The organism is Agrobacterium tumefaciens, from assembly GCF_013337285.1.
In the GTDB taxonomy this organism is placed as follows: Bacteria; Pseudomonadota; Alphaproteobacteria; order Rhizobiales; family Rhizobiaceae; genus Agrobacterium; species Agrobacterium burrii.
This window is the reverse complement of the sequence record NZ_SUPW01000011.1, coordinates 56,112-111,861: the sequence shown is the minus strand read 5'-3', so window position 1 is coordinate 111,861 and position 55,750 is coordinate 56,112. Positions and strand designations below refer to the sequence as shown.

55 protein-coding genes (2 of these 55 only partly in view) are annotated in these 55,750 nt (G+C 59.3%); 24 read left to right on the top strand and 31 right to left on the bottom strand.

All coding sequences use genetic code 11. The annotated features are described in order from the left end of the window. On the top strand, nt 1-430 hold the final stretch of the coding sequence (locus tag FCH38_RS22075; RefSeq protein WP_174375174.1) for an FGGY-family carbohydrate kinase. It extends 1,145 nt beyond the left edge of the window; the window shows 430 of its 1,575 coding nt (coding positions 1,146-1,575); its start codon lies beyond the left edge, outside the window; it ends in the stop codon at nt 428-430. A 179-nt stretch (nt 431-609) separates the two neighbouring features. On the opposite strand, the gene FCH38_RS22070 is transcribed toward FCH38_RS22075, so the two are convergent. Continuing rightward, complete coding sequence (locus tag FCH38_RS22070; RefSeq protein ID WP_174375169.1) at nt 610-1,443, bottom strand: MurR/RpiR family transcriptional regulator; 834 nt, start codon at nt 1,441-1,443, stop codon at nt 610-612. Between the two features lie 299 nt (nt 1,444-1,742). Here FCH38_RS22070 and FCH38_RS22065 point away from each other — a divergent pair, with 299 nt between their 5' ends. Further along, a complete protein-coding gene (locus FCH38_RS22065) occupies nt 1,743-2,480 on the top strand; it encodes a sulfate transporter family protein (protein ID WP_149901595.1) in 738 nt (245 codons plus the stop codon). Here FCH38_RS22065 and nth read toward each other — a convergent pair. After that, entirely contained in the window at nt 2,442-3,224 is a 783-nt protein-coding gene (gene nth, locus FCH38_RS22060) for an endonuclease III (protein ID WP_174375168.1), read from the bottom strand. The genes FCH38_RS22065 and nth overlap by 39 nt on opposite strands. Nucleotides 3,225-3,261: 37 nt before the next feature. Here nth and FCH38_RS22055 point away from each other — a divergent pair, with 37 nt between their 5' ends. Further along, entirely contained in the window at nt 3,262-3,744 is a 483-nt protein-coding gene (locus tag FCH38_RS22055) for a DUF2244 domain-containing protein (RefSeq protein WP_174375167.1), read from the top strand. A gap of 132 nt (nt 3,745-3,876) precedes the next feature. Here the strand turns inward: FCH38_RS22055 and FCH38_RS22050 are convergent, their stop codons facing one another. Next, nucleotides 3,877-4,563 (bottom strand): HAD family hydrolase, encoded by a 687-nt coding sequence (locus FCH38_RS22050; RefSeq protein WP_149901592.1) that lies wholly within the window; start codon nt 4,561-4,563, stop codon nt 3,877-3,879. A 411-nt stretch (nt 4,564-4,974) separates the two neighbouring features. Here FCH38_RS22050 and minC point away from each other — a divergent pair, with 411 nt between their 5' ends. Genes minC through minE form a run of 3 tightly spaced genes read left to right on the top strand, consistent with a single transcriptional unit; the run spans nt 4,975 to nt 6,813 of the window. Beyond that, complete coding sequence (gene minC / locus FCH38_RS22045; protein ID WP_174375166.1) at nt 4,975-5,703, top strand: septum site-determining protein MinC; 729 nt, start codon at nt 4,975-4,977, stop codon at nt 5,701-5,703. 37 nt (nt 5,704-5,740) lie between these two features. After that, nucleotides 5,741-6,556 carry a septum site-determining protein MinD gene (minD, locus tag FCH38_RS22040; RefSeq protein ID WP_149901590.1) on the top strand — a complete coding sequence of 272 codons (816 nt, stop codon included), beginning with the start codon at nt 5,741-5,743 and terminating at the stop codon, nt 6,554-6,556. Next, nucleotides 6,553-6,813, top strand: coding sequence for a cell division topological specificity factor MinE (minE, locus tag FCH38_RS22035; RefSeq protein ID WP_046802074.1), 261 nt, complete (start codon nt 6,553-6,555; stop codon nt 6,811-6,813). Before minD ends, minE begins: the two co-directional genes overlap by 4 nt. A 41-nt stretch (nt 6,814-6,854) precedes the next feature. Here minE and FCH38_RS22030 read toward each other — a convergent pair whose 3' ends face one another. From FCH38_RS22030 to FCH38_RS22020, 3 genes are all read right to left on the bottom strand, one after another. Then, complete coding sequence (locus tag FCH38_RS22030) at nt 6,855-7,760, bottom strand: amino acid ABC transporter substrate-binding protein (RefSeq protein WP_153516883.1); 906 nt, start codon at nt 7,758-7,760, stop codon at nt 6,855-6,857. A gap of 69 nt (nt 7,761-7,829) precedes the next feature. Then, entirely contained in the window at nt 7,830-8,723 is an 894-nt protein-coding gene (locus FCH38_RS22025) for an amino acid ABC transporter substrate-binding protein (protein WP_174375165.1), read from the bottom strand. Nucleotides 8,724-8,753: 30 nt separating this feature from the next. After that, complete coding sequence (locus FCH38_RS22020) at nt 8,754-11,096, bottom strand: EAL domain-containing protein (protein ID WP_174375164.1); 2,343 nt, start codon at nt 11,094-11,096, stop codon at nt 8,754-8,756. Nucleotides 11,097-11,442: 346 nt separating this feature from the next. On the opposite strand from FCH38_RS22020, the gene FCH38_RS22015 reads away from it, so the two are divergent. Beyond that, nucleotides 11,443-12,801: an amidase gene (locus tag FCH38_RS22015; protein WP_174375163.1), complete on the top strand. Its 1,359-nt coding sequence runs from the start codon at nt 11,443-11,445 to the stop codon at nt 12,799-12,801. Nucleotides 12,802-12,978: 177 nt separating this feature from the next. On the opposite strand, the gene FCH38_RS22010 is transcribed toward FCH38_RS22015, so the two are convergent. From FCH38_RS22010 to FCH38_RS22000, 3 genes are read right to left on the bottom strand one after another with little or no spacing between them, the layout of a single operon-like run. Then, nucleotides 12,979-13,620: a ThuA domain-containing protein gene (locus FCH38_RS22010; RefSeq protein ID WP_003510737.1), complete on the bottom strand. Its 642-nt coding sequence runs from the start codon at nt 13,618-13,620 to the stop codon at nt 12,979-12,981. A gap of 17 nt (nt 13,621-13,637) precedes the next feature. Beyond that, the gene (locus tag FCH38_RS22005; RefSeq protein ID WP_174375162.1) at nt 13,638-14,738 is read right to left on the bottom strand and encodes a Gfo/Idh/MocA family protein; all 1,101 of its coding nucleotides are present in this window, start codon (nt 14,736-14,738) and stop codon (nt 13,638-13,640) included. A 54-nt stretch (nt 14,739-14,792) separates the two neighbouring features. Next, on the bottom strand, nt 14,793-15,992 hold the full coding sequence (locus FCH38_RS22000; protein WP_174375161.1) for an ROK family protein: 1,200 nt from the start codon (nt 15,990-15,992) through the stop codon (nt 14,793-14,795). 195 nt (nt 15,993-16,187) lie between these two features. Between FCH38_RS22000 and FCH38_RS21995 the strand changes: the two genes are divergently transcribed. From FCH38_RS21995 to FCH38_RS21970, 6 genes are all read left to right on the top strand, one after another. Continuing rightward, entirely contained in the window at nt 16,188-17,489 is a 1,302-nt protein-coding gene (locus tag FCH38_RS21995; protein ID WP_174375160.1) for an ABC transporter substrate-binding protein, read from the top strand. Between the two features lie 69 nt (nt 17,490-17,558). Next, a complete protein-coding gene (locus FCH38_RS21990; protein ID WP_174375159.1) occupies nt 17,559-18,497 on the top strand; it encodes a carbohydrate ABC transporter permease in 939 nt (312 codons plus the stop codon). After that, nucleotides 18,490-19,338: a carbohydrate ABC transporter permease gene (locus FCH38_RS21985; protein ID WP_153516876.1), complete on the top strand. Its 849-nt coding sequence runs from the start codon at nt 18,490-18,492 to the stop codon at nt 19,336-19,338. Before FCH38_RS21990 ends, FCH38_RS21985 begins: the two co-directional genes overlap by 8 nt. Before the next feature lie 17 nt (nt 19,339-19,355). Further along, nucleotides 19,356-20,429, top strand: a complete 1,074-nt coding sequence (locus FCH38_RS21980) for an ABC transporter ATP-binding protein (protein WP_174375158.1) — start codon at nt 19,356-19,358, stop codon at nt 20,427-20,429. A gap of 145 nt (nt 20,430-20,574) precedes the next feature. Continuing rightward, the gene (locus tag FCH38_RS21975) at nt 20,575-21,627 is read left to right on the top strand and encodes a sugar phosphate isomerase/epimerase family protein (protein ID WP_149901579.1); all 1,053 of its coding nucleotides are present in this window, start codon (nt 20,575-20,577) and stop codon (nt 21,625-21,627) included. Between the two features lie 71 nt (nt 21,628-21,698). Beyond that, nucleotides 21,699-22,886, top strand: coding sequence for a Gfo/Idh/MocA family protein (locus FCH38_RS21970; RefSeq protein ID WP_153516873.1), 1,188 nt, complete (start codon nt 21,699-21,701; stop codon nt 22,884-22,886). 57 nt (nt 22,887-22,943) lie between these two features. Here FCH38_RS21970 and FCH38_RS21965 read toward each other — a convergent pair whose 3' ends face one another. The 3 genes from FCH38_RS21965 to FCH38_RS21955 form a co-directional block, all read right to left on the bottom strand. Further along, complete coding sequence (locus FCH38_RS21965; protein ID WP_149901577.1) at nt 22,944-23,888, bottom strand: rhodanese-related sulfurtransferase; 945 nt, start codon at nt 23,886-23,888, stop codon at nt 22,944-22,946. 101 nt (nt 23,889-23,989) lie between these two features. Continuing rightward, nucleotides 23,990-24,898 carry a CHAD domain-containing protein gene (locus FCH38_RS21960; protein ID WP_174375157.1) on the bottom strand — a complete coding sequence of 303 codons (909 nt, stop codon included), beginning with the start codon at nt 24,896-24,898 and terminating at the stop codon, nt 23,990-23,992. Then, a complete protein-coding gene (locus FCH38_RS21955; RefSeq protein ID WP_149901575.1) occupies nt 24,882-25,370 on the bottom strand; it encodes a CYTH domain-containing protein in 489 nt (162 codons plus the stop codon). Before FCH38_RS21955 ends, FCH38_RS21960 begins: the two co-directional genes overlap by 17 nt. A 172-nt stretch (nt 25,371-25,542) precedes the next feature. Between FCH38_RS21955 and FCH38_RS21950 the strand changes: the two genes are divergently transcribed. The 4 genes from FCH38_RS21950 to FCH38_RS21935 all read left to right on the top strand — a co-directional run bounded on the left by FCH38_RS21950 (nt 25,543) and on the right by FCH38_RS21935 (nt 28,149). Then, complete coding sequence (locus FCH38_RS21950) at nt 25,543-26,181, top strand: 2-dehydro-3-deoxy-phosphogluconate aldolase (protein ID WP_149901574.1); 639 nt, start codon at nt 25,543-25,545, stop codon at nt 26,179-26,181. Nucleotides 26,182-26,290: 109 nt separating this feature from the next. Further along, nucleotides 26,291-26,986, top strand: coding sequence for a tellurite resistance TerB family protein (locus FCH38_RS21945; RefSeq protein WP_174375156.1), 696 nt, complete (start codon nt 26,291-26,293; stop codon nt 26,984-26,986). Between the two features lie 274 nt (nt 26,987-27,260). After that, nucleotides 27,261-27,947, top strand: coding sequence for a GNAT family N-acetyltransferase (locus FCH38_RS21940; RefSeq protein WP_174375155.1), 687 nt, complete (start codon nt 27,261-27,263; stop codon nt 27,945-27,947). Further along, nucleotides 27,940-28,149: a hypothetical protein gene (locus FCH38_RS21935; RefSeq protein WP_153516869.1), complete on the top strand. Its 210-nt coding sequence runs from the start codon at nt 27,940-27,942 to the stop codon at nt 28,147-28,149. Before FCH38_RS21940 ends, FCH38_RS21935 begins: the two co-directional genes overlap by 8 nt. Nucleotides 28,150-28,228: 79 nt before the next feature. Here the strand turns inward: FCH38_RS21935 and FCH38_RS21930 are convergent, their stop codons facing one another. The 3 genes from FCH38_RS21930 to FCH38_RS21920 form a co-directional block, all read right to left on the bottom strand. After that, on the bottom strand, nt 28,229-29,290 hold the full coding sequence (locus FCH38_RS21930; RefSeq protein ID WP_149901570.1) for a nickel/cobalt transporter: 1,062 nt from the start codon (nt 29,288-29,290) through the stop codon (nt 28,229-28,231). Beyond that, nucleotides 29,284-29,925: a DUF1007 family protein gene (locus FCH38_RS21925; protein ID WP_174375154.1), complete on the bottom strand. Its 642-nt coding sequence runs from the start codon at nt 29,923-29,925 to the stop codon at nt 29,284-29,286. The genes FCH38_RS21930 and FCH38_RS21925 overlap by 7 nt, the downstream gene beginning before the upstream one ends. A gap of 91 nt (nt 29,926-30,016) precedes the next feature. Then, nucleotides 30,017-31,195 (bottom strand): hypothetical protein, encoded by a 1,179-nt coding sequence (locus FCH38_RS21920; RefSeq protein ID WP_174375153.1) that lies wholly within the window; start codon nt 31,193-31,195, stop codon nt 30,017-30,019. Between the two features lie 270 nt (nt 31,196-31,465). Here FCH38_RS21920 and FCH38_RS21915 point away from each other — a divergent pair, with 270 nt between their 5' ends. The 3 genes from FCH38_RS21915 to FCH38_RS21905 all read left to right on the top strand — a co-directional run bounded on the left by FCH38_RS21915 (nt 31,466) and on the right by FCH38_RS21905 (nt 34,355). Then, the gene (locus FCH38_RS21915) at nt 31,466-31,753 is read left to right on the top strand and encodes a hypothetical protein (protein ID WP_149901568.1); all 288 of its coding nucleotides are present in this window, start codon (nt 31,466-31,468) and stop codon (nt 31,751-31,753) included. A 489-nt stretch (nt 31,754-32,242) separates the two neighbouring features. Next, nucleotides 32,243-32,890, top strand: a complete 648-nt coding sequence (locus FCH38_RS21910; RefSeq protein WP_149901567.1) for an outer membrane protein — start codon at nt 32,243-32,245, stop codon at nt 32,888-32,890. 283 nt (nt 32,891-33,173) lie between these two features. Then, complete coding sequence (locus FCH38_RS21905; protein WP_174375152.1) at nt 33,174-34,355, top strand: MFS transporter; 1,182 nt, start codon at nt 33,174-33,176, stop codon at nt 34,353-34,355. A 163-nt stretch (nt 34,356-34,518) separates the two neighbouring features. Here FCH38_RS21905 and FCH38_RS21900 read toward each other — a convergent pair whose 3' ends face one another. The 3 genes from FCH38_RS21900 to FCH38_RS21890 form a co-directional block, all read right to left on the bottom strand. Beyond that, nucleotides 34,519-35,511, bottom strand: a complete 993-nt coding sequence (locus FCH38_RS21900) for a WD40 repeat domain-containing protein (protein WP_149901565.1) — start codon at nt 35,509-35,511, stop codon at nt 34,519-34,521. Nucleotides 35,512-35,740: 229 nt separating this feature from the next. After that, on the bottom strand, nt 35,741-36,859 hold the full coding sequence (locus tag FCH38_RS21895; RefSeq protein WP_153516865.1) for a CobW family GTP-binding protein: 1,119 nt from the start codon (nt 36,857-36,859) through the stop codon (nt 35,741-35,743). A gap of 117 nt (nt 36,860-36,976) precedes the next feature. After that, nucleotides 36,977-37,777: a creatininase family protein gene (locus FCH38_RS21890; protein ID WP_174375151.1), complete on the bottom strand. Its 801-nt coding sequence runs from the start codon at nt 37,775-37,777 to the stop codon at nt 36,977-36,979. 79 nt (nt 37,778-37,856) lie between these two features. Here FCH38_RS21890 and FCH38_RS21885 point away from each other — a divergent pair, with 79 nt between their 5' ends. The 3 genes from FCH38_RS21885 to FCH38_RS21875 all read left to right on the top strand — a co-directional run bounded on the left by FCH38_RS21885 (nt 37,857) and on the right by FCH38_RS21875 (nt 40,979). Continuing rightward, nucleotides 37,857-38,366, top strand: a complete 510-nt coding sequence (locus FCH38_RS21885) for a MarR family winged helix-turn-helix transcriptional regulator (RefSeq protein ID WP_149901562.1) — start codon at nt 37,857-37,859, stop codon at nt 38,364-38,366. Nucleotides 38,367-38,498: 132 nt separating this feature from the next. Then, nucleotides 38,499-39,521 (top strand): LacI family DNA-binding transcriptional regulator, encoded by a 1,023-nt coding sequence (locus FCH38_RS21880; RefSeq protein WP_080793893.1) that lies wholly within the window; start codon nt 38,499-38,501, stop codon nt 39,519-39,521. A gap of 495 nt (nt 39,522-40,016) precedes the next feature. Continuing rightward, the gene (locus FCH38_RS21875) at nt 40,017-40,979 is read left to right on the top strand and encodes a 2-hydroxyacid dehydrogenase (protein ID WP_174375150.1); all 963 of its coding nucleotides are present in this window, start codon (nt 40,017-40,019) and stop codon (nt 40,977-40,979) included. A gap of 135 nt (nt 40,980-41,114) precedes the next feature. On the opposite strand, the gene FCH38_RS21870 is transcribed toward FCH38_RS21875, so the two are convergent. From FCH38_RS21870 to FCH38_RS21820, 11 genes are all read right to left on the bottom strand, one after another. Further along, nucleotides 41,115-42,242: a Gfo/Idh/MocA family protein gene (locus FCH38_RS21870; RefSeq protein WP_174375149.1), complete on the bottom strand. Its 1,128-nt coding sequence runs from the start codon at nt 42,240-42,242 to the stop codon at nt 41,115-41,117. Nucleotides 42,243-42,280: 38 nt separating this feature from the next. Continuing rightward, nucleotides 42,281-43,093 (bottom strand): 5-deoxy-glucuronate isomerase, encoded by an 813-nt coding sequence (iolB, locus tag FCH38_RS21865; protein WP_153516861.1) that lies wholly within the window; start codon nt 43,091-43,093, stop codon nt 42,281-42,283. A 189-nt stretch (nt 43,094-43,282) separates the two neighbouring features. Continuing rightward, nucleotides 43,283-44,191, bottom strand: coding sequence for a myo-inosose-2 dehydratase (gene iolE / locus FCH38_RS21860; protein WP_149901558.1), 909 nt, complete (start codon nt 44,189-44,191; stop codon nt 43,283-43,285). 1 nt (nt 44,192) lies between these two features. After that, nucleotides 44,193-46,019 (bottom strand): 3D-(3,5/4)-trihydroxycyclohexane-1,2-dione acylhydrolase (decyclizing), encoded by a 1,827-nt coding sequence (gene iolD, locus FCH38_RS21855; protein ID WP_174375148.1) that lies wholly within the window; start codon nt 46,017-46,019, stop codon nt 44,193-44,195. Beyond that, nucleotides 46,016-47,932 carry a bifunctional 5-dehydro-2-deoxygluconokinase/5-dehydro-2-deoxyphosphogluconate aldolase gene (locus FCH38_RS21850; RefSeq protein ID WP_174375147.1) on the bottom strand — a complete coding sequence of 639 codons (1,917 nt, stop codon included), beginning with the start codon at nt 47,930-47,932 and terminating at the stop codon, nt 46,016-46,018. The genes iolD and FCH38_RS21850 overlap by 4 nt, the downstream gene beginning before the upstream one ends. 206 nt (nt 47,933-48,138) lie before the next feature. Continuing rightward, nucleotides 48,139-48,954 (bottom strand): MurR/RpiR family transcriptional regulator, encoded by an 816-nt coding sequence (locus FCH38_RS21845; protein WP_174375146.1) that lies wholly within the window; start codon nt 48,952-48,954, stop codon nt 48,139-48,141. 144 nt (nt 48,955-49,098) lie between these two features. Next, nucleotides 49,099-49,815: an ABC transporter ATP-binding protein gene (locus FCH38_RS21840; RefSeq protein WP_174375145.1), complete on the bottom strand. Its 717-nt coding sequence runs from the start codon at nt 49,813-49,815 to the stop codon at nt 49,099-49,101. Next, entirely contained in the window at nt 49,796-50,560 is a 765-nt protein-coding gene (locus FCH38_RS21835; RefSeq protein WP_174375144.1) for an ABC transporter ATP-binding protein, read from the bottom strand. Before FCH38_RS21835 ends, FCH38_RS21840 begins: the two co-directional genes overlap by 20 nt. Further along, nucleotides 50,557-51,564, bottom strand: coding sequence for a branched-chain amino acid ABC transporter permease (locus FCH38_RS21830; protein ID WP_149901552.1), 1,008 nt, complete (start codon nt 51,562-51,564; stop codon nt 50,557-50,559). Before FCH38_RS21830 ends, FCH38_RS21835 begins: the two co-directional genes overlap by 4 nt. A gap of 1 nt (nt 51,565) precedes the next feature. After that, complete coding sequence (locus tag FCH38_RS21825) at nt 51,566-52,429, bottom strand: branched-chain amino acid ABC transporter permease (protein ID WP_149901551.1); 864 nt, start codon at nt 52,427-52,429, stop codon at nt 51,566-51,568. 117 nt (nt 52,430-52,546) lie between these two features. Continuing rightward, nucleotides 52,547-53,719: an ABC transporter substrate-binding protein gene (locus FCH38_RS21820; protein ID WP_153516857.1), complete on the bottom strand. Its 1,173-nt coding sequence runs from the start codon at nt 53,717-53,719 to the stop codon at nt 52,547-52,549. Nucleotides 53,720-54,097: 378 nt separating this feature from the next. Here FCH38_RS21820 and FCH38_RS21815 point away from each other — a divergent pair, with 378 nt between their 5' ends. Next, nucleotides 54,098-54,475: a hypothetical protein gene (locus FCH38_RS21815; protein WP_149901608.1), complete on the top strand. Its 378-nt coding sequence runs from the start codon at nt 54,098-54,100 to the stop codon at nt 54,473-54,475. 80 nt (nt 54,476-54,555) lie between these two features. Here FCH38_RS21815 and FCH38_RS21810 read toward each other — a convergent pair whose 3' ends face one another. Together FCH38_RS21810 and FCH38_RS21805 are read right to left on the bottom strand one after the other, a co-directional pair. Further along, nucleotides 54,556-55,380 (bottom strand): AraC family transcriptional regulator, encoded by an 825-nt coding sequence (locus FCH38_RS21810; protein ID WP_174375143.1) that lies wholly within the window; start codon nt 55,378-55,380, stop codon nt 54,556-54,558. Nucleotides 55,381-55,583: 203 nt separating this feature from the next. Further along, on the bottom strand, nt 55,584-55,750 hold the end of the coding sequence (locus FCH38_RS21805) for a M14 family metallopeptidase (protein ID WP_174375142.1). It continues 1,567 nt past the right edge of the window; 167 of the gene's 1,734 nt are visible here — the last part of the coding sequence; the start codon falls outside the window, past its right edge; the stop codon is at nt 55,584-55,586.

Sequence of the window (55,750 nt, the reverse complement as noted above, 5' to 3'; positions counted from 1 at the left end):
TGGCGTCATCAGCGGGCTGACGCTGGATACGTCCTTCGACAGTCTCTGCCGCCTTTACTGGCGCACCGCCGTGGCGATTGCGCTCGGTGCGCGCCATGTGCTCGATGCCATGGAGCGCTTCGGTTATTCGGTCGAAAGCCTGCACGTCACCGGCGGGCATGTGAAGAACCCGCTCTTGATGGAGCTTTACGCTGATGTGACGGGTAAGCGCATCGTGGTTCCCGCCACCGCCGATGCCGTACTGCTTGGCACGGCGATGACGGCGGCAGCGGCCGGCGGTGTGCATGCGAGTATTGCGGCGGCAGGTGCAGCCATGTATCCGGGCAATGCGGAAATTTCCGGAAATCCGGAGCTCACACCGCGTTATGAACGGGATTACCGCCGTTTTCTCGCCATGTACCGCCATCGCCAGGAGCTTGAGAGCCTCTGATTTTGGCCGGCAGATGATGGGGTGAAATCTGGAGTGGACGGATGAGGGGGGCAAGCTCTCGGTTTGATCTCGACCCTCGCCCCCTCATCCCGCTGCGGCGACCTTCTCCCCGGCGGGGAGAAGAAACAAGGTGCTATCGCTCGATCCATATTCTTGCGCGGCTGAAAGCTTGTCGCAGATCATATGCCTAGCGAGCGCTTCAGGCCGGTGAGGTTTTTCATCCGTGTTTTGCGCGTTTCATCCGCTTCCGCCATCAGGCTGCAGAGGGTAAATTCCATCAATGAAACGAGTTGCAGCAGACCCTGACCGCCATTCTGGGCTTGAGGCAGCGCTAGACAGATGTCTGCGCTCTCAGGACCCCATTCGTAAAACCGGGTGGTGATCAGAAGTGTTCTGTAGCCGCCTTTGCGTGCGGTTGCCGACAGGTGTTGCAGGGGCGAGAGCCTGCCACCGCAATCCATGATGACGAGAAGCGTCTGTGCCGGCTCGAAATCCCACAGGGCGACATAGCCAGCACTGTCACCGCCGAGATAATGGACGTGGCTGCGACATTCCAGAAGCCGTCCGTGAAAGTGACGTGTGGCCCCGAGACCTTCCGGTGATGTCGCCAGAAAAACATCGGTTGTCGAGGCGATTTCGGTCATGGCCAGACGCCAGATTGGCTGGGAGGTCATATCGAATGCGGTCTGGATGGCCTGGATCTGCTGCGAGAGGAGTTGGGAAAACGGGTTGGACTGCCGCTCTCCGCTTTCGGTAATCGTTGGCTGATCCTGACCTGCCGCCTGCTCGGCATGGCGCAGATCGGCGCGAATGTCGCTGAACTGCCGGTATCCCAGCGAACGTAAAAAACGGCCGACCGTCATCGGGCTGAGGCTGAGCTTGGCAGCCAGCGTCTGCGCCGTTTCGAAAGGTAGCTCGTCCAGATGCTCGATCAGATATTTGGCGATCTTGCGCTCGGAAGGTGTGCCGGCCTTCATGGCACGGGTAAGATTCAACAGCAGCTTTTCCACCAACGCCTCATTTTTTATCTTTATTGAACGATGATGCATCCGCGCGCGCAAAACGCGCGTGCGAACTGCGATTTGACGGTGGGGGTAAGCTTTCCCGGCCTTGCCCTCCACCGGACAGGAATGCGAAATATTATAGATGGATTATTATATTTTAGAGATACCTTTTATTCAAGGGAAATTCCATCTCCGGTTTAATTTCAGACGTTTGGCGGTTTTTACCCAATCTTGCAGAGCGCAGGCCCAGTTCTTATCTGTCGTCTGGTCAGAGAATTTCAACGCGAGAGGCCCCAGGGGAGTTCCGAATGATTCTTGATGCAGCGAGGCTGGCATTCCAAAATCTCTTTGCGACCGAGACCCGGTCGGTATTCTGGAAGGTTTTGGGGCTCACGCTTCTCGTGCTGGCGGCTCTTTGGTTCGCCATCCGCTCCATCTTTATCTATTTCGCCCTGCCATGGGTGGATACGCTTATCCCCGGGGTACCTGACTGGGCGGGGTGGCTGACCTTCGTTTTCGCCATTTTTGCCGGCATAGGACTGGCGCTGGCGCTGGCATTGCTGATTTCGCCGGTCACCGCTGTCATTGCCGGCCTGTTTCTCGACGACGTCGCCGAAGTGGTGGAGAAAAAGACCTATCCCGATGATCCGCCGGGCAAGGCAATGCCAATTGGCGAGGCCGTGCTGTCGTCGATCAAGTTCTTCGGTGTCGTTATTGCCGGCAACCTCATTGCGCTTTTGCTGCTCCTGGTGCCGGGCGTCAACCTCATCGCGTTTTTCCTGGTGAACGGTTATCTGCTCGGCCGGGAATTCTTCGAATTTGCGGCAATGCGTTTCCGCTCGCCCGCCGAAGCAAGGTTGTTCCGCTCAAAACACCGTACCACGGTGTTCATGGCCGGTCTGGTGATCGCGGCATTTCTGGCGATCCCGTTCCTCAACCTTCTGACGCCGCTATTCGCCGCCTCGATGATGGTGCATCTACATAAGGCCGTCAGCCGGCGTGACCCTTCATTCGCCGCCGGCCGCACCGAACAGCTGCGCGGGTAGCTCCACCAGCGGGGCTGGAATATCAAAGGTCTTTTCCGGAGATTTGCAGATATCGGCGATCACGCAGCGCTCGCATTCCGGTTTGCGCGCCTTGCAGCAATAACGCCCGTGCAGGATCAACCAGTGATGGGCATGGAACAGATATTGCTCGGGAATGATGCGGACGAGCCGGTCTTCCACCTCGTCCGGGGTTTTCCCCGGCGCAAGACAGATCCGGTTGGCGATGCGGAACACATGGGTGTCCACCGCAAGCGTGGGCACGCCGAAGGCCATCGACATCACCACATTGGCCGTCTTGCGGCCGACGCCTGGCAGCATCACGAGCTCCTCGCGGGTCTTCGGCACTTCGCCGCCGAAGTTGTCGATCAGCATCTGCGACAAAGCGATGACGTTTTTCGCCTTGTTGCGATAAAGGCCGATGGTCTTGATATGGCCAATCAGCTGCTCTTCGCCGAGCGCCAGCATCTTTTCCGGCGTGTCGGCCACCTTGAACAGCGCCCTTGTCGCCCGGTTCACGCCGACATCGGTTGCCTGCGCCGAAAGCGCCACCGCTACCAGCAGGGTAAAGGGATTGGTGTGTTCCAGCTCGCCTTTCGGTTCCGGCCGCTGAATGAAAAAACGCCGAAAGATCTCGGTCAACTCATCCTTCGAATAGGCCGTCTTCACCCGCGCTGGCTTGCGCGCGAATGCCGGATTTGACTTTTTCAATGTTTGGGTGCTGGATCGTTTTTTGGCGACTGTCATGGTCTATCTATAGCCAGCCCGCCCGAAGGAAAGCAACGTGGATACGCTCAACGACCAGCCGATTTTCGCGGCGGAACTTGTTCCGCACCGTTCGCTTGGAAGAAGGGGTTTCCGGCTGCTTCTTGCCTTGTCGGGGTGCGCCTGCCTGATCTATGGCGGCTTTTTCCTCGCCACCGGCGCATGGCCTGTCGGCCTGTTCTTCGGGCTGGATTTTCTGCTGCTCTATGTTGCCTTCCGCGCCAATTATCGCGCCGCAAAGGCGCGGGAAGAGGTCCGCATCTCCCGCACCAACCTGTCGATCCGCAAATTTTCTCCTGCCGGGCGCATGGTCGAGTATTGCTTCAATCCGTTCTGGGCGCGCTTCAACGTGCGGCGGCACGATGAGATCGGCATCGTTTCCATGCAGGTGACGGGTGAGGGGCGGGCGACCGATATCGGTTCGTTTCTCAACCCTGATGACCGGGAAAGTTTCGCCAAGGCCTTCGGCGGCGCGCTCGCCACCGTCCGACGACGGATGTGACAGCTCGGTACTTCTTATCTCAGTTATGCCCGGGACAAGTGCCAGGATGACGTTGCAAATGATAGAGTGTTGGCGGACCGGGAGATCTACCTGCACACGAAATCGTTGTTTCTCGCGCTGCTTTGTCTGCCGTCAGCCCTTGCTGCCTGTTAGTTTCAAGCTGCCGTCCTCGCTGATGCTGACATCCAGTTCACCATAACCGCCAATGGAAAGATGCGGCGTTTCGATGGGATGCGAATGGGTGGCGTTGATGACCACGACGGTCGCGCCCATGCTTTCCCCGGCCTGAATACCAGCCGGCGCGTCTTCGAAGACAACGCAGCGTTCCGGCGAGACGCCGAGCTTTTCCGCCGCCTTTTTGTATCCTTCCGGGTCCGGCTTGCCGTTCACCACGTCTTCGGCGCAGATCATAACCGGGGGCGGCGTGAGGCCCGCTGCGGCCAGTCTGCGTTCGGCAAGCGCGCGGGCAGCCGAGGTGACGATGGCCCATTTGCCGGCCGGCAATTTCGCGAGAAACGCTGCAGCTTCAGGAATCTGAAGAATGCCGTCTACATCGTCCATTTCCTTTTGCAGCAGCATATCGGCCTCTACCTGGACATCAAGACCGGGCACCGCCTCGCGGCGCACCACTTCCGAAGCGCGCATGCCGTGGATGCGTTGCAGGAAGGCGTTCGGTTCTATGCCGTTATCCACGGCCCATTCGCGCCAGACCCGCTCCACCACCGCAATCGAATTGAGCAGCGTTCCATCCATGTCGAACAGGAAGGCGGCATAGTCTTGCGAAAATATCTGGTTCTGCGGTGGGACTTTGCTGTGCATTTCATTCTTCCGTTGAAGGTGTCGGGCTTGCCCCCCGTGTCTATAGCATCGGAGGGCATAACGAAATCGCTTTTTCCCGCTCGAAAACCCATGACGGGCATCTGGCTGACGGCGGATAGTGTCCCGGAATCGGACGGTTCGCGTCTTACCGACTCGGGTGAGATGGGTTAGGAATGCTGGCGGTGAATCCGGCCTCACGGGGCGTCAGGTTGCAGCAAGCCTCAGTGGCTATCATGAGTTTTCGCAAGCGATGGAAATACGCAAAATCAAAAGCTAATGGATGTTTTTGGATGTTTTGCATGAGATTTTTCCTGGCGAAAATTTCTTAACGAGACCGTCGCTTTAAGGGCGCTGTTAACTATTTGTTAACCATATTCGGGGTACCTAATTGTCAACGATTTGTTTACCAAGATGACCAAAGTGCTAACAGACCAGCGTTCCATTCGTATCAAAGGCCGCTCCTTCCTCGCGGTCGTCCTGTCTCCCGAAGCTCCGGTCGATCAATGGCTGGAAAGGCTCGATGATCTCGCCGCCCGTTCGGCGGGGTTCTTTCTGTCGCGTCCGGTGGTTCTGGATGTGTCGGAACTGTCGCTCGACAAAGCGGGCCTGAAGTCGCTGCTGGCGGCGCTGACGGAGCGTAATGTCGGCATCATGGGCATTGAGGGCGTTCGTCCTTCGATGATCGAGCCGGGCATGCCGCCGTCGCTGAAGGGCGGAAAGCCCGCTTCCGATGTCGAGGTGGAGCCGGTCGCGGTCGCCGCAGAACTGCCGGAAGAAAAGCCACGTGCGTCGGGCGAGATTCGCGCCGTGGTGCAGTCGCTGGTCATCAACGAGCCGGTGCGTTCCGGTCAGTCAATCATGTTTCCCGAAGGCGACGTGACGGTTATCGGTTCGGTCGCCTCGGGTGCGGAAATCATCGCCGGCGGTTCGGTGCATATCTACGGCGCCCTGCGTGGTCGCGCCATGGCCGGTTCGCTCGGCAACGTCTCGGCGCGCATCTTCTGCCGCAAGCTCGAGGCGGAGCTTCTGGCCATCGATGGCGTCTATAAGGTTGCCGAGGATATTGACGAGAAGCTGCGCGGCCAGCCCGTTCAGCTATGGCTGGAAAACGATACGATCAAGGCTGAAAAACTTGGCTGATAAAATAGAGAAAACAACACAGGAACAGGAGAGCCGTATGGGGAAGGTAGTCGTTGTAACTTCCGGCAAGGGCGGGGTCGGCAAGACCACCTCGACTGCAGCGCTTGGCGCCGCGCTGGCGCAGAACAAGCAGAAGGTCGTGGTTGTCGATTTCGATGTCGGCCTGCGCAACCTCGATCTTGTCATGGGTGCCGAGCGCCGGGTGGTGTACGATCTCGTCAACGTCATCCAGGGTGATGCCAAGCTGACGCAGGCCCTGATCCGCGACAAGCGCCTAGAAACGCTGTTCCTGCTGCCTGCCTCGCAGACGCGCGACAAGGACAATCTGACGCCGGAAGGTGTCGAATGGGTCATTGCCGAGCTGAAGAAGCATTTCGACTGGGTGATCTGCGACAGCCCGGCCGGCATCGAACGCGGCGCGACGCTGGCCATGCGCCATGCGGATGTTGCCGTCGTCGTCACCAACCCGGAAGTATCCTCGGTGCGTGACAGCGATCGCATCATCGGCCTGCTCGATTCCAAGACGCTGAAAGCCGAACGCGGTGAGCGGATGGAAAAGCATCTCCTCTTGACGCGTTACGACTCCGCCCGCGCCGAACGCGGCGACATGCTGAAGGTGGATGACGTTCTGGAAATCCTGTCCATTCCGCTGCTTGGCATCATTCCGGAAAGCACGGATGTGCTGCGCGCCTCCAACGTTGGCGCACCGGTCACGCTGGCGGATGCTCGCTGCCCGCCGGCCATGGCCTATTTTGACGCTGCCCGCCGCCTCTCCGGCGAGGATATTCCCGTGGTCATTCCGGGAGAGAAGCGGGGTATCTTCTCCAAAATCTTCGCAAGGAGGGCTGCATGAGCATTTTCAGCCTGTTCCGCAAGCAGAAGTCGGCACCGCTTGCGCGTGAGCGCCTGCAGGTGTTGCTCGCCCACGAGCGGGCGTCGTCGGGAACCGATCTCGTCGCCGTTCTGCGGGAGGAAATCCTTGCCGTGATCGCCAAACATGTGCAGATCGACAGCGACAGGGTGCATGTGAAGATGGATCGCGACGAACATGTCTCCATATTGGAGATCGATGTCGAGATTCCGTTGAGTGCCGACCTGCGCGCTGCATAAGATATTTGGTGAAAGACGCCGCCCTTCAACAGGCGGCGTTTTTATTTATCGGCCGTCGTGTCGACGGGCCTTCGAAACACCTCGGCCAGATCGTCGGGCAGTGGGCGCTTCAGGTTGATACCGTTCGGCGGTATTGGTGCATCGAACCACTTCTCGTAGATTTTTTCGATTTCGCCGCTCTTGTAGATTTGCCCCAACGCTTCGTTGACGGCATCCCTGAAACCGGTATCGCCGTGGCGGAGCATCAGGCCATAGGGCTGCGGCGGGGCGAGATATTCGTTCGAAATGGAATAGTCTTCCGGCTTGCCGGTTTCGGCGACGAAGGACCGCAGAAGAATATCGTCCATGACGAAGGCTGAGGCGCGGTTTTCGGTCACCATCTCGAAACCGCCTTCGGTGCTGTCATTCTGCAGAACCGCGATGTTCAGCCCCAGCTTGCGGTTGAGCACATTCAACTGGCTGATATTGATGGTTCCGGTCGTTACCACCACTGTACGGCCTGCAAGGTCGGCAACGGTGTTCAGGCGGCTCGTCTTCAGCGCCACATAACGGGTGCCGGTGATGAAGTGGCTGTAGGAAAACCACACAGCCTTGCGTCGTTCCTCCGTATTGGTGCTCGCCACGCATTCGATGTCGATCGTCCCGTCATTGAGAAGCGTGATGCGGTTGCTGGGGGTACGTTTGACGAAGTCGACCTTCAGTTCAGGCAGGCCCAGCTTCTTCTTGATGGAATCCGCCACTCTCAGACATAGCTCGATGCTGTAACCGATCGGTTCCGCACCGGTGCCGAGATAAGAAAAGGGAATATTGTGATCGGCATAACCCAGCCGGATGGTGCCGGTTCTGGCAATTGTTTCGAGTGTCGGCGGCTGGCTGTCCTCGCTTGCCGCGTGGGTGGATAAAAGACTTAAAATTCCGAATGCAAGCCCCAATGTCGATCTCTGCATCGCGCATCTCCAGCTAAAATGATCTGTCAAAACATGTCTTCATAAAAAAATGCAGGTGGGAGGGCGCCCTCAGTCACGGTATTCACTCGGGGCGTCATATGCCTGTTTCAAGGCGGCGGCCATCGGCAGGTTCAGGTTCATGCCGTTGGGCGGAATGGGCTTGGTGAACCATTTTTCATAGAGGTCGTGAATGGCGGGGCCGGCGAAAATCTGTTCCAGGCTTTCGTTGACCGCGGCTTTGAAGGCGGGGTCGTCGCGTCGGAAAACCAGCCCATAGGGTTCGGGTGCGCTCAGCGTTTCCTGCGAAAGCGCATAGAGGTTCGGATTTTCGGATGTCGCCGCCAACGCTGCCAGCAGGATACCATCCATGACGAAGGCGGAAGCCTTGCCGGAAACGACGAGCGCGAAGGCTTCCTCATTGGTTTTCGTTGGCATGACCGAGATATTGAGATTCTTTTCCCGGTTTATGGCATTCAGTTGCTCGATATTGACGGTGCCGGAAGCAGACGTGACAGAACGGCCCGCCAGATCGGCAAGGCTTTTCAGATTGTCCTGTCTGCGTGATAGGAACTGCGTCGCGGTCATGAAATTCGGATAGGAGAAATCGACAATTTTCCGGCGTTCGCTGTTATTGGTGGTCGCTGCGCATTCGATATCGATCTGGCCGCTGCGGACGAGAATGAAGCGGGTGGCTGGCGTGGCCTTGACATATTCGAGGTCAAGTCTGTCGAGCTTCAGCTTCTTGCGGATATCCTCGCTGATCGTTCGACAGAGATCGGTCGAAAAGCCCGTTACTTCTCCATCTGGCAGCTGATAGGAAAAAGGCGGCTCGGCTTCGCGGTAGCCGATGCGGATTTTTGCGGTTCTGGCAATCTGCTGCAGCGTGTCACCTTCGCTGGCGGCCTGCAGCGGGGTGATCGGGGCAAAGCATGTGACGAAAAGGCAAAATACCGCATGACGCATGTTATTTCCTTTTGGCCGGCGGCCGGTTTCTCAAATCGCTTTTTGTGTTGGGTTATAGGCTTCCTGCATCGGACGCCCGGTGTCGCGCAGCGACTGGTCGTTTCCGTCACCAAACCCGTCTTTCCCTGCCGGCGTGATGATGGCGCGATTTTTGAGGATGTGCGCAAGTGGCGCCGGTTCGGCGAAATAATAACCCTGAGCCTCGTCGCAGCCGCAAAGCTTGAGTGCGGCGACCTGTTCACTATTTTCTACGCCCTCGGCGGTCACCTTCAGACCAATCTGATCGGCCATGTCGATGATGGTGTTGACGATCGCCGAACACATGGGATTGGTGGGCAGGCCCGAGACGAATTCGCGGTCGATCTTGATCTTGTCAAAAGCCACATGGGTCAACGTGCTCAATCCGGCGTAACCGGTGCCGAAATCGTCGAGGGCGAGACGGACGCCTCTTTCTTTCAACAGCTTCAAGGCCCTGGCGCTGCTGTCGCGTTCCAGCATCGCCGTTTCCGTCACTTCCAGTTCCAGCCGTTCGGCCGGAAAACCGGATGTTTCAAGGGCGCGCTCGACAACGGGCACGATGTCATCATTGCCGAGCTGGACGGCGGAAAGATTGACGGCGAGCCGGATGTCCTTCGGCCAGGCCATGGCATCCATGCAGGCCTGCGCCAGAACCCACTCGCCCAAGGGCCTGATAAAATTGTTTTCCTCGGCAATCGCAATGAAACGGTCCGGGGTGATAAGGCCAAGCTTGCTGTGCCGCCAGCGGGCAAGCGCTTCATAGGCGACGATGCGGCCGCTCTGGAGATTGACCACCGGCTGGTAATGCAGCTCGAATTCGTGGTTTTCGAGGGCGGATTTCATGTCTATTTCCAGCGCGTGCTTGTGCTGCGCCGCCATATCCATACCGGGCTCGTAAAAAACGAAAAGGCCGCAGCCCATGGATTTCGCCCGGTAAAGTCCGAGATCGGCCTGTTGCAGAAGCTGGGTGGCGGAAGTGCCGTGATCCGGCGCGCAGGCGATGCCGATGCTGGTATCGACGCTGACGTGGCTGCCTTCGAGATTGAAGCTGCGTGAGACCGCGTGCACCACCCGCTTTGCCAACAGGGCTGCATCTGCCCGGTAGTCGTCGTTTCCCGCCTGTATGATGGCGAATTCGTCGCCACCGAGCCGGCTCACCATGTCGTTTTCACCGAGCACGGAGGAAATTCGCGAGGCGACGGCCACCAGCAACGCGTCACCGGCGGCGTGGCCCAGCGTATCGTTGACGGCCTTGAAGCGGTCGAGGTCGAGCAGCATGACGTTGAATGGCTGGCCTGATGCGGCAAGGTGTTCGAGACGGTTTTCCAGCGTCTTCATCAGCAATACGCGATTGGGAAGTCCGGTCAGCGCATCGTGATGCGCCATATGTTCCAGCTGTTCAGCCATATCCCGTATCTGTCGCAGGCGCCCGCGTTCCAGAACCGCTTCGCGAAGCGTTTCAATCGCGGTTGCCATGTCGCCGATCTCATCTCTGCGTTCCTGAAACGGCGTGACAATATCGGTTTCCTCGCGGGCGATACGCAGTGTCGCCTGCACCAGAGCCGGAACGGGCTTCAGGAAGTGCCGTGCTATCACCGTAACAAGTACGCCCGTGACCGTCAGCACCACGATAAGCGCAGCGAGCGAATTGTAGATCAGCTTGCGCTGAGCGCCGTAAAGCGCATCCGAACCGCCGATACTGACGGCCACTGCGCCAATCGGTTTTTTCGTTTCCGTGCTGATGATCGGCAGCAGGCCGATATAATGGCTGGATTCGCCAATGGTCGCAAAGCCGGTGGCAAAACGGGCCGCTACAGCGTCTCTTGAAAAAATGGGGTCGGTGGCAAGCGGCTTCTCGGCGTCATCGGTAGCGTTGTCGAAGGCCGCGGCGATCTGCCTGAAGCCGGAATCGGTCTCGTCATAGCGGAACAGCCAGACGGCATTTTTGGTCTGTGCGCCGATGAGGGCGAGAACATCACTGGGATTGAAGCCGGTAACGAGAATGGATTCGTCGTCGCCGATCGGCTTGTCGGTCAATATGCCGTTGACCTGGCCGCCGTCGTCGGCGGTAACGCTGACATAGGTATAGATGCTGCGCAGCGTGGCGCTGGCGATCTGCGAATTGACACGGGCCTGATTGAGCCATTGCTCGCTGGCGGCGGCAACGAACATGTACCAGCCGACGAGCGCACCGATGCTGTAGGCAAAGATCACACCGCCCAAGAATATCAGGGTTATCTTGCTGGCAAGCGAACGGCGGCGCGAAAACCGGCCATTTGCCGGCTGCGTCGTCAGGTCAAGCGTGTGGCCGGGTTCAGTCTGTCTATCTATCCCCCGATAGGCAGTCTCTTCCATTCGCGATAATCCCCCGCGATGTCGCGTTATGATTGTTTTATGGAATTTTTATAGGGCATGCATTTCAATGCTGTCTGCTAAATAATTCAACAAAGTTTAGATGCGATTAAGAATTAATCCGTCTTTTTATAGTCGTCGCTTATATAAGGCGCTGCTTGCCTGCACCCTGAGTTGAAAAAACGGGGTGCTGGTGATTATATTCTGGAGCGACACCACCAAGACTTTATGACGCGCTTTACGTGTTCTTCAAGGTGGATTCCCGGCAGCAAGGGGGCGACAATTGACCTTGCCAAGCAGCGGAGAAACGGCATGTTGTGCGCAACATGCCGGTTTCAGGGAAGATATCATGGCTCACAGGGGCAAAAACATCGCGCAACTTTCCGTTCTCATCCAGAGCGGCCATCTTGATCCATGTAGTTTGGTGGATGAGACGCTCGATGCGATTGGTCAGGACGACGACCAGGCGATTTTTATCGGCCTGACGGCCGAGCGCGCCATGGCGGAGGCGGATGCGGCATCGAAACGCATTCGTGAGGGTCGTTCCTGTGGTGTGCTTGACGGCATCCCGGTGGCCTGGAAGGATCTTTTCGATCTCGAGGGCATGGCGACGACGGCCGGATCGACGGTGCTTGGCGACAGCATGGCGGCGTCCCGCGATGCGGATGTGGTGACCGCGCTGAAGCAGGCCGGCATGGTCTCTATCGGCCGTACCAATATGAGCGAGTTCGCCTTTTCCGGCCTTGGTATCAATCCGCATTATGGCACGCCGCGCAACCCCGCCTCGCAGGATGGTCACCGTTTGCCCGGCGGCTCCTCCTCCGGCGCGGGTGTGGCGGTGGCGGCCGGTCTGGTGCCGGTGGCGATCGGCACAGATACCGGCGGATCGGTGCGTATTCCCGCCGCCTTCAACGGCGTGGTGGGCTACAAGGCCAGCCGGGGCCGATATTCGATGCGCGGTGTTTATCCGCTGGCGAAAAGCCTTGATTCACTCGGGCCGCTGACCCGCACCGTGCAGGATGCCGTGTGGGTGGACGCCGCCATGCGTGGCAAGGCGACGGCTGATGTGGCGCGCGCACCTCTTTCAGGCCTCTCGCTGATCGTGCCGGAAACGGTATTTTTCGACGGGATCGAGGAGGGCGTCGCAGCCGCGTTCGAACAGGCGGTGGAGCGGCTTGTCCGCGCCGGTGCTTCGGTGCGGCGGCAGGCATTTCCGATCTTTGCGGAACTGTTCGATCTTATCAGGCAAAAAGGCGCGCTGGTGACGGCGGAAGCCTTTGCCCTGCACAAAGCACGGCTGGAAGGTGCGGATGCTGCGGGCATGGACCCGCGCGTTGTTGTCCGAACGAAGCTTGGAGCAAATATCTCCATGCCTGATTATATCGCCATTATCGAGGCGCGCGAACGCATGACGGCGGCATTTTCCGGCATGATCGGCAGGCACGAGCTTCTGGTTTCGCCGACATTGCCGCATGTCGCGGCGAAGGTCGCACCGCTCATCGATGATGACGAGGCCTTTTTCGCCATGAATGCGAAGACCTTGCGCAACACCCAGATCGGCAATTTCTTCGACCTCTGCGGCGTATCGATCCCCTGCGGAACCGGCGACGCGGGCATGCCGGTTGGCCTGCTGCTCTCCGGCCTGCATGGCACGGACGATCATCTGCTGGGTGTGGCGATGGCGGTGGAAGAGATTGTTCGGGGCTAAAAAGAGGGCCGTGTCTCATCGCCACGAGTTGGTGATGAAGACGTAAAAACCTCTCCTCCGTCATCCTCGGGCTTGTCCCGAGAATCTGCCGCGGGTTGATTTTACGATAGGTGATTGGATCCTCGGGACAAGCCCGAGGATGACGTCGAGTGAGCGGACGGCGCCGCTCCGATAGCCCTAGCGCGCCGCCCAGTTGGCGCCACGGCGGAACATGGTCTTCATCTGCGGCACCGAAAATTCCTTGGCCTGATGGCCGAGCGCCGAATAGAAAACCCGGCCCTTGCCGTATTTGCGTTTCCACACCACCGGCATCACCACGCCGTCGATCCACCAGGCGTGATCGCCGGTGAATTTTGTCGTTGCCAGCACCTCGTTGGAGGGGTCGACATGCATGTAATATTGCTCCGACGTATAGGGGAAATCGGAAATTCCCTCCATCAGCGGGTCGTCGGGGCGGGTGATGTTGACGTGATAGTCGATGATGTTGCCGGGATGGGCGACCCATTGGCCGCCGATCATGAACTGGTATTCGACGCAGTCTCGGAAACTGTCGCCCGCGCCACCGTGGAAACCGGCAATGCCGACGCCGTTTTCGACGGCGGCCGTCAGGTTCTTGATCTCTTCCTTCTCGATCTTCGACATGGTGACGATCGGCACGACGAGGCTGAGATCATGCACGGAAGGATCGGCGAAAGCCTCGGTTGAGTGCTCCACATAGACCTTGAAACCATCCTCTTCCAGAATATCCTTGACGATGGTGGCGCATTCCTGCGGCTCGTGGCCGCTCCAGCCGCCCCAGACGATGAGTGCTTCGCGCATTTATTTTCTCCTCCGGATTATTTGCCGAGCTGGCCGTCGACCAGCGATGTTTCAAGCGGAGCAGGGCGCTCCACCTTGGTGGTGATGGAAACGGTCGTGCCGGTATCCGACGCCGTCTGGAAGGCTTCCATGACTTCCAGCACATGCAGGGCAAGGTCGCCATTGGCGCGGTGTGGGCGGTTCTCGCGGATAGCATGGGCCATGTCCGCGACACCGATGGAGCGGTAATTGCCGTCGGCATAGGGCGACGACAGCGCCTGCGGCTCGAACTGGCCGCCCTTTTTCAGCAGTTGCACCTCGCCGCCGAAATGGTTGGGGTCCGGCACGATCAGCGTGCCTTCCGTGCCGTAGATTTCCAGCGGCACATGTTTGTGGCCCGCCACATCGAAGCTCATACCCATCTGCACCACGGCACCGTTCTGGAACGCCAGTACGCCGGAAACATGGGTGGCGACATGAACGGGGATTTTTTCGCCGTTCTTCGGTTCGCTGGTGATGAGACGCTCATTGCGTGGCGCGATGGCGAAGCCCGCCACCTTGGCGACCGGGCCGAACAGGTTAACGAGATCGGTGATGTAATAGGGTCCCATATCCAGCATCGGCCCGCCGCCGACCTCGTAATAAAAGGCGGGGTTGGGGTGCCAGCGCTCGTGGCCGGGGCACATGAAGGTGGCGGTGCCGCCGACGGGCTGGCCGAGCACACCTTCGTCGATCAGCCGGCGGGCCGTCTGGTGTCCGCCGCCGAGGAAAGTGTCGGGCGCGGAGCCGATGCGCAGGCCTTTGGCCTTTGCCGCATCCGCAAGGCGTTTGCCTTCCGCGAAATTGATGCCGAGCGGCTTTTCCGAATAGGCGTGTTTGCCGGCGTCCAGTGCGCGCAGGCCAACCTCCACATGCGCCTTGGGGATCGTCAGATTGACGATGATCTCGACCGAGGGATCGGCGAGAAGCGCGTCGATGCTGGTTGCCTGAAGGCCGAATTCATCCGCCCGGGCTTTTGCGGCCTCCGCGTTCATATCCGCCAGTCCACGGATGTCGAGAATGGGGAACGACGCCATGGCCTTGAGATAGGCGCTGGAGATGTTGCCGCAGCCGATGATGCCGATACCGACCTTGTTCATGTGATTTCCTCCCGTAAATCAGAAATGCTTAAAGTCCGCTCTAAGGCCTTTCGGCTAAAGTGCTGGCCCTGTGGTGTTCCATGGCGATTCGTAAAGCTCGTAAAGGGCGACGGCCGCCGCCCCCTGCGCCCATAATTCGTCGCTCGCAACATCGAAAACCAGCTCTGCGACGCCGGCCAAAGATGGCGGCACGGCGGCGTTGTAGCTGTCGCGGACGCTGGCGATGAAAGGCTCGCCCAGTTCAAGGCTGGAGCCGGTGATGATCACCCGTGGCGGCGCGAAAAGCGTGACGATATTGGCAAGCGTCAGGCCAAGGGCGGCGCCGGCGCGAAGGGCCGCTGCGATCAACTCGTTGTCCTCAGCCGCAATCAGCGCATGCGCATGCTGCATGCCTCGACCGAGCCGGATAGCCTCGGCAAAACGCCCGTCCACCGGGCGCGAGCCAAGAATGGCGTTTTCGCCCGCCTGGCTTGCCAGCCGCACGGTTCCCTCATTGGCAACGCCGATGACGAGATCGCCGAGATTGTGGCTGAGGCCACCGGCTCCACGAAACAGCTGGTTCTGATGCATCACGCCAAGACCGAGCGTCTGTTCCAACGAGATCAGCACCATGTCTTCCAGATCGCGGGCATGGCCGAACCAGTGGTGGGCAAGGGTAATGGCGTGGGCATCGCTCTCGATGATGGTCGGCGAATTCAGCCTCGCCGTCATTTCCTCGGCGAAATTGACGTTCACTTCGCGCAAAATCGGGCTGCTGCGAATCTTGCCGGTGCGGTGTTCGATGACGCCGGGCAGGCCAAGGCAGACCATGTCGACATCTTCCAGCGACAGCCCGGCATCGACCACGCAGCGCCGCACCCCATCCTCCACCAGATCGGCAATGACGCCGATGGGCTGGCGGTCGACGCGGATCGGAAGGGAGAGGGTGGACAGCACGTTGCCGCAAAAATCGGTGACGACGAAAACCATGCGGCTTGCGGCGATCTTCGCACCCACCACGCGGGCGGCGTCCGGGTTCAGCTCCAGCATCACCCGTGGCCTGCCACGTGCGCCCTCCGTGCGGATATCGCCGAGATGACGGGTAAGTATAAGCCCGTCATCGAGCAGCGAAGCGGTAATCGCCGACACGGTGGTGGTGGAAAGCTGCGTTCGTTCGCTGATTTCCACCCGAGATATGGGGCCGTGGCGGCGGATGCTGTCCAGCACGCTCAGCCTGTTGATCGCGCGCATCAGTTCTGGGTCTGCGGTCTTCATGGTGTCCTGCTGCGATCAATGCCGTTCGAGAGCCGATTTATGTCGGGTTGCGGATTAAATAACGGTGTAGGGGAGGGGTATGTCAAGCTGTTCGCGCAAAAAATCGGCAGCGTGCCTTGACATTGAGCGAGGGCTAATGTGAATTAATCCGCATTGGGGAATAAATGAGGAAATCCCCGAGGGAGGATCACCATCATGACGATTTGGCACGCAGGCGCAAGCCTGAGCGGCAGGCTGACAGGCTTTGCCACAACGACAAGCATTGCTCTCATGCTCGGCGCTGCGAGCGCCTCGGCCGCGACGGTCGTTAAATGGATGCATGTGGAACTGGACCCGAAAGCCGTGGCCGTCTGGGAGGAGATTGCCAAGGATTTCGAGACCAAACATCCCGGCGTGGATGTGCAGTTGCAATTCCTGGAAAATGAAGCCTTCAAGGCGAAATTGCCGACGCTTTTGCAGTCCAACGACGTTCCGGATTTTTTCTATAGCTGGGGTGGCGGCGTTCTCGAGGAACAGTCCAAAACCGGCGCGCTGAAGGATCTGACCGAGGTTTTTGACGCCGATGGCGGCAAGCTGCGGCAGGCCTATAATGCTTCCGCGATCGACGGCCTGTCCTTTGACGGCAAGGTCTGGGCCGTGCCTTACAAGGTCAGCCTCGTCAGCTTCTTTTACAACAAGGCGCTGTTTTCCAAGGCCGGCGTGAAGGCGGAAGACATCAAGAGCTGGGAAGATCTGGGCACGACGGTCAAGAAGATCAAGGAAGCCGGCATCGTGCCGATTGCCGGTGGCGGCGGTGAGAAATGGCCGATCCATTTCTACTGGAGCTATCTCGTCATGCGCAATGGCGGGCAGGCCGTGTTCGATGCCGCCCGCAAGGGCGAAGGCGAAGGTTTCATGGACCCCGCCATCATCAAGGCCGGTGAGCAGCTGGCGGAATTCGGCAAGCTCGAACCCTTCCAGCCCGGTTATCTCGGTTCCACCTGGCCGCAGGCGCTCGGCGTCTTCGGTGACGGCAAGGCGGCGATGATCCTAGGTTTCGACAATACCGAAGCCAACCAGCGCAAGAATGCCGGTGACGGCAAGGGGCTGGCCGCAGACAATATCGGCCGCTTCGCGTTCCCCGCCGTTGCAGGCGGTGCGGGCAAGGCCACCGATACGCTGGGCGGCCTGAACGGCTGGGCGGTCACCAAAAACGCCTCCAAGGAAGCAATCGATTTCGCGACTTTCCTGACCAGCAAGGAGAGCGAAGAGAAGATGGCCGCCGCCGGCATGATCCTGCCGGTTGCGACGGATGCCAATGGCGCGGTGAAAAACCCGCTTTTGGCGGATTCCGCCAAGCAGCTTGCCGGCTCCACCTGGCACCAGAACTTCTTTGACCAGACGCTGGGTGCTGCCGTCGGCCGCGTCGTCAACGACGTTTCCGTCGAGATCGTCTCTGGGCAGATGAGTGCGGAAGAGGGCGCCAAGCAAATTCAGGATGCCTTCGAGCTTCGTTGATTTCGGTTCCATAACGACGCCGCGCAGCACGCGGCGTCGTAGTATCTGCCTGAATGAAAGCGGATAGAGATGACGGATATTTCCATGACTTCTGCGTCCATACCGGCGCGCGGCGCGGCGAAGGCCAAGCGCAGGCAAAGCTCGGTCGCGCACGACCGGGCGCTGACCCTGCTGGTCTTTTTACCGCCCGCGCTGCTGCTCTTTACCCTGTTCGTCATCCTGCCCATGGGCGAGGCGGCATGGTACAGCCTTTACCGCTGGAACGGTTACGGCACGCCGACCGATTTCGTCGGCTTGAAGAATTTTCAGGTTCTGTTCGGCAATGCCGCCTTCTCGCAGGCGCTGCTCAATAACGGCCTCATCATCCTGATTTCCATTCTGATCCAGATTCCGCTGGCCATCTGGCTCGCCACGATGCTGGCGCACCGCATTCCCGGCGTCGTCGCCTTCCGGCTGGTGTTTTTCCTGCCCTATGTGCTGGCGGATGTGGCGGCCGGCCTGATCTGGCGTTTCGTTTATGACGGCGATTACGGCCTGTTTGCCGCCATTTCCAATTTCTTCGGCTTCGCCAATCCTTACGTGTTGGCCGACAAGGATGTGGCGATCTATGCGGTGCTCGGCGTCATCGTCTGGAAATATTTCGGGTTCCACATGATGCTGTTCATCGCCGGCCTTCAATCCGTGGACAAGAACGTGCTGGAAGCGGCCGAAATCGACGGTGCGACCGGCTGGCAGAAGTTCCGTTATGTCACCTTGCCGATGCTGGGTTCCACGGTGCGCCTGTCCGTCTTCTTTGCGGTGATCGGCTCATTGCAGCTGTTCGACATGATCATGCCGCTGACAGGCGGCGGCCCGTCCAACTCCACGCAAACCATGGTCACGTTCCTCTACACCTATGGCGTCATGCGCATGCAGGTGGGGCTTGGCAGCGCGGTCGGCGTCGTTCTCTTCGTCATCTGCGTGACGCTCGCCTTCGGTTACAAAAGGATTTTCATGCGCCATGACTGACACATCCACCTCCGTCCGCATGCCGCTGCAAACGAAGCTTTATCTCTATATATCGCTCAGCCTGATTGCGGCCATCGTGCTCATTCCGCTTCTAACCACCGCGCTTGGCGGCTTCAAGACGCTGGGAGACCTGCGCGTCAATCCGTTCGGTCTGCCGGCCGAATGGCAATGGGCCAATTACGGCGATATCCTTTTCGGCAAGCGTTATTGGCTGCAGATCTTCAACTCGCTGGTGATTGCGCTGTTGACGGTGTTCCTGACGCTGACCGTCTCGGCCATGGCCGCCTTCACCTTCGCGCATGTGAAGTTCTTCGGTTCGTCCTTCCTGCTCAATTATTTCCTGCTGGGGCTGATGTTCCCGGCGGCCACCGCCATCCTGCCGCTGTTCATCCGCATCCGCGATCTCGGCCTGCTCGATACCTATTGGGGTGTGGTGCTGCCGCAGGTGGCCTTCGGGCTTGGCATGAGCATTCTCCTGTTCCGCAATTATTTCCGTAATCTGCCGGAGGAACTGTTTCAGGCCGCTTTCGTGGATGGCTGCGGCTATCTGCGCTTCTTCTGGCACATTTCCCTGCCGCTTTCGCGGCCCATCGTCGCCACCGTCGGCATCGTTTCCTTCGTCGGCAGCTGGAACAGCTACATCCTGCCGCTGATCATGCTGAATTCGGAATCGAAATATCCCTGGCCGCTCGGCATCATGGTCTATCGCGGCGAGTTCGGCACGGAATGGCAGCTGGTCCTCGCCTTTATCACGATGACGATCCTGCCGACCGTCATCGTCTTCTTCCTCGCACAGAAACACATCATCGCGGGCCTGACGGCCGGTGCCGTCAAATCGTGACTTGAAAGGAGCAAAATATGGCTTCCGTCGAACTTCGGGATATCCGCAAATCCTATGCCTCGCTCGATGTCATTCACGGCATCTCGCTCGATGTAGCCGATGGCGAATTCATCGCGCTGGTCGGGCCTTCCGGCTGCGGCAAATCCACCCTGCTGCGCATGATCGCCGGGCTGGAGGAAATCACCGATGGGGACATCCTCATCGGCGACAAGGTGGTCAACACCATGACGCCGCGCGAGCGCAACATCGCCATGGTGTTCCAGTCCTATGCGCTTTATCCGCATATGACGGTGGCCGAAAACATGGGCTTCAACCTGAAGATTGCCGGCCAGCCGAAAAACGTCATTGAGGAGCGCGTGGCGGAAGCTGCCCGCATGCTCGATCTCGGCAAGTTGCTGGATCGCAAGCCCTCGCAGCTTTCCGGCGGCCAGCGCCAGCGCGTCGCCATGGGCCGAGCCGTGGTGCGCAACCCGGCCGTTTTTCTGTTCGATGAGCCGCTGTCCAATCTGGACGCCAAGTTGCGCGTGCAAATGCGCAGCGAAATCAAAACCCTGCATCAGAAAGTTGGCACGACCTCGATCTACGTCACCCATGACCAGATCGAGGCGATGACGCTGGCGGACCGGGTGGTGGTGCTCAATCACGGCCGCATCGAACAGCAGGGCACACCGCTGGAACTCTACAAGACACCGGCCAATCTCTTCGTCGCCGCCTTCATCGGTTCGCCGGCCATGAACCTCATCGAAGGTGTGGTCGATGGCGAGGGAGACCAGCCCGCCGCCCGGCTGAAGGACGGAACCGCGATCCGCATCGCCGCCTCCCGCAATGTCAAGCGCGGCCAGCCGGTGACGATCGGGCTTCGCCCCGAACATATCGGCTCGTCCATCGGCGGCGATATCTCGCTGTCCGGCCGCACCGTGTTGGTGGAGCCGACCGGTGCGCAGACGCATGTGGTCTTCGAACTGGCGGGCGAGCAGGTAACGGCGGTGGTGGATGGCGAGCAGCCGGTGAAGGTCAACACCCCCTTTGCCGCCACTGTCCACCATGAGCGCGTGCATGTGTTCGACAGGGCCAGCGGGCTGGCGCTTTAAACGTATTTCGCTTTTTTAGCGAAACAGCAAAATTCTCTCGCCCTTCCGCTTTTGGGGCTTGTCTGAAAATTACGAGCGGTTAGCTTGGCGCTGGGAGTGAAAGCGGTTTTACCGCTTAACTGTATCGATACAGGGAGGTTATTTTATGAGAACGATCAAGGGGCCGGCTCTTTTTCTCGGCCAGTTCGCTGGCGATGCTGCACCGTTCAACAGCTGGGACAGCATTACAAAATGGGCGGCTGAAAAAGGCTATATCGGCGTGCAGGTGCCGACATGGGCCGGACAGCTGATCGATCTCAAAAAAGCAGCGGAATCGAAGGATTATTGCGACGAGTTTGCCGGCGTCGCACGCCAGAACGGCGTGGAAGTGACCGAGCTTTCCACCCATTTGCAGGGCCAGCTGGTGGCCGTTCACCCGGCCTATGACGAAGCCTTCGATGGTTTTGCCGCACCGGAAGTGCGCGGCAATCCCAAGGCGCGCCAGCAATGGGCCGTCGAGCAGGTCAAGATGGCGCTGAAAGCGTCTAAAAACCTCGGCATCACGGCGCATGCGACCTTTTCGGGCGCGCTCGCCTGGCCATTCATTTACCCTTGGCCGCAGCGCCCGGCCGGTCTGGTGGAAACCGCCTTTGACGAGTTGGCGAAACGCTGGACGCCGATCCTCGATTATGCCGATGAGCAGGGCGTGGATGTCTGCTACGAAATCCATCCGGGCGAAGACCTGCATGACGGCGTGACCTTCGAGATGTTTCTGGAGCGGGTGAAGAACCACCCACGCGCCAACATGCTCTACGATCCCTCGCATTACGTGCTGCAATGCCTCGATTATCTTGACAATATCGACATCTACAAAGACCGCATCAAGATGTTCCACGTCAAGGATGCGGAGTTCAACCCGACCGGTCGGCAGGGTGTCTATGGCGGTTATCAGGGCTGGGTGGAGCGGGCCGGCCGCTTCCGCTCGCTGGGTGACGGGCAGGTGGATTTCGGCGCGGTCTTCTCGAAAATGGCGGCCAATGATTTCGACGGCTGGGCCGTGGTCGAGTGGGAGTGCGCGCTGAAACATCCCGAAGACGGTGCGCGCGAAGGGGCCGAATTCGTCAAGGCGCATATCATCCGCGTCACGGAAAAAGCCTTTGACGATTTCGCCTCGAGCGGCACCGACGATGCTGCCAATCGCCGTATGCTTGGGCTTTGAAAGCCTTTCCAGAAAAAATGTGAAGCGGTTTTCCGTGCGGAAATGCGCTTAGAAAATGCCGAGGAGACATTATGGCTATTGAAGGCAAGACCACAGACAAGGCAAACCAGCGCATCCGCCTCGGCATGGTCGGCGGCGGTTCGGGTGCATTTATCGGCGGCGTGCACCGTATGGCCGCGCGGCTGGACAACCGCTTCGATCTGGTTGCAGGCGCGCTGTCGTCCACACCGGAAAAATCCCTCGCTTCCGGCCGCGAGTTGGGGCTTGATCCCGAACGTTGCTACGGTTCCTTCGAGGAAATGGCGGAGAAGGAAGCGCTGCGCGAAGATGGCATCGAGGCGGTGTCGATCGTCACGCCCAACCATGTGCACTATCCGGCGGCGAAGGCGTTTCTGGAGCGCGGCATCCATGTCATCTGCGACAAGCCGCTAACCTCCAATCTGGAGGACGCCAAAAAGCTGAAGGATGTGGCCGACAAGGCGGATGCCCTCTTCATCCTCACCCATAACTATACCGGTTATCCGATGGTGCGGCATGCGCGGGAACTGGTAGAGGCCGGTGCACTCGGCACGATCCGTCTGGTGCAGATGGAATATCCGCAGGACTGGCTGGCCGAACCGCTGGAACAGACCGGCGCGAAACAGGCTGTCTGGCGCACCGACCCGGCGCAATCCGGCGTCGGAGGCTCCACCGGCGATATCGGCACCCATGCCTATAATCTCGGCTGCTTCATTTCCGGTCTGGACGCCGATGAACTGGCGGCGGATGTGCACACTTTCGTCGAAGGCCGCCGGCTGGATGACAATGCGCATGTAATGCTGCGCTTCAAGCCGAAGGACGGCAAGCAGTCCGCCAAGGGCCTGCTCTGGTGCAGCCAGGTGGCTGTCGGCCATGAAAACGGGCTGAAGGTTCGTGTTTATGGCGACAAGGCCGGCCTCGAATGGACGCAGGCGGATCCGAATTATCTCTGGTTCACCAAGCTTGGCGAACCGAAGCAGCTGGTCACCCGTGGTGGTGCCGGGGCGGGGGCGGCCGCCGCGCGTGTCACCCGCATTCCGTCAGGCCATCCGGAAGGCTATCTCGAGGCCTTTGCCACCATCTATACCGAGGCTGCACACGCCATCGAAGCCCGCCGCACGGGTTCGGCGCTGGACACGGCGGTGATTTATCCGACCATCGATGATGGGGTAAAGGGTGTTGCCTTTGTTACTGCCTGCATCGAATCCGGCAAAAACAATGGCGGATGGGTGAAGCTGTAAGACTCGATACGACGTTACCGCGCCATCTTCTCCCCCCCGGGGCAGAAGATGGCGGTTTTATCGTCCCAAATGCTGCTCGCCGCGCTTTTTCGCCAGCTCGATCTGTTGCTGGCGGTCGCGGAAACGCTGGCGGTCTTCTTCGGTGCGGTCGTCGTAACAGCTCGGGCAGGAAACGCCTTCCTCGAATTTGGGTGACAGGCGTACTTCCGGCGTTATCGGGTTGCGGCAGGCGTGGCAGAGCTGGTGGTCGCCTTCAGCAAGGCCGTGCACCACCGAAACGCGCTCGTCGAAGACGAAACAGGCGCCTTCCCAGAGGCTCTCTTCTTCCGGCACCTCTTCCAGATATTTCAGGATGCCGCCCTTGAGGTGATAGACCTCATCGAAACCCTGTTCCTTCATGAAGGCGGTGGCCTTCTCGCAGCGAATGCCGCCGGTGCAATACATGGCGATCTTCGGTTTGTTGTGCAGGCCGGGATTGTTTTTCACCCAGTCGGGAAACTCGCGGAAGGTCTTGGTCTGCGGATCGACAGCGCCCTTGAAGAGGCCGATGGCGGTCTCGTAATCATTGCGCGTATCGATGAGGATGGTGTCCGGGTCGGTGATCAACGCATTCCAGTCCTGCGCCTCGACATAGGTGCCGACGATGCGGTTCGGATCGATATCCGGCACGCCCATGGTGACGATCTCTTTCTTGAGCTTCACCTTCAGCCGCACGAAAGGCATGTGCGAAGCGCGGCTTTCCTTGTGCTCAAGCGCGGCAAATTCCGGCTGGGCGCGCAGGAAGGCAAGCACCGCATGAATACCCGTATCCGGCCCGGCAATCGTGCCGTTGATGCCTTCGGCAGCCAGCAGCAATGTGCCCTTGACGCCGTTTTTCTGGCAGAGCTCGAACAGCTGTTCGCGCAGGCTCTCGAACCGCGGCAGGCGGGCAAAATGATAAAGTGCGGCCACAAGGAAATCACCAGAGACTTCCGGGCGGGGGAGAATGGTCGTGTCGGTCATGGGCGCTGAAATACAGCGACGGCGGCCGCAAAGCAATATTTATCCGCTGCGGCCAGCATTTTGAAAATCGTCAAATCCCGAGATTCTACCGGGTTTCCAGCCTATTTAGCCGCCTGCCGCCACAAAAGGCCGACGATGCGGCTTTCGGTGCGAGCGGATTCGGAAAAGACTTCGTCCGCCAGTTCAAGGCCTTCCGCGCGCAATGCCTGCTGTCTTACGATGATCGCATCGAGAAGAAGCGCCAGTCGCTCGCCATTGCCGAAACGGTCCGGCTCCCGGTCGGCAACGGCGGTGAGGACTGAAAGGTCATGCTCGTGGCCGAGAATATCGACCAGCCGTTTGGTGTCGGCACGCTTGGCGCGCATGGCGGAGGGCCAGAGGCGGCGCATGAGGCCAAGATGCATCCAGTGGGTCTGCCCCGCTTTGCGCAATTCGTGGAAATGCTCAACATCTGCCTGGTCGCGACAATCTGAGAGCGCCTTGCGCGCCTTTACCCTTTGCTTAGCCCAGCTGCTTCTCACCAGCCTCGCCGTCTTTTTCAGATCATCCGACAGAGAGAGAGCCGCAAGCCTTTCGTGTCCCGCCTCGCAGCCGGCGATAGCCGCCGCAATGGCGCCGTCAAGATCGACCTCATGGTTGATGGCGTCGTCGCGACGCTCGCGCAGCATTGCCGTAATCGATCGCAACGCCTGACCTTGCGCATCGGAGAGCGCAAAAGCCTCGAGATATTCTGCCGTTTCCACCAGCGCCGTCGCATCCCGCGCAAAGGCGAGTGAGCGGGCAATATCGCGGAAACGGGCATTTTCCTCGCGGCTGAAATCGGGCGCCGCCTTGCGGATGAGGCGGTAGAGCGCCCGCAGCCGCTTGAAGCGCTTGCGGGCATCGTGCACCGCCTCATGCGAACCGGAGGGCTGGTCGCGAAGGATCGTAATCGCGTCCTTAATCAGTTCCAGCCCGGCGCGGCGGATTTCGTCGCCAAAGGGCTTTTTCGGATCAATCCTGAAGGGCATCCTGCAAGTCTCCACTCGAACAGTCCATGGCGAGCGACTGGTTGGAAAAGCGGCGGTCACCCGTCACCTCTTTCCCAAGCCAAGACGGCAGGTCGGGTTTGGCATTCTCGTCGTTCATTTCCACTTCGGCGACGACCAGCCCCTGATACCGGCCTTCGAAAACATCGATTTCCCAGGTGAAACCGCCATGGTCAACCGTGTGACGTGTCTTTTCTATCACCACCCCCGGCGCACTCGCCATCAACTCTTCCGCGTCTCTGAGGGGGATGGGGTATTCATATTCGTCGCGGACAAGCGCGCTTGCGCCGATCTTGATGGTCAGTGTCGCATCACGCCCATTGACGATCCTGACCCGGACCGAGCGATTTTCCAGCGAAGCGACATATGCCTGCCGAAAAGCCATGCTATGCGTCACCTCATCGCGCCATTCACCGCCTGCAACAAGAAACTTCCGTTCAATTTCCTTGGCCATGCTGTCTCCGCAAACTGGTGCGTCAGATTATCGCAAGATGACGTCGCGAAGAAGCGAATTGATTGAAGTATCTGGATAAAAAATGGCCTTGCCACGCCTCGACATCATAGCCGGGGCAGGCTAATCGGTAAACGGGATTTCAATCGTTTCAATCGCGCAAGGGAGGCTCATCTTGGCCCAGGACTCCGAAAAACTTCTTTCCATCCTCAAACTTCAGCCGGTCGTGCCGGTGCTGATCGTGGATGATGCCGCTTCCGCCGTGCCGCTTGCGCGCGCTTTGGTCGCTGGCGGCCTGAAGGCAATCGAGATCACCATGCGCACGCCGGCGGCACTCGATGCCATCCGCGCGGTTGCCGCGGAAGTGGAAGGCGCCCATGTCGGTGCCGGCACCATTCTCAACGCCCGGGATTTTGAAGCCGCAGCCGAAGCGGGCTCCACCTTCATCGTCAGTCCCGGCATTAATAAAAGTGTGCTGCAGGCAGCGCACGGTTCCAACGTGCCGTTGCTTCCGGGTGCCGCCACCGCCAGCGAAGTCATGGCGCTGCGTGACGAGGGCTACAAGGTCCTGAAGTTCTTCCCCGCCGAACAGGCTGGCGGCGCGCCTTACCTCAAGGCGCTGTCCTCGCCGCTCGCCGGCACGGTGTTCTGCCCGACGGGCAGCGTTTCGCTGAAGAATGCCAATGACTATCTGTCGCTGCCGAACGTCGTCTGCGTCGGCGGCTCCTGGGTCGCCCCGCGCGAACTGGTGGCGACCGGCGACTGGGCGGGCATCACCAAGCTTGCCGCTGAAGCGGCCGCTCTGCGCGGCTGATTGACATTGCTTCAAACCCGTTCACGAAGGCGTGAGCGGGTTTGACATTTATATTCGCGCCGCGGCTTCCTATCTCCCCTGTAGATTTTGACCTTTACAGGAGATTTTGATGTTCGACGCCAAGAAGCTTCTTGAACAATTCCTCGGCTCGCAGGTGCCGGGCCTTTCGGGAAGCGTCCGTGACAGAGCCGGGCAGGCCGCCGATATCGCCAAGAACAACCCTATGAAGGCCGGCGCGCTCGCCGCTGCCATTCTGGGCACCAAGACCGGCCGCAAGCTCGCCGGCAATGTCGCCACCATCGGCGGTGTCGCCGCCATCGCCGGCCTCGGTTATCTCGCCTACAAGAATTACAAGTCGGGGCAGGCCCCGGAAGCCGCGCCGAAACCCGAGCCGGAGCTTCTGGCCCCGCCCGCCGATTCCGCCTTCCATCCGCAATCGCCCTCCCTTTCCAATGATTTTGCCCTGAAGCTCATCCAGGCGATGATCGCTGCCGCCAAGGCCGACGGTCATATCGATGAGAAGGAGCGCGCCAATATCATGGACAAGGTGCAGGTTTCCGGTCTCGATACCGAGGCGGAGCGGTTCCTGGAAAAGGAATTGGCCGATCCGCTGGATATCGACGCACTGGTGGCCGCCGCTCGCACGGAAGAGCAGAAGGTCGAGCTTTATACCGCTTCGCGGCTTGCCATCGAGGCCGATACGCGTGCGGAGCGGGGGTATCTCGATCTTTTGGCCGGGCGGTTGGGGTTGCCGGATGCGCTGGTGGACCATATCGAGGCGACGGTGGTGGCGGCGAAGGTTTGACGTCCGGCTTTTGACGTCTGTGGGTGGCGCTCACCCCCCTCTGTCCTGCCGGACATCTCCCCCACAAGGAGGGAGATCGACCCGAGGCGAGATTTCGCCCATCTCAACGTTTGAGATTGAAGTGGCGGTAGAGCGTCTTGCCGATCTCCCTCCTTGTGGGGGAGATGCCCGGCAGGGCAGAGGGGGGTGAGCCACACCCACCCAATGCCGCAGATGCACTGTTGTCATCCCATCCCGCTTGCCCTAATCCTTGTCCCAGACAATGGGGAAGAGAATGCGCGATCTGAGTGATTTCAAGGGATGTCCGGCGCCACAGCCGGTGGTGTTGAAGGGCCGTTACGTGACGGCGGAGCCGTTTGATCGTGGCAGGCATCTCGCGAAGCTCTGGGCCGCACTTGGCGGTGAGGGCGTTAATGCTCTTCTCAAATATTTCCCGCAAAACGCCTTTCCCGATGCTGATGCCTTTGGCGACTGGCTGATTGGTGCGGGACAAAAGCTCAACTGGGTTACGCTGGTCTTCGTGGAAAATGCCAGTGGTGATGTCGTGGGCATGGCGAGCTACATGCGGCCCGATCCTGCCAATGGCGTGGTCGAGGTCGGTTCCGTCGCGCATGGCGGCAAGATGAAGCGCTCGCCCTTGTCCACTGAGGCGCATTACCTGATGGCGAAACATGTTTTCGAGGATCTGGGTTACCGCCGCTACGAGTGGAAATGCCACAATGAAAACGAGCCGTCGAAAATCACCGCGAAACGTTACGGTTTCACCTTCGAAGGCGTCTTCCGCCAACATATGATTTCCAAGGGCGAGAACCGCGACACCGCCTGGTTTTCGATGATCGACGGTGAATGGCCGCTGATCGGCAGGGCTTTCGAAATCTGGCTTTCGCCGGAGAATTTTGCAGATGACGGGGCGCAGAAGCGCAAGCTCGAGGATATCCGTGCGGAGCTTGCCAATGGTTGAGAAAAAGGATTGGTCGCCGGCCATTGCCGCCGCCCTCATCATCATCGGCTTCGGGCTGGTGTTTTTCATCATGCCGAAAATCATGCTGTGGCTGGGTGATTATTCGCCCTGGCTTGCCGCTGCCTTCGGTACCGTGGCGGTGCTTTGTTTCTTCCTGGTGTTCTGGCTGCGCGCACGTTACCAGCGTCGCCGCGACGGTTAGAGTACCACCACGTGCTCCAGGTCTTTTGTTCTAATGCATTTCCGGACGTAAGCCGCTCCACGTTTTTACCGGAAATGCTCTAGAATCGAAGCGACGCGCCGAGCAATAACAGCCCCATAATCAAAACGAACAGTGCGCCGGCGATCTCGATCGCGTGGCTGATGCCCGCTGCCTTGCGGCTGCCGGGGCCGGCAAAACGCACGGCAAGGCCCTTGGCCGATACCGCCATGATGGCGAGAGCCGACACGGTGATGGCGGTGCCGAGCGACATGGCGAGGACCGATAGCACCCCGCCGAGGAAAAGCCCGTTCAGAAGCGCGAAACTCATGACGATGATCGCGCCCGAGCAGGGCCGCAGCCCCACCGCGATGATGGCCGACCATGCCTCGTGCAGGCTGAAGTTCTTGCTTTTCAAAAGCATGGGATCAGGTGCATGGGATTTGCCGCAGGCCGAGCAGAGGTCGCCCGTGCCATCATGATCGTGATCGGCAAAAACCGGCTTGCCTTGGAACCGTAGTCCGGTGCCCATGCCGGTGGCTCTGCCGGTCGATGTTTCGCCCGCAGTGGCGAAGACGGCGACGGGCTCGCGCCGGATGCGCAGCGACCAGAGTTTGCGCACCAGAAGCCAGGCCCCGAACAGCGCCACCATGGCGAAACTGGCGATCTCCATCGCCTGTGTCGCCTTGGTCATGGTGATCGACGTGCCGCGCAAAACGAGCCATGCCGCGCCGACGAGTCCGATGGCCACTGCGCCCTGAAGAAGCGCCGACACGAAGGAAATCAGAATGCCGCGTCTCAGCTGCGTTTCATTGGCGATCATATAGGACGAGATGACGGCCTTGCCATGGCCGGGGCCAGCGGCGTGAAAAACGCCATAGGCAAAGGATAGGCCGATCAGCGAGCCAAGCGCCCAGCCATCCTCGCGCATGGCTTTCAACGCGCCGGTCAGCGCCCGGTAGAACATCTGCTGGTGCACATTGATCCATTGCATCAGCGGCGCAAACGGTCCGCCGAGCGCAAAGGACGGTTCGGCCGAACCGATGCCGAGCGGCGATTGCGCATGGGCAGCACCCGCAACGGCAAGCAAGCCGATGGCGACGATGCTCAGATGTCCGGCCAGACGCCCGCTGCGGCTTAGCATGTCACCTCCAGCCGGGTGGCGAACATTTTGGTCATATCGGTGCCGGTCGGGTCGTTGAAAAAGGCGTCGGTCAAGGTGCTCTGGTTTTGGGCGAGCACTTCGTCCGGGTCCGGGCGGACGACATGGTGCTTGCAGGCGGCGAGATCCTTGCCCTGCATCGCTAGATCGCCGTCTTTCGCGAAATCGATGGCCGTATACATGGTCGGATCCCAGGCGCCAAAGCTCAGCTTACCCTTGATGGCCAGAGGCTTGGTCGGCTTGACCGAAAAGAACATCAGGATCTGATTGTCCTTGTAGTCGACGTGAATGGCCTCCGGCTTTCCAAATGCAACCGGTTTGCTGTCGGCGGTGATGAAGGTGTAGTAGGAATATTCGGCAAGCGATTCCAGCACGGTATTGCCGATGTCGGCCAACTCGTCCTTGTCCAGCTTCAGATCGCTGTTCTTGTCGTAATCCATCACCACGCTTGCCGAGAACATCTCGTCGAAACGCCAGATGTTGCGCACCTCCTGCACGGTGCCGTTCGGCCCCTCGACAATTTCCATGCGCGCCTCGGCGAAGATGTGCGGATGGGCCGAGGCCGCGGCGGGAATACAGGCAAGGCCGGCCGCTAGAAGCAAAAATCGTCTGTTCATTATCCGGTCTGTCCTGCCTTCGAATCTTGAAGGCCCGAGTCTAGCAGAAATTGGGACCGAATTTCGACCCGGCGCCGACCGGCGGGATATTTCAGAATGTGCCGGTGAAACGTGAGGTGACGCTGGAGCCACTATAAGAGAAGTCGGTGTCGCGCTCGCCATGCAGAAGACGGTTGAATTCCACTTCAAGCTTGCTGCTCTTGCCGGTGTCGAAGGAGAGTGTGGCCACCAGCCTGCGTTCGCTGGTGTCGTAATTATAATAGATCCAGTCCTTGTGAACGCGCTGCAGGGCAAGGTTGAGCCCCACCTTGTCGGTGAGCTTGCTTTTCATGACCAGTTGCCAGCGCCGATGGAATTCGGCGATCGGGTCATCCGGGTCGAAAAGCGCATAGTCCTGCGAAAAGCCGGCGCCGAAGGTTATGCGGTCGGTGGCTTTTACCTCGGCTTCTGTCCGCAGGTAGGGCCGGGTGCGCTTCACCTTGTCGCTGATCTCATCGCCGGAAATGGTTGTGAGGCCCGCCTCAGCCAGAACCGCGAAACGTTCGGAGAGCTTGTAACCATAGGCCAGTGAGCCGCGCAGCGTATTGGCCTCAAACCGCTCGTATTTTTCCTGCTGGCTTTCCGGCACGACGATGCGGTCATAAGCGAGTGTCAGCCCCGCTTCGCCGCCGCCCAGCGGTCGTTCATGTTCGGCCTTGAGGGATAAAAGTGCTTCATTGGCTTCCAGCCGGGTGGGCAGGAAATAGGCCGGCCTGAAACGCGCCTTGCCCTTCATCAGGCTGGCGAGGCTTGCCGTCAGCGTGTTCTTACCGCCCAAAGCGAGGATGCCGAGCTGGGAAGAGGCCTCCAGTTTGTGGTCCAGCCGCCGATAACCGATGTCTTCTTCGGGCAGGTGCACGAAGATATCACCGGCATCGCTGCGCGTGCCGCGCAACTCGATGGCCCATTCCAGTTTTTCGGAAAAACGCCTGGTTAACCCCAGAGAGGCAATGGTGTTGTGTTCATTGGCAAAACTATAACGGGGGAGACGGACCTCCTCGTGCTCGAGCGCATAACGCAGTTCCGTCCCTTCCAGAGCGATCTTGCCGTTGAGCCCGAAGCCGGCGCGCAGCGAAATCGCGCTCAGGCGATTGGTATCGGCGAAATAATTGGTGTCATAGGCGACGCCCGACTTGTAGGTGAAATTGTGCTCATCCGCACTTTCACCCGCCCGCGCGCCGGAGGCGCAGGCAAGCCCAAGAACAAGCGCGATACATCCCCCCAGTCGCATTCGCATCTCCGGTCTCTAATTAAGCAATATCTTATATTTAGATGGTTAATAAAGTTTCCGGGGATTTTTTACTGCCACAACAGCAAATGATTACTCAGAGCAATCAGGTCAGCGTGAGGAACTCGGGGCGGTATCAATAAAATTTTATTAAATTCACAAGTATTAATGTTAATCGTTTATTGTAATATTAGCCTTTGCTTGAATTAGAATCCTCTAAATATACAGTTCAGTTACGCCATGGGGCGTGATCAAACATAAGAGGAGAGAGAAATGATTGCTAAATTTGCTTGTGTAGCCGCTGTTCTTACTATCGCTTCCGTTGGTCAGGCCAATGCCGGCGGTCTTCTGGGCGGTATCCTTTCCGGAAACAGCAACAAGGGCGGCGCGCTCGTCGTCGTGTCGCCAAGCATCGATCTGGGGCTCAACGGTATCCTGTCCAATAACGGGATTCTGAACGGCAACAAGACCGGCATCCTGAGCGGTATTCTGAACGGCAACAAGACCTCCGTCGATGTCATCGACAACAAGAATGACGGCGGCAAGAAGCGTCGGCACTAATCAGTCAGATCGAAAATCGACAGGGATTTTCGACGGTAACGATGCGCGCAGGACATAAGCCGGGAACGATCTCCGAGTTGCGTGTGTATGACGCATGGCGCTTCCGGCAACAACAAACGGCGCATCGCACACCTGAAAGGGGGCCTCGCGGCCCCCTTTTTTTGTTCATATTTTCTCTGCCATACTTTCACAATGTTGCGTGCTTAACGCTACTTCTGATGGATTTTGTAGATTGGACTTAGCCGTAATCGCTTAATTATGATCGCTCGGATTTACGTGTCGATTGTCTAATTTATATATTGTTATGTCTGGAAATATTAACGGATTTATATCGTTCATACTTATATTTTTATAATTTTCACACGATGTTAACCTTGTTGAGCTTCAATCATAAGGTGCGTTCACCTTGTTAATTACGTTGTGTTTCGTGGCGGATTTGTTCGTGCCCCGCAACGTGGTGGGTGAAGTTATTTTTCAAGGAGCTATCGCATGTTGAAACAATCATTTCTGGCGCTCGTCACACTCGGCGTGTTTTCGGGTGCTGCGGTTGCCGCTGATGCGGTCAATGACATTCCGGCTGCACCGTATGTCAATGACGTCGCGCCTTCCTTTTCCTGGGACGGTTTTTACGCCGGTGCTTCGGCTGGTTATGGCTGGAACCGTGTGAAGTCGACCACTTTTGGCGTCACCACAAAGCATGAATTCGATGGCGCCCGTTTTTCCGGTTTTGCCGGTTATAATTTCGAGGTGGCACCATCCGTCGTTCTCGGCGTCGAAGGTGACCTTGGTTATGCCTGGGGCGATAAAACCATTGTTACCAGCAAGGTTTCCGCAGGTCTGAACGGCTCCGCGCGTCTGCGTGCCGGTTATGCCATCGATCGTGCCTTGATCTACACTGCCGGCGGCTACACCGCGACCGACAGTGAAGTGGATGCACCGTTCGGCAAGGACAGCAAAGTGCTGCACGGCTGGACGGTTGGCGCCGGTATTGATTACGCGTTCACCAACAATTTGTTCGGCCGCGTTGAATATCGCTACAACGATTTTGGTAAGGCGACGTATAGAACGGGTGCGATCTCGTCGGTCGGCGATGTCAATGAACATGTCGTCAAGGTTGGTCTCGGCGTAAAGTTCTGATCAGGGGCGCTTCCGCTCTTCCGAGAAGACGAGGTCGCTGATAGCGTCAACGCCATGGGCAACCATGGGACCGTTTTATCGATCCATACCGGCCCGGCGGAAGATGTTCTGCCGGGCCGGGTAACTTATTGCGAGGCTGTGCTTGCCGGGAGACGCGAAAGAAGAAGCACGTTTCGTTCAAAGCCAAAAAACGTGCGCTTCCTGATTTACGAGCTTGAACCGCGGTCGGTTTTGGTGAGATGGTGCGATCCTGTCCCGTCTCCCAGCTTCCAATCGATTCCCCATGCTTCAGAAAAGCACTTCGCCGGGCGCTTTTGATCGTCAGGCCTATATGATCGCGCTGCTGGTCTTCGTTGCCGGCGGCACCAACGCGGCTGTCGTGCCGTTTATCGGTTTTTACATCATTCAGGTGCTCGGCCATCCGCCGGCAACGCTTGGCCTTTATAGCGTGACGGCGATGGTTGCCTCGATTATCGCCAGCCGTTTTTATGGCGAGCGTGTCGATGCCGGGGTGCGGGTGCGGCCGTTGCTGCTTCTCTCCGTGTCCGGCGCTTTTGTCGCGGTGGGGGCTGCGACCTTCGGGCATTTGGGACTGCTGGTGGCGATAACGGCGGTCGGCATGGGGCTTTCCAACGCTGCCAGCACCCTCATCTTCAGTTACGGACGTTATCACGGCCGGGTGCAGGCGTTGAATACTGCCTCTTATAACGCTTTCCTGCGGACGATGGTGTCGCTGGCGTGGATGCTGCTGCCGGCTGCAGCCTATCTCATCTTCGATCTTGCCGGCGCAAAGGCCGTATTTGGCATCGCCCTGCTGATGACGACCATCTGGGGCGGGCTTGCGCTTGCCATCGTGCCGCGCGGCCAGACATGCCCGATGGAGCGGCGGCAGGAGGGGGAGGCCGATGAGGGGCGCAACCTGCCGCTGCTTCTGGCGGCGGCGGCCAGTTTTTGCATGTCTTTCGCCCACGCGCTCTGCGCTTCCGCCCTGCCGGTTTTTTTGGTGCGCGAGGTGGGCCTGCCGGATTATGCGCCGGGTCTGTCGCTCAGCGTCAAATGCGCCATGGAGGTGCTGCTCATCCTGCTTGCGCCGAGGATCATGCGCCGGGTCAGTGCCCGCATCCTTCTCTGCATCGCGGCCGTGATGGCGATCGTCGCGTTCAATGTCATAGCTTCGGTCACGACGCTACCGGCCATGTTGGTCGGCGCGGCGCTGGAGGGAGCCTATTACGGACTTTGTGCCGGTACATGCCTGACCTTCGTGCAGGGTTTCGCGCGCGGGCGCACGGCGCGGGCAACCGCGCTCTACATGAACTCCATCTTCCTTGCCGGGCTGTTTGCGGTGCCGCTGATGGGATTTGTATCGCAATATGCGAGCTTCGGCACGTCGATAAGGCTTGCTTCGGTTGGCGCTGGAGCGGCCCTGCTGATGCTTTTCCTGACGCGACGCCAGGTGAGCGAGTAGGGCCTTTGTGCATGTCGAAAACCTCTCCTCCGTCATGTCGGCCTTGAGCCTACATCCAGCCATGGCGCGTCTGCGCCGTGCGAAGTGTCTCTTTCGCGATCAAGGACTTTATCCCCAGGACCCCGGCTCAAGGCCGCGTTGACGGATACGGCTCCGTCCGCCCTTACGCTGAAATGTCGATGATACCGCAATCACCCGCCTCTGAGGCAAAGGCGAGCAGTTTGCCGGTGGCGCTCCAGTCCATGGCTGTGATCGCACCCTTGCCGGGGCGGCGCAGCAGAGCTTCCTTGCCATCTGCCAGACGCACGCCGAGGATCATGCCGTCGATGAAGCCGATGGCCAGCACGTCTTCCACCGGGTGGAAGGCGACATGGGTGACCATGATGTTGGCGCGGCTACCGAGTTCTTCCGGCGCCTTGCCCATCGGGCCGTCCTTGCCGGCAAATGGCCAGACGATGGCAGCCGGTGCGCCGGAAGATGCAAGCCATTTGCCCTTTGCCGACCAGGAAATGGATTTGACCTTGGCGGGATACCCCGTCATGCGCATGTGGCGGGCTTCCATGCCGCCTTTCGTGGCCTCCATCTTCCAGCCATGCAGGGCGTTTTCCTGCATGGTGGTGACAAGGAACTTGCCATCAGGCGAGAAAATGACGCCGGTATGAGCGCCCTTCCATTCCAGATCGACCGGATCGCCGGCGCTCGCCACCCAATGCAGCGTCACGCCGTTATAACGCGCCACCGCAATGCGCAGGCCCTTGGGCGCAAAGGCGATGGCCTCCACCGTGCGCTCTTCCTTGAATTCCTTGACCGTGCCGTCCGACAGGCGCACGAAGCTGGACTTGCCGACGCCATAAGCGACCGCCTTCTGCGGCCCGCCGGCGACGACGCCGATCCATTTGCGCGGCACGTTCGCCAGCTCGCTGATGCTGCCGTCGTGGCCGATGCGCAGCACGCGCCCATCCTCGCCGCCGGAAAGCAGCGTGGCGCTGTAGGGATCGCGAATGCAGGTCAGAAGCCCGTCATGCGCCTGCGTCACCTTCTCGCCGCCATCCAGCCGGTGAATGGTGCCGGCGGCGGTGGCAAACAGCGGAATGTCGCCGAGAAAATGGGTCGAGACCACGTGGCCTTCGATATCAAGCGGGGCAACAGTCGGCATGGGGCATCGGTCTTTCGTCTATGTGTTTTTCGTTTGGTGGATTTCGGTCGCTGACCAGGCCGGGAAGACCCGTTGGTGCGGTTTCAACCCGTCGCGTCATGGTCGGGTTTGACCCGGCCATCCACATGCTGGCGGCAATGGGTCCTCGGGTCAAGCCCGAGGATGACGTCGAGTGTGGGGAAGGGCACCGGGAACACAAAAGAGCGTCTCGGTGCGTCCTTCAAAAACCTCAAGCCGTCGCGAGGCAGGCGTTGAAGCTCTTTTCCAGCTTTTCGCGGTCGAGTTCGCGGCCGATGAAGACGAGGCGGCTTTCGCGCTTTTCGCCTTCTTTCCATGGGCGCTGGTGATCACCTTCGATGATCATGTGCACGCCCTGCACCACGTAACGTTCCGCATCGCCCTTGAAGGCGATGATGCCCTTGAGGCGCAGAATGTTCGGGCCGTCGGTCTGCGTCACTTTCTGGATCCACGGGAAGAAACGTTCCGCATTCATCTCACCGCCGCGCAGCGACACGGATTGCACCGTCACATCATGGATCGGCGAAACCGCGCCATGGTGGTGGTGATCGTGGCCATGGTCATGATGCGCGTGATCATGATCGTGATGATGGTGGTCATGGTCGTGCCCATGATCATGGTCATGATGGTGGTGGTCGCAATCAGGACCGCAGGCGTGGTCTTCATGGCCGTGTTCAAGGAAATGCGGATCGTTTTCAAGCGCCCGTTCCAGATTGAACGCGCCCTGATCGAGAACGCGGGCGAGATCGACGCCCGAGCGGGTGGCCTTGTAGATGCGGGCGGAAGGATTGATGGCGCGAACGACGTCCTCGACGCGGGCCAGTTCTTCCGGCGTGACGAGATCGGTCTTGTTGACGATGACGACATCGGCAAAGGCGATCTGGTCTTCGGCCTCGCGGCTATCCTTGAGGCGCAGCGGCAGGTGCTTGGCATCAACAAGCGCAATGACGGCGTCCAGCTCGGTCTTGGCGCGCACGTCATCATCCATGAAGAAGGTCTGGGCGACGGGAACGGGATCGGCAAGACCGGTCGTCTCGACGATGATGCCGTCGAAGCGGCCGGGACGGCGCATCAGGCCTTCGACCACGCGGATCAGGTCGCCGCGCACCGTGCAGCATACGCAGCCATTGTTCATTTCGTAGATTTCTTCGTCGGATTCGACGATCAGATCATTATCGATGCCGATCTCGCCGAATTCATTGACGATGACAGCGTATTTCTTGCCGTGGTTCTCGGAGAGAATGCGGTTGAGGAGCGTCGTTTTACCGGCGCCGAGATATCCCGTCAGGACGGTGACTGGAATGGGCTTGGCTGGTGCTGTTTCGGTCATGGAAAACCCCGCGTGGAGACAAGGCCCTTAGAGGCCCCAAGGAAGAAGTGTTGTCGTCCATATAGGCGCGACATCCGGGCAGTTCAAAGAGATTTTGGCCTAAACCGGCCAAGTGGCTCAAATTTTGTTATGAAATAACGTTATGTCAAAAGCGTGGACATCTTCAAGCAGTTCGACAAGGCCGCTGACGGCGTGCGAGATCAGCCTTTCACCCTTTTGCGCCGTGGCAGCGGCGGCATTTCCGGCAACGCCGTGAGCGTTGAGATCGCTCATCAGCCAGCCGAAAGCGTGCGGGCCATAGGCGCGCAGATGTTTGAAACGGCTGGCGAAATCGCTTTGACGCGAGGGGAAGTCGGCAACCTTGTCCATCGCCACCCGTTCCGGGCAGAGCGCCAGCATGACGGAGGTTTCGATATCGCCGCCATGGATGTCGATCGCCTTGTCTTCCGGCCTCACCACATCCGCCGGCACGCCGAAGCGGGTCCAGCTGGTGGCGACCGCCAGTATGCCGAAGCGGGCGCGGGCCTCGGTGGCGACGATGGTCATCAGCGGCGAATTGCCGCCATGGGCATTCAGCATCACGAATTTACGCACACCTTTTTCATATTCCGTCTTCGCAATGCCGAGCCAACGTTCGATGGCCTCGTCGTAACGTAGTGTCTTCGTGCCCGGCACATCCATGTGTTCGATGGAATATCCGACGGGTTCCACCGGCAGGAACGAGATTGGCAGATGGCCGGGCAGGGCGGCGGCAAGACGGACGACGATGCCGTCAGCAATCAGCGTATCGGTCTCGAACGGCAGGTGCGGACCATGCTGTTCATGTGCGCCCAGCGGCAACACGGAAATTGCACCGGTTGCGCGAAGATGAGGGTCTGTTACGTTTTCGTCGTGATAATGCGTGTATGTGTTTGGCATCTGGCAGTCCGCGCGTGCATTCGGTAAGGATTTCCAGCAACATATATCGGTTCCGCCACAGGGTAAAAGGCACTCGCATATGAGCAAGGATAAAACTGGGAACAAGGACAAGGGCGCCAAGAAGGAGAAGGGCAGCAAGAAAGTAAAGGACGCCAAAAAAAGGGATGAGAATTTCAACCCGGAGGAACTGGCGCAATCCATTACCCAGGCCGCCCGCTCCATGCGCACCGCGCTGAGCCACAGCCTTGCCGAAAGCGGTCTTTATGCCGGGCAGGACGGTGTTATTCTGGCTTTGGCGCAGGAAGGCAGCCTCACGCCGGGACAGATCGCCCAGAAGCTCGGCGTCAAGGCGCCCACCATGACGCGCACCATCGGCCGCATGGAAGCCCAGGGTTTCGTGGAACGTAGCGGTGATGACGAGGATGGCCGGGTGACGCTGGTAAAGCTGACGGAAGCCGGCCTGCAAAGCGTCGAACACATCAATGTCTCGATAGCCGATTGCGGCGCAAGGGCCATAGAGGGGCTTTCAGCCAAGGATGTGCGCACTGTGGTTAAACTTCTCAAGGTAATCGATACCAATCTTCAATAATTTGTTGAAATTTTTAAAAATAAAACTCTGTTTTGTGGGTATCTCTTAAACGGGTTGCGGATTTTGTTTAAATTGTTTAATTGCAATTTAAACAGGGACATCCGTCGCTGACATGCGTTTGGGAGGAATGCTGTGGCTCAAAAGATCAAACTGTCCACGATTGCCGAGAGTCTTGGTCTTTCGACCGCTACCATTTCCCTTGCATTGCGTGACAGTCCGCTGGTTGCCTCCGATACGCGCGACAAGATCAAGGAACAGGCGCGGGCGCTGGGTTATATCTACAACCGCCGCGCCGCCAGCCTGCGCACCTCGCGCTCCGGCATTGTCGGCGTGGTGTTTCACGATGTGATGAACCCGTTTTACGGCGAAATTCTCAAAGCCATCGAAAGCGAGCTGGACCGCAGCCGCCAGACCTTCATTCTTTCCAACCACTATGATTCGGTTGAAAAACAGCGCACCTTCATCGAAACGCTGCTGCAGCTCGGTTCGGATGGCATCATCATGTCGCCCGCCATCGGCACGCCGATCGAGGATATGACGCTGGCCGAGGAGAACGGCATGCCCGCCATTCTGGTGGCCCGTTCGATGGACGGCGTCGATATGCCGACCTATCGCGGTGACGACAGCTACGGCATTTCGCTGGCCACCAACCATCTGATCAGCCTTGGCCACCGCACCATCGCCATGGTTGGTGGTACCGACCAGACATCGACCGGCCGCGACCGGTATCAGGGTTACGTCAATGCGCTGCGCAAGGCGGGCATCGAGGTTGATCCGAACCTGCGCATTCCCGGCCCCCGCTCCAAGCAGGGCGGTTTCGAGGCCGCCGTGCATTTCCTGTCGCTGCCGCAGAAGCCGACCGCCGCCGTCTGCTGGAACGATCTGGTCGCCATTGGCCTGATGAACGGCATTTCGCGCGCCGGTCTGGTGCCGGGTGTGGATATTTCCGTCACCGGCTACGACGACCTTGAGGAAGCCGCCATCGCCACGCCAGCGCTGACGACCGTTTCCAACGGGCAGGCCGAGGTCGGGCGTCTTGCGGCCCGCGCGCTGCTGGACCGGCTGGCCGGTAGCCACGAACCTGATGGCATTCATCTCATCAAGCCGGAAATGCGCATCAGGCAATCGACCGGGCCGGTGCGGCCGCGGGTGTGAGCCTGACCTGATGGCACGCAGCGGTCTTAGCGTCGCGTCCCTTCGTCATTCCGACCCGGCCCGAAATTCGGCCGCCGTGTGTCTGCGATGGAAAGACGTTTTTTCAGGGAGGCGTGATCCATGCCACCGCGCCGACGTCATCCTCGGGCCTGTCCCGAGGATCTGCAACCTATTGATTTTGTGGATGTGATTAGACCCTTGGGACAAGCCCAAGGGTGACGTTGCGAGAAGCCGTATCCATTGCGCTCAATGCCTTCATGTGTATTCTATTTAGAAATTCACACCCGGCAGCGATGAATCAGTCCGGCATGACGGTGAGGAATACGTCAAAAAAATCGGCATGAAACTTCCGTCTGCCCCCATAGCATCCCCTTATTGCCCTTTTCACGGCCGTCTTTGTTTGAAAGGATCGCCGCCCAGAGGAGTGGTATGGCGAGCGGTTCGCCTGCAACCCACTCCGGCATATTGGAATGTTATCAGGAGGAATATCCGCTCATGTCTGACAAAAAGGCTGTCGTTCTCGTTCCCGGCAAGATAAACCCGCGCGTTCTCGAACGCCTCGAAGGCAAGGTCGAGATCGTGGCAGTGCCTGCCGGTGCAGAGCCGGTTCTGCCTGATGGTGCGGCTGAGCGCATCAATGCCATCGCCGTTTCCGGCGTCGTCAACGCCAAATGGATCGATGCGCTGCCGAAGCTCGAGATCATCGCCAATTTCGGCGTGGGTTATGACGGCGTCGATGCCAAACATGCTGCCACGCGCGGCATCGTGGTGACCAATACACCTGACGTGCTGAACGACGAGGTTGCGGATACGACGATTGCGCTGTTGATCAACACCGTGCGCCGTCTTTATCAGGCCGAGACCTGGCTGCGCGACGGCAAATGGGTCGGCGAAGGACCTTTTGCGCTTTCGCCGTTTTCGCTGCGTGGCCGCAAGGTTGGTCTCTTCGGCATGGGCCGCATCGGCCAGGAAATCGCCAAGCGGCTGGAGCCCTTCAAAGTGGAAATCGGATACCACACCCGCAGCCAGCGGGATGGCCTTTCCTACACCTATTACGGCTCGCTGAAGGAGATGGCTGAGGCCGTCGATATCCTGATCTGCATCGTGCCCGGAACGCCGGAAACACATAAGGCGATCAACGCCGAAATCCTCTCGGCGCTCGGGCCGCAGGGTGTGTTCATCAATGTCGGTCGTGGCTCCAGCGTCGATGAGGATGCGCTGTTGGAGGCGTTGCGGAGCGGTGCTGTTGGGGCCGCAGGTCTTGATGTCTTCTACGCCGAACCGAAGGTGCCGGAAGCCTTCCTGTCGCTGCCGAATGTTTCCCTGCTGCCGCACGTTGCCTCCGCCTCGGTCCCGACGCGTAACGCCATGGCCGATCTGGTGGCCGATAATATTCTCGGCTGGTTCAAGGACGGCAAGGTGCTGACGCCGGTGCCGGAAACGCCAGTGAAAAGCTGATACCTTTCCTGCGTCATCCTCGGGCTCGTCCCGAGGATTCAACCACGTCGCGTTAAATCGATCGGTTGCAGATGCTCGGGACAGGCCCGAGCATGACGAAAGAGGCGGAACTCGGCGCTCACCTCATACCCATCCCTATTCCACAATCTCCCCAGTCGCGACCCACCGCCCTTCGGCAAACGACCGGGCCATGGCGTGAATGCTGCGCTCGATCTTCAGCCCTTCCTCGAAATCGATGATATGGGCCTTTTTCCCCTCGATTGCCGCGATCAATTCGTGGCATTCAATCACCTTCAGATCATTGAAGCCTAGGCCGTGGCCGGGGGCGGGGATGAAGCGGTCATAGGGCTTGTGGTGGGGTGCGGCGAGAATGGTTCTGAAACCCTGCTCTTCCGGGCGTCCGTCCGTGGTGTAGAGCTGGAACTCGTTCATCCGCTCCTGATCGAAAAGGATCGAACCGGTGGAGCCGTAAATCTGGATGGCGATGCGGCCTTTGCGGCCCCAGGCGGAGCGGTTGGCGATGAGCACGGCGGAAATGCCACCTTCAAGCTTTAGCAGAACGCTGGCAAGATCGTGTGTTTCGACTGCGCGGTCGCCGCCACCGGCGAGCGGTCGTCTTTCATAGGGTTTCACCATGTCGGTGATGGCGCTTTCGGCGTGGCCGAACAGGGCGTAGAGCAGCGACAGCGGGTGCACGGCGAAATCATCCAGCGCGCCATAGCCGGAAGAGGCCTCGCTCTTCCAGTAGAAGGGCTGGGTCGCATCCGCCATGAAGTCTTCGTCCATTTCGGCCCGGACGTGATAAACTTTGCCAATCGCGCCTTCGTCGGTCAGGCGGCGCATATGGCGGATGACAGGGTTCTGGATGTAATTGTAGCCCATGGCGGCTGCCTTGGCGGACCGGCGGGCCGCATCGCGCATCTTCACCGCGTCGGTAAAGGCGGGCGCCATCGGCTTTTCACACCAGACATGTTTGCCGGCCTCAAGGGCGGCAATGGCCATTTCCGGGTGGAAAGCATTCGGCGTGGTGACGGAGATCACGTCAATCTCGGGATCGGCAAGCAGATCGCGCCAGTTGCCTGTCGAGCGGGCAAAACCGAACTCCGCCGCCTTCTTTGCCGCAAGCTCGGGGTTTACCTCCGCGAGCGTGACAAGCCGGGGACGTTCCACGTCGCCGAAAACGCTTGTGACATTGTTCCACGCAAGCGCGTGGCATTTGCCCATATAACCCGTGCCAATAAGTCCCACGCCAAGAGCGGTCATGGTCTCTCCTCCCAAATTTTTAAAGTGAAATATACCTGTCAGGGATTGTCGCGCTTGAAAATCCAGTCGTGATCGGGATGGTTCTTGAAGCGCCATTTGCGCATCGGCCCCGCCATCACGTTCAGATAATACATCTCATAGCCGTAGGGTGCGCCACAGGGGTGATGACCCTTGGGCACCAGCACGACATCGCCGTCCGACACCGCCATGGTCTCATCAAGCGAGCCATCTTCGGTGAAGACGCGCTGGAAGCCGAAACCCTGCGCCGGGTTGAGGCGATGATAATAGGTCTCTTCCAGATAGGTCATGTCGGGGTAGTTATCCTCATCATGCCGGTGCGGCGGATAGGACGACCAGTTGCCCGAAGGCGTGAATACCTCAGTTACCAGCAGGCTGTCGGCGACATCGCGCTCTTCCATGGCGATGGGGAAGATGTAACGCGTATTGGCGCCCTTGCCGCGTTCCGTCAGTTGCACGCCGTTCGGGCCGATCTGCTGCGCCTCGCGGCTGCCTTTTTCGCCGGGTGCGGTGCAGACGCCGACGGTGCAATCGGTCGTGGCGGTCAGCGACCATTCGGAGCCGGCCGGAACATAAACGCAATGCGGCGGCTTGCGCTCGAACACATTCATGCGGTCACCGAGTTCACCGAAATCCTTATCCCCCGCGGAAATCGTCGCCTTGCCTTCGACCAGCACGAGGATAACTTCAGTATCGCCGGTATTTTCCGCAGCCGTCTCGCCCGGCTTCAGGCGGTAAAGGCCGAAACCGACATAACCCCAATCCGCGCTTTGGGGCGTGATATCGTGCACCTTGCCGCTGGTCGCGACCGGCTTGCGCAGAAGTGAGGTCATGGTGTTGTTCCTTTTTTGGTCAGTCGTTCGTCGGTTCGTGCGGTCTCGTCACCCCGGCCTTGTGCCGGGGTCCAGCCGACGCGCGTCTGCGCGGCGGGGAGTATCTTTTCAGCCCAAAGACTTGGGCTGGCTGGATAACGGCTCAAGCCGGCATGACGGGCGGGATATGCCGCCCGCTATCGGCTCAGCTCAGGCAGCCTCGGCCTTGTCCAGCCCCGCTTCGCGGGCAAAAGCCTTCAGCGATTTCAGCCCGAGGCTCTGATATTCGAAGGGGTTGCGCACGTCAGGATCCTGCTCGGCCTCGATCACCAGCCAGCCGCTGTAACCATGCTCGGCCGCCACTTTCAGAACCGGCGGGAAGTTCACGCCGCCTTCGCTGTCGCCGGGAACGGTGAACACGCCGCGGCGAACGCCTTCGAGGAAGGAGAGCCGGTCATTGCGAACCTGATCGGCAATGGCGGGACGCACGTTCTTGGCATGGATATGGCCGACGCGGCCCATATATTTCTGCGCGACGCGCACGGGATCGCCGCCGCCGAACAGGCAATGACCGGTATCGAGCAGCAGATGCGTCTTCGGCCCGGTGTGCTTCATCAGAAGGTCGATCTCGTCTTCGCTCTCGACCACCGTGCCCATGTGGTGATGATAAACGAGGGTGATGCCCTGTTCGGCCGCATAAGCTGCCAGCGCTTCGACGCCTGCGCCGAACGACGCCCAGTCCTCGGCCTTCAGGCGCGGACGGTCGACCAGCGCCGTGTCGTCTGCGCCATGGATGGCGTTGGAGGTTTCGCAGACGATGATGACTTTCGAGCCCATGGCCTTCAGGAGATCAAGCGCCGGCTGCATGGCCTTCTTTTCGGATTCGATGTCATCGGTCAAAAGGTTCAGCGAATGCCAGCCGGAGACGAAGGAGAGGCCACGCGGCGAAAGCACGCCTTTCAGGCCTTCCGGATCGGTCGGGAATTTATGGCCCTTCTCGATGCCGTCGAAGCCGATCTTGGCGGTTTCATCCAGGCACTGTTCGAGGCTGATATGGGCGCCCAGCGTGCGGTCGTCGTCGTTGGACCAGGCGATGGGGTTGGTGCCGTAACGGATCATCTTACTGTCTTTCCTTGAGATGGTTTTCATAACGGGCGCGCGCGCCGGCAATTTCGCCGCGCTCGGAAACTTCAGGCACCGCGACATCCCACCAGTGACCACCGGCCTGCGGCGTCGGGTAAGGGTCGGTATCGATGACGATGACAGTCGTGCGGCTGGAGGCACGGGCGGCAGCAAGCGCCTCTTCGAGTTCGGATATGGTGGAAACCTTGCGTGCATCCGCGCCCATCGAGCCGGCATGGGCCACGAAATCAATGGCGATCGGGTTGACGTTGGTATGGGCGTAGAGGTTGTTGAACTCCGCGCCGCCGGTTTCCATCTGCAGGCGGTTGATGCAGCCGTAACCCCTGTTGTCGGTGATGACGAGCGTGATCTTCACGCCCATGGCGACCGATGTCGCAAGCTCGGAATTCATCATCATGTAGGAGCCATCGCCGACCATGACGATCACGTCGCGGTCCGGTTCCGCCATCTTGATGCCGAGGCCGCCGGCCACTTCATAACCCATGCAGGAGAAGCCGTATTCCATGTGATAGGAGAGCGGCAGCTTGGATTTCCACAGCTGGTGAAGCTCGCCCGGCATGGTGCCTGCGGCGCACATGACGACGGTATTGTCACGCGACTGGCGCTGTACCGCGCCGATGACCTGCATGTCGGTGGGCAGGTTGTTTGTCTCATCAGGGCCGGGGGCTGCCGTGTCCGCATCGGCCTTTTCGAACCATGCCGCCTTGAGGCCCGCATCCGGTGCCGCGAAGCGATGGCTGCCGAGTGCGGCCGAGAGCTTTTCGAGGCCGATTTTTGCATCCGCCGTCAGGCTGATCGCATCGTGTTTGGTGCTGTCATAGTGCTGCACGTTCAGCGCAAGGATCTTGCGGCTGGGGTTCTTGAACAGCGCCCAGGAACCGGTGGTGAAATCCTGAAAACGGGTGCCGACACCGAAGACGAGATCGGCCTTTTCGCTGACGATATTGGCGCTTTCGGCACCGGTGACGCCGACCGGACCGAAATTGAGATCGTGATCCCAGGCGAGCGCCGATTTTCCGGCCTGCGTTTCGACGACGGGGATGGAATGGGTTTCGGCAAAACGCTTCAGTGTTTCCGTTGCGCCTGCAAAATGCACGCCGCCGCCGGCAACTATAACGGGGTTCTTAGCAGCCTTCAGCGCGGCAACCGCCTCTTCGAATTCCACGACATCCGGCTCAGGACGGCGCTGGCGCCAGACGCGCTTTTCGAAGAAACTTTCGGGGTAATCATAGGCTTCCGCCTGTACATCCTGGCAGAAGGCGAGCGTGACGGGGCCGCAATCTGCCGGGTCTGTCATGGTGCGCATGGCGCGGGGAAGGGCGGTCAGCAATTGCTCCGGGCGCATGATGCGGTCGAAATAACGGCTGACCGGGCGGAAGCAGTCATTGACCGTCATGGTGCCATCGCCAAAATCTTCGAGCTGCTGCAGCACGGGGTCCGGGCCGCGATTGGCGAAGACATCGCCGGGGATCAGCAGAACCGGCAGGCGGTTGACATGCGCGAGCGCTGCCGCCGTCACCATATTGGCCGCACCGGGGCCGATGGAGGAGGTGACTGCCATGGCCCGGCGGCGGCGCAGCTGCTTCGAATAGGCAATGGCCGCATGGGCCATGGACTGCTCGTTCTGGCCACGATAGGTCGGCAGTTCGTCGCGGATGCCATAAAGCGCCTCGCCGATGCCGGCGACGTTGCCATGGCCGAAAATCGCCCACATGCCGGCGATATAGGTTTCGCCGTGTTCATTCATCTGCGCTGCCAGGTAACGAACCATGGCCTGCGCAGCCGTCATTCTGATTGTCTTCACGCTGCCTCTCCCTTTTTGGCGCGCGCCTCATCCCATATGCGGCACAGGCTGGTATAGCGCTGCGCCATGTCCCTGACCGCTTCCTGATCGGTGATCTTGCCGGCGAGCCAGGCCCGTGCGGCGTCTACGAAAATCGTGCGGCCGACGGCGAAACCTTTGACCAGATCGAAGTCGGCGGCAAGGCGGAAGCTTTCCTCCAGTTCGCTTTGTGGCGCGTCGAGACCGAGAACGACGATGCCGCGCACATAAGGATCGTTGCGATGCACGGCGTCGCAGGCGTTCTTCCACGCGGCACGGGTCTTCATCGGCTCCAGCTTCCACCAGTCGGGATAAACCCCGATTTCATAGAAACGCTCGACGATGCGGGCGGCGGTGAGATCGTCGGTCGGGCCGACCTTGGAGGGAATAACCTCCAGCAACATTTCCAGCCGGTTGCGGCGCGTGGCCTGGAACAGGCGGCTAACCGTTTCCTCCTGCGCGGCGCGCATCTCATCCGTATCGTCAGGGTGATAGAAGCACAGAACCTTAACGACATTTTCAAGCGGCCATTCGGAAAGCCCGCCGAAATCCTTGCCGAGTTCCGGTTCCAGCGTCAGCGGGCGCGAGCCCGGCCATTCCACCGGGCGGCCGATCCACAGGCCCGAGCCGCTGGCGGCAAAAAGCGCGTCGCGTCCGAGGCGTCCGTCGCAGAGAATACCGTAACCCGGCCTGTCGCCCGCAACCGTCTGCGCCGCCTCAAGGCAGAGCTTCTTGAAAGCGCCGATCTTTTCGTGTTTCACGCCAAGCTCGTCGGCAATGGCCTCAAGCTGCATGCGGTGGTCAAAGGCGAAGACGCGCATCGTGTCCCATTCGCCCTTGCGGTTGGTGGACCAGTGCACCTGTTCCAGCGCCTCGTCCTTGCGCAGCGCCTTGTTGCGAATGCCGGCCTTGAAGAAATATTGCAGCTCTTCCCAGCTCGGATAGGCAGGCGTACAGCCGTGGCGGGAGACGGCGAAAGCGCCGCAGGCATTGGCGTATTTCAGCGTCGTCGGCCAGTCTTCGCCGCGCAGCCAGCCGCGGAACAGCCCGGCCATGAAACCATCGCCGGCGCCCAGAACATTGAAGACTTCGATCGGAAAACCTTCGCCCGTCTCGCCATCATCGAGGCTTGCGGGAATGTCGCCGGTGAAGACCGAAGCACCCATCGGCCCGCGCTTGCACACCAGCGTCGCGTTCGAAACTTTGCGCACGGCGTTCAGCGCAGCGAGCGTATCGGTGGAGCCGCCGGCGATGTGGAATTCTTCCTCGGTTCCGACGATCAGATCGAAAAGATGCAGGGTGGATTGCAGCTTGGTGGTGACCTTCTGCGATTCGACGAAGCGGCTTTCGCCATCGCCATGGCCGGCAACACCCCAGAGATTGGGCCGGTAGTCGATATCGAGCGCGGTCTTTGCGCCATTTTCGCGGGCGAGTTTCAGCGCTTTCAGCACGGCCGCTTCGGTATTGGGATGGGACAGATGTGTGCCGGTGGCGCAGACGCAGCCAGCTTCAGCAATGAAGGCGGGGTCGATATCGTCTTCGCTCAGCGCCATGTCCGCACAGTTTTCGCGATAGAAAATCAGCGGGAACTGGTTCTGGTCACGAATGCCGAGCAACACCAGCGCGGTCAGCCGCTCCGGATCGGTTTTCACGCCGCGCACGTCGACGCCTTCGCGAACCAGCTGCTCACGGATGAAGCGGCCCATATGCTCATCGCCAACGCGGGTGATGACGGCGCTGTTGAGGCCTAGCCGGGCAGCGCCGGCTGCGATGTTGGTGGGGGAGCCGCCAATATATTTGGCAAAGGAGGCCATGTCCTCCAGACGGCCGCCGACCTGCGAACCATACAGGTCGACAGACGAGCGCCCGATCGTGATAAGATCAAGTTTTTTCAAAAGGTTCCTCCTTCGGGCCGCCTGTTGCGGCGGCCTGCCTCACATGTTTGGAGCGATATCGGACAAAGCTGCCCGCCCCTTTCGCCATCTCGTTCCGGCAGGCCTCCTCCGCCCACTGTCATCCGTCACGAGACGGACGAATATGGAATGCCCGTTTCATGGATTTGGATCATAAATTCTATTTTTTCCATTTTCAATAAAAATATTCAGGCTGTTTTGCGGGTTCCCACAGCTACGGCCAGCGTAATAGCCAGACAGAGCGTGGCGGAAAGCGAGCGGAATGCACCGAAATCGATCTCTGTGACCGTCAAAAGTGTTGCGCCCGATTTGCGCAGCGGATTGACGGCAGAATCAGAGAGCGCAACCACCGGAATGCCATTGGCCCGGGCCGTTTCCGCCAGTTCCAGCGTCTCAGTGGAATAGGGAGAGAAGGTGATGGCGATCAGCGCGTCATCGCTGGAGATGGCGCTGATATTGCCCAGCCCGCCAACGGCGCTGTGCAGAACCGCTGGCACCTTCATTTTTTCGAAGGCATAGGCAAGGTAACTGGCTATGGGGAAAGACCGTCGCAAACCGATAATGTGGACAGTGCGCGCGCCAGCCAGTGCCGAAACCGCCTCGTCAAGCTGCCGCGTATCGACCGATTTCAGCAGCATTTCCAGCGAGGAACGACCGGCTTCGACAAATTCCGCAAGCAGGCCGGAGGCGCTTTCATCGCCCTTTTCACGCAGATGATCTAGTCGTGTGGTGTAATCCGGCCAGCCGCCGACATAGGAATCGCGAAACAGGCGCTGCATTTCCGAAAAACCGGAAAAGCCCATGATCTGGCAAAACCGCATGAAGGCCGAAGGCTGCACGCCAGCACCCTCTGCCATTTCGGCGACGGTGGAAACGGCAATGCGGTCCTGATTGGAGGCGACATAATCGGCGCATTGCCGCAATCGTTTCGGCAGCCCCTCCGCAACCTGGAGCAATCGCTCCTCAAAAGCCTTCACCGATTCTGGCGCCTCGATTGCCGTCATTGTCGTTCCTTTATGCAGACTGAAATCGTGTGCACTTTAGCTCCAGTGGAATTTTTATTCCATTGGGTTTTTTAGGAACGGATAAATGAGGTGGGTCGGGGGTAAAACGTATACCTCCCCGCTTCTGTGAATTGCTGCCTTGAGCTAGTGCAGCCCGCCAACCCCGAGATGCGTATCGATAATATCCGGGTTTTGTGCCAATTCGCTGGACGGCCCTTCCCAGACGATGCGGCCGCGTTCCATGATAATGGCATGGTCGGCGAAGTCGATGGCCATCTGGATACGTTGTTCGACGAGAAGAATGGTCATTTCGCCTGACTGCGCCAGTTTGGAGAAGGCGGCCATCAGTTCTTCGCAGATGACAGGTGCGAGGCCTTCCAGCGGCTCATCGAGAAGCAGCACCCGCGGCTTCCCGAGAATCGTCCGGGCGGTGGAGAGCATCTGCTGTTCGCCGCCGGAAAGTTGCGAACCGAGATTGCGGCGGCGTTCCTTCAGGCGTGGAAACAGCGTATAGGCCTCCTCGATCGCAGATTTCGGCCGACCCTTGAGGCCGACGAAAAGGTTTTCCTCAACGGTCAGTGTTGGAAACACGTCGCGGGTCTGCGGCACGTAACCGAGGCCGGCTTTGGCGCGGGCGGCACTCGGCAGGGCGGCAATGTCCTGTCCGCCGAGGCGGATATCGCCGGAAAAGCGTTTCGTCTGGCCGGCCAGCGTGGCAAAAAGGCTGGTCTTGCCAACGCCATTGCGGCCGAGAACGGCAAAACGCGAACCTGATGGTACCGAAAGCGACAGGCCTTCGATGACGCGGGTCGGGCCGTAACCGGCGGTCAGGTTGACGATTTCAAGCGGCGCTGCGGGCATCGGCGTAACTTCCCAGATAGGCTTGGCGGACTTCCGCATTGCTGGTGACATCATCAGGCGAACCGTCGAAGATGACGGCGCCGGCCGCGAGAACCACGACACGTTTGGCGAAGCGGAAAACCAGATCCATGTCGTGTTCGATCATCAATATGGCGAGATCGGCGGGCAGCCGGTCCAGCGCCTGCTCGATACGTGCCGTTTCCGTCGAAGGCACGCCGGCCGCCGGTTCGTCGAGCAGCAGGATTTTCGGGCGAAGCGCCATGGCAAGCGCGATCTCGATCAGCCGTTGCTGGCCATAGGCGATTTCCCGCACCCTTGTTTCGGCAAGCGCCAGAAGGCCGAGCGTGCCGAGAATATCGCGCGCTTCGCTCATCACCGCGGGCATGGCGCGGTAACGGCCGAAAATCCGGCCGGTCTTTCCTTCCCGCTGGAGAATGGCGAGCGCCACATGTTCTTCAGGCGTCATATCCTGAAACAGCCGCGTGACCTGAAACGAGCGGACGAGTCCGCGCTTCACCCGCTGGCTGGCGCTGAGGTCTGTCACGTCCTCGCCGGCAATGCGCACTGTGCCGGCCGAGGGCTTGATGGTGCCGGTGACGAGATTGACGAAGGTGGTCTTGCCGGCGCCATTGGGGCCGATCAGCACCGTGCGGTCTCCCGGCGACAGCGATAGCGAGACATTATTGGTGACGACGAGGCCACCGAAATTCTTCTGCAGGCCGGATACTTCGAAAATGGCGCTCATTTGCGATCTCCCCGCAGGCGCGCAATGATCTGTTCGCCTGCGCCGTAAAGCCCGCGTGGTGCAAAGAGCACGACGGCAATCAGCAACAGGCCGACGATCGTCAGCCAATGGAATGGATTGGCGGCGGAAACGACATCCTCAAACCACATGAAGGTGACAGTGCCGATCAACGCACCATAAAGCGAACCCGCGCCGCCCAGCACCAGCATGACCAGCCCTTCGGCCGAAAGCGTGAAGCTGAGGCTGTCGAGGCCGACGACCTGCGTCGAGATGGCGTTCAGCGCACCGCCAATGCCGGCGACGACCCCTGATATGACGAACATCTTCAAAATGGTGCCGTTGACCGAGCCGCCCATGGCCTGAATGCGGATGCTGTCCTGCTTGACGCCGCGACACAGCATGCCGAAGGGTGAGTTGACGATGACCCTGAGGGCAAGGAAAACGAGGAGCAGCAGGCAGACGCCATAGATATAGGCGGTGCGGCCGAAAAGATCGAATTCGAAGGTGCCGAACAGGGCGTCGGGCGAAACGCCTGATAGCCCGTCGCTGCCGCCGGTCCAGTTCGATGCCTTGTTGGCCGCCTCATGGAACAGATGGATGACGGCGATGGAAAGCACCAGCTGCGGCAGGCCGTGGGCGCGCAGCAGAACCGTGCCGGAGAGCAGCCCGGCGACGCCACCTGCTGCCGCGCCGATGGCGGTCATCAGAAGCGGATCGGTGATCTCGAAATGGGCGGCGGCGATGCCGGCGGCATAGGCGCCCGCACCGAAGAGCGCCGCATGACCAAGCGTGGCGACGCCGCAATAACCGGTGACGAGATCGATCGACAACACGAGCAACGCAATGGCGATGATACGGGTCAGCAGCGCCAGATTATCCGGAAACAGAAAGTAGCCGATGATGGCGGCGGCGATGATGAGGAGCGGCCCGGCGACAGCGCGCAGCGGCGAGCGTGCCTTCGGGGTGTCTGCCGTTGCAGTCAGGTCGTTCATGAGCACCGCCATCTCATTTCGCCCTTCCAAGAAGGCCGCGCGGGAACAACGTGATGATCACGATGACCGCCAGATAAAAGAAGAATTCGCCATATTCGGGGGCGAGATACCGCCCGGTCGTATCGATGGCGCCGAGCAGCAGGCAGGCTATCAGCGCGCCCGGAATGGAGCCAGCGCCGCCGACCGAGACCACCACGAGGAAGGTGACCATATAGCGCAGCGCATAATAGGGTTCGACCGGCAGCAGCTCCGCGCCGATGACCCCGCCCATGGCGGCAAGGCCGACGGCGATGGCGAAGCTGACGGCATAGATGACCTCGGTGCGCACGCCGAGCGCTGCCGCCATGGCGGCATTGTCCACCGCCGCGCGCAACTTGATGCCGAAGGCGGTCTTTTCAAAAGTGAACCACAGCGTTGCCGCGACGACGAGGCCGCTGACGATGGCGAAGATGCGGTGGGTGGCGATGGTGCGGAAGCCGAGATCGGTGGGGCCGGCCAATTGTTGCGGCAAGGGAATGGTTTTGAGTGTCGGCCCGAACACAAAATTGGCGATGCCGATGATGCAGAAGGTGATGCCGATGGTCATCAGCACCTGCGTCAGTTCAGGTGCGCCGTAAATCCGCCGGTAAAGGAAACGTTCGAGCGGTATGGCGATAATGATGGTGCCGACGATGGCAACGAGGATCGCCGCCGCATAACCGAAACCGAGGCCATGGGCGGCATAAGAGGCGAGGTAACCGCCGATCATGGCGAAAGCGCCATGCGCCAGATTGACCACCCGCATCAGCCCCATTGTCACCGATAGACCGATGGAAATGATGAACAGGACCATGCCATAGGCAAGCGCATCGATGAGGATGCTGAAGACCGTCTGCATGTTGAAAAAACTCCTCCCGGTGCTGTAACGCCCGTCCGGGCCGGAACCGAACCGCTGCAAGGCGGTTCGACCGTTTCAAGAATGCCGCCATTGTGGCGGCGATGCCGGTGTCGCCGGTTATTTCGCGGCCGCGAGACCCGGATCGCCCTGTTTTTCGAAGGTCTGGACTTCCTTGTTGTAGTAGGAACCGTCATCGCCCTTGGCGACTTCGCGCAGATAGATGTTCTGCGTGATGTGGCGGCTTTCCGGATCGATGCTGACAGGGCCGCGCGGGCTTGTCCAGGAAAGACCCTTCACCGCCTCGACTGCCTTTTCCGCATCCTGTTTGCCGCCTGTGGCCTCGATCATTTTGCTGATGACATACATGCCGTCAAATGCGCTAACGGAGGGGAAGGACAGTTCCTTCGGATTACCGATCGCCTTGGTGGCGGCTTCCACGAATGTCTTGTTCTCAGGTGAATCGTGCGAGACGGCGTAATGAAAGGTCGTCTGCATGCCGAGTGCGGCCTCGCCGAGCGCCGGCAGGTCGGATTCCTGGGTGAGATCGCCCGGCGCGAAAAGCTTGACGCCAGCGGATTTCAGGCCGTTATCGTTGAAGGCCTTGACGAAGCCGAGCGTGGTCGGGCCAGATGGCAGGAAGGCGAAAACCCCTTGAGCGCCTGAATCCTTGACGCGCTGCATGATCGGACTGAAATCATTGGTGGAGAGCGGCATGCGGATGGTTTCCACCACCTCGCCGCCGGCGGCGGTAAATGCCGCCTTGAAGGCGTTCTCGGCATCGACGCCGGGGCCGTAATCGCTGACCAGCGAAATGACCTTCTTCACACCGCCATCAAACGCCACCTTGGCGATGGGGGTGGAGGTCTGCCAGGTGGTGAACGACGTGCGCACCACATAGGGGCTTTTGGTCACGATGGCCGAGGTGGCGGCATTCATGATGACCATCGGCACATTGCCCTGCTTCAGAAGCGGGGTGACGGCCATGGCATCAGGGGTGAAATAGAAGCCGGCAAGATATTGCACGCGTTCCTTCACCACCAGTTCTTGCGCCAGTGCCTTGGACTGCGCCGGATCGGCCTGCGGCACGTCGCGATAGACGACTTCAATGCTATCATCACCGACCTTGTTGCCGTGCAGCGCAAACCAGGCATCAATGCCGGCCTTGAAGTTTTTGCCCTGCAACGCAAAGGGACCGGAGAACGGACCGACCACGCCGACCTTGATCGTCTCGGCATAAGCAGCAGAACTGAAGCAGATGGCCGCGATTGCGGCGGTGATCCGTAATTTCATGATTTCCTCCCAATTGATCCGTGGCTCCCATCCACCGATCCAGGCTGCCAGATTGATGAGTGCGATGACCAAAGTAAAATGAAATAAGGGGGGTAATAAATAACCTGACGGTTATCAATCCCCGCTTCATCCGCGTCCGCCTGCAATGGAACCCACAATAGGGATCGCTGGATGATTCTCAATACAAGGCGTGCCGGTGACCATCGCGGGCGGCTTGTCTGCTAGCTTCCGCGTCTGGATGTCCCGTTATCAAAACCGGCTGCGACCGGGTGACGGGAAAACACGGATTTCATGCGCGCAAAATGATATGCCTTAACCAGTTCTAAGGGGATTGTTCGTAGTCTCGCGAAGCATATTTTGAAATTTATTTGGTGTCTGATGGGCGAATATCAAAATAAAGCTGTTGAGCTGATGCGAAATCGCGTCGGAGAAAGTATACTCAACAACAAGATCGAGCGCCGCGAGGCCTTTCTGCGCAAGGCGCTGGCTCTGTATCACGTCATGGGTGGTACGGGGGAGGGTGTTCAGGCGGCGACGAAGGACATTGCAACCCTGCCGGTGCCAACCGTCGACGTGGCCGTCGGCGATGTCATGTACAAGCTCGCCGCAATCGGCCATGTCGCCGATATCGATATCATTCAGGCCGGTTATAACAAGCTCGACGCCGCGAACCTGCATATCCTCAGCAAAGGCAAGAAGCTGTTGCAGAAGCAGCGGGAAAACAAGCTCGCCGCTACCACAATGCCGGCAAAATAAGCGTAATTTCTGTTCCTGCCCGCCAAAAATGCGGTTCAGGGCATGCCCCAGCATCAGGCTGGGGCATGCTATTTCAGACGTCAGGCGACGATCGGAATCCAGATTTCCACAGTGCCCCGTCCTGTTTGCGGATCGAAACGTCGATCATACAGTTCGAAATCGGGGGAGCGGGCAGTTTTAAGGCCGGCATCGGGCAAGACTTTGTTCCAGATCGTATAGACCGTTTTGGGAAGATCCGAGATATGGCCACTATGGGTGAAGACCGCGTAGGATTGCGCGGGCACCTCGATGTGATCCATGCCAGCTGTTTTCTTCAGCGCTTTGACGCCGGCTAGATATGTGCAGTTGCCAGCTTCATCGGCGACGCTGCATATGCCATAAGCGGCCCCGGATACGGCCTCCTCGATGTCGTTTTCACGGGTGTTAAAGGCTTGCCAGAGCGCCGGAATAGCGCTGTTGTTCTCCAGCGAACAGGTGGTGCTGAGACCGACTACCAGGAAGGCCTCGGCGCGGCGCATTTCCGGTGGCTGGACTTCGACGAACATGTCTTTCTTCATTTTGAATGGCTCCATGAGATCAAGGGATGAGGTTGATCGGGCCTTGCGAACAATGCTCGGTAATATGTTGAAATAATTCGCAAAGGCTCGTGTGAACGCCTCATGAGATCCGTATCCCGCACCAAGCGCGACGGTGAGGATGTCAGCATCGCACTGCGCGATGGTTCTGGCCGCCTCGGAAAGTCGACGCGCCCGGACATAGGACATGATCGACAGGCCGGTGGAAAGCTGGAACAATCGGCACATATGATGTGTGCTGATGGCGCAGCGGTCGGACAGGACCGTCAATGTCAGGTTTTTATGCAGATCGGTTTCGATCTGCCAGATGAGCTTGTCCAGAGCGGGCATGGGGTCTCCTGTGGTTCACGCCCGCACCATGCAAAACCGCTCCGCTTCATGCTTGATCGGGTTTGACTTGTTGTCGCGCATGGGCCTGACAATACAGGAGACATCCGAACATTTATCGGATGTTGCGCCGCTGCTTCCAAGTTGACCGGGTGCCAGCGCGCCCGAAGGTGAACACGCTGGCATGGGGTCCCTGCCTGGCGATGTCAGGCGACTTGCGGCGACACGATCTCCTGCCAGGCGTCATAGGCCGATAGAACCGTTTCCATCTGCGCGGTATGGCCGGTGATGAAATCATCGCCATAGATGGTTTCATCGGGATATTCAGTGATCAACGTCATCGGCACGGTGTGGCGGTCGTCGATGGAAGACA

What these genes read in the sequence shown, in the direction of transcription:
- FCH38_RS22065 (WP_149901595.1), top strand. Translation starts at nt 1,743, where the DNA reads ATGATTCTTGATGCAGCGAGGCTGGCATTCCAAAATCTCTTTGCGACC.
- nth (WP_174375168.1), bottom strand. Translation starts at nt 3,224, where the DNA reads ATGACAGTCGCCAAAAAACGATCCAGCACCCAAACATTGAAAAAGTCA.
- FCH38_RS22050 (WP_149901592.1), bottom strand. Translation starts at nt 4,563, where the DNA reads ATGCACAGCAAAGTCCCACCGCAGAACCAGATATTTTCGCAAGACTAT.
- minC (WP_174375166.1), top strand. Translation starts at nt 4,975, where the DNA reads ATGACCAAAGTGCTAACAGACCAGCGTTCCATTCGTATCAAAGGCCGC.
- minD (WP_149901590.1), top strand. Translation starts at nt 5,741, where the DNA reads ATGGGGAAGGTAGTCGTTGTAACTTCCGGCAAGGGCGGGGTCGGCAAG.
- minE (WP_046802074.1), top strand. Translation starts at nt 6,553, where the DNA reads ATGAGCATTTTCAGCCTGTTCCGCAAGCAGAAGTCGGCACCGCTTGCG.
- FCH38_RS22030 (WP_153516883.1), bottom strand. Translation starts at nt 7,760, where the DNA reads ATGCAGAGATCGACATTGGGGCTTGCATTCGGAATTTTAAGTCTTTTA.
- FCH38_RS22025 (WP_174375165.1), bottom strand. Translation starts at nt 8,723, where the DNA reads ATGCGTCATGCGGTATTTTGCCTTTTCGTCACATGCTTTGCCCCGATC.
- FCH38_RS22020 (WP_174375164.1), bottom strand. Translation starts at nt 11,096, where the DNA reads ATGGAAGAGACTGCCTATCGGGGGATAGATAGACAGACTGAACCCGGC.
- FCH38_RS22015 (WP_174375163.1), top strand. Translation starts at nt 11,443, where the DNA reads ATGGCTCACAGGGGCAAAAACATCGCGCAACTTTCCGTTCTCATCCAG.
- FCH38_RS22010 (WP_003510737.1), bottom strand. Translation starts at nt 13,620, where the DNA reads ATGCGCGAAGCACTCATCGTCTGGGGCGGCTGGAGCGGCCACGAGCCG.
- FCH38_RS22005 (WP_174375162.1), bottom strand. Translation starts at nt 14,738, where the DNA reads ATGAACAAGGTCGGTATCGGCATCATCGGCTGCGGCAACATCTCCAGC.
- FCH38_RS22000 (WP_174375161.1), bottom strand. Translation starts at nt 15,992, where the DNA reads ATGAAGACCGCAGACCCAGAACTGATGCGCGCGATCAACAGGCTGAGC.
- FCH38_RS21995 (WP_174375160.1), top strand. Translation starts at nt 16,188, where the DNA reads ATGACGATTTGGCACGCAGGCGCAAGCCTGAGCGGCAGGCTGACAGGC.
- FCH38_RS21990 (WP_174375159.1), top strand. Translation starts at nt 17,559, where the DNA reads ATGACGGATATTTCCATGACTTCTGCGTCCATACCGGCGCGCGGCGCG.
- FCH38_RS21985 (WP_153516876.1), top strand. Translation starts at nt 18,490, where the DNA reads ATGACTGACACATCCACCTCCGTCCGCATGCCGCTGCAAACGAAGCTT.
- FCH38_RS21980 (WP_174375158.1), top strand. Translation starts at nt 19,356, where the DNA reads ATGGCTTCCGTCGAACTTCGGGATATCCGCAAATCCTATGCCTCGCTC.
- FCH38_RS21975 (WP_149901579.1), top strand. Translation starts at nt 20,575, where the DNA reads ATGAGAACGATCAAGGGGCCGGCTCTTTTTCTCGGCCAGTTCGCTGGC.
- FCH38_RS21970 (WP_153516873.1), top strand. Translation starts at nt 21,699, where the DNA reads ATGGCTATTGAAGGCAAGACCACAGACAAGGCAAACCAGCGCATCCGC.
- FCH38_RS21965 (WP_149901577.1), bottom strand. Translation starts at nt 23,888, where the DNA reads ATGACCGACACGACCATTCTCCCCCGCCCGGAAGTCTCTGGTGATTTC.
- FCH38_RS21960 (WP_174375157.1), bottom strand. Translation starts at nt 24,898, where the DNA reads ATGCCCTTCAGGATTGATCCGAAAAAGCCCTTTGGCGACGAAATCCGC.
- FCH38_RS21955 (WP_149901575.1), bottom strand. Translation starts at nt 25,370, where the DNA reads ATGGCCAAGGAAATTGAACGGAAGTTTCTTGTTGCAGGCGGTGAATGG.
- FCH38_RS21945 (WP_174375156.1), top strand. Translation starts at nt 26,291, where the DNA reads ATGTTCGACGCCAAGAAGCTTCTTGAACAATTCCTCGGCTCGCAGGTG.
- FCH38_RS21940 (WP_174375155.1), top strand. Translation starts at nt 27,261, where the DNA reads ATGCGCGATCTGAGTGATTTCAAGGGATGTCCGGCGCCACAGCCGGTG.
- FCH38_RS21935 (WP_153516869.1), top strand. Translation starts at nt 27,940, where the DNA reads ATGGTTGAGAAAAAGGATTGGTCGCCGGCCATTGCCGCCGCCCTCATC.
- FCH38_RS21930 (WP_149901570.1), bottom strand. Translation starts at nt 29,290, where the DNA reads ATGCTAAGCCGCAGCGGGCGTCTGGCCGGACATCTGAGCATCGTCGCC.
- FCH38_RS21925 (WP_174375154.1), bottom strand. Translation starts at nt 29,925, where the DNA reads ATGAACAGACGATTTTTGCTTCTAGCGGCCGGCCTTGCCTGTATTCCC.
- FCH38_RS21920 (WP_174375153.1), bottom strand. Translation starts at nt 31,195, where the DNA reads ATGCGACTGGGGGGATGTATCGCGCTTGTTCTTGGGCTTGCCTGCGCC.
- FCH38_RS21915 (WP_149901568.1), top strand. Translation starts at nt 31,466, where the DNA reads ATGATTGCTAAATTTGCTTGTGTAGCCGCTGTTCTTACTATCGCTTCC.
- FCH38_RS21910 (WP_149901567.1), top strand. Translation starts at nt 32,243, where the DNA reads ATGTTGAAACAATCATTTCTGGCGCTCGTCACACTCGGCGTGTTTTCG.
- FCH38_RS21905 (WP_174375152.1), top strand. Translation starts at nt 33,174, where the DNA reads ATGCTTCAGAAAAGCACTTCGCCGGGCGCTTTTGATCGTCAGGCCTAT.
- FCH38_RS21900 (WP_149901565.1), bottom strand. Translation starts at nt 35,511, where the DNA reads ATGCCGACTGTTGCCCCGCTTGATATCGAAGGCCACGTGGTCTCGACC.
- FCH38_RS21895 (WP_153516865.1), bottom strand. Translation starts at nt 36,859, where the DNA reads ATGACCGAAACAGCACCAGCCAAGCCCATTCCAGTCACCGTCCTGACG.
- FCH38_RS21890 (WP_174375151.1), bottom strand. Translation starts at nt 37,777, where the DNA reads ATGCCAAACACATACACGCATTATCACGACGAAAACGTAACAGACCCT.
- FCH38_RS21885 (WP_149901562.1), top strand. Translation starts at nt 37,857, where the DNA reads ATGAGCAAGGATAAAACTGGGAACAAGGACAAGGGCGCCAAGAAGGAG.
- FCH38_RS21875 (WP_174375150.1), top strand. Translation starts at nt 40,017, where the DNA reads ATGTCTGACAAAAAGGCTGTCGTTCTCGTTCCCGGCAAGATAAACCCG.
- FCH38_RS21870 (WP_174375149.1), bottom strand. Translation starts at nt 42,242, where the DNA reads ATGACCGCTCTTGGCGTGGGACTTATTGGCACGGGTTATATGGGCAAA.
- iolB (WP_153516861.1), bottom strand. Translation starts at nt 43,093, where the DNA reads ATGACCTCACTTCTGCGCAAGCCGGTCGCGACCAGCGGCAAGGTGCAC.
- iolE (WP_149901558.1), bottom strand. Translation starts at nt 44,191, where the DNA reads ATGATCCGTTACGGCACCAACCCCATCGCCTGGTCCAACGACGACGAC.
- FCH38_RS21845 (WP_174375146.1), bottom strand. Translation starts at nt 48,954, where the DNA reads ATGACGGCAATCGAGGCGCCAGAATCGGTGAAGGCTTTTGAGGAGCGA.
- FCH38_RS21840 (WP_174375145.1), bottom strand. Translation starts at nt 49,815, where the DNA reads ATGCCCGCAGCGCCGCTTGAAATCGTCAACCTGACCGCCGGTTACGGC.
- FCH38_RS21835 (WP_174375144.1), bottom strand. Translation starts at nt 50,560, where the DNA reads ATGAGCGCCATTTTCGAAGTATCCGGCCTGCAGAAGAATTTCGGTGGC.
- FCH38_RS21830 (WP_149901552.1), bottom strand. Translation starts at nt 51,564, where the DNA reads ATGGCGGTGCTCATGAACGACCTGACTGCAACGGCAGACACCCCGAAG.
- FCH38_RS21825 (WP_149901551.1), bottom strand. Translation starts at nt 52,429, where the DNA reads ATGCAGACGGTCTTCAGCATCCTCATCGATGCGCTTGCCTATGGCATG.
- FCH38_RS21820 (WP_153516857.1), bottom strand. Translation starts at nt 53,719, where the DNA reads ATGAAATTACGGATCACCGCCGCAATCGCGGCCATCTGCTTCAGTTCT.
- FCH38_RS21815 (WP_149901608.1), top strand. Translation starts at nt 54,098, where the DNA reads ATGGGCGAATATCAAAATAAAGCTGTTGAGCTGATGCGAAATCGCGTC.
- FCH38_RS21810 (WP_174375143.1), bottom strand. Translation starts at nt 55,380, where the DNA reads ATGCCCGCTCTGGACAAGCTCATCTGGCAGATCGAAACCGATCTGCAT.